The sequence below is a fragment of the Inquilinus sp. OTU3971 genome (assembly GCF_038440215.1).
Genome location: NZ_JASATH010000029.1, coordinates 1 through 56,061, shown reverse-complemented (window position 1 = coordinate 56,061; position 56,061 = coordinate 1). Strand labels below are relative to the sequence as shown.

Annotated in this window: 51 protein-coding genes, 1 pseudogene and 1 riboswitch; of the genes and pseudogenes, 23 read left to right on the top strand and 29 right to left on the bottom strand. The window is 69.2% G+C overall.

The window, feature by feature from the left end; translation table 11 throughout:
• Positions 1-156: 156 nt before the first annotated feature.
• A complete protein-coding gene (locus AAHM41_RS10230; protein WP_138892077.1) occupies positions 157-429 on the bottom strand; it encodes a helix-turn-helix domain-containing protein in 273 nt (90 codons plus the stop codon).
• Between the two features lie 396 nt (positions 430-825).
• On the opposite strand from AAHM41_RS10230, the gene AAHM41_RS10225 reads away from it, so the two are divergent.
• From AAHM41_RS10225 to AAHM41_RS10215, 3 genes are read left to right on the top strand one after another with little or no spacing between them, the layout of a single operon-like run.
• Entirely contained in the window at positions 826-1,542 is a 717-nt protein-coding gene (locus AAHM41_RS10225) for an amino acid ABC transporter permease (protein ID WP_342236430.1), read from the top strand.
• Positions 1,539-2,291, top strand: coding sequence for an amino acid ABC transporter ATP-binding protein (locus tag AAHM41_RS10220; protein ID WP_342236429.1), 753 nt, complete (start codon positions 1,539-1,541; stop codon positions 2,289-2,291). Before AAHM41_RS10225 ends, AAHM41_RS10220 begins: the two co-directional genes overlap by 4 nt.
• Positions 2,292-2,316: 25 nt before the next feature.
• Positions 2,317-3,102, top strand: coding sequence for a transporter substrate-binding domain-containing protein (locus tag AAHM41_RS10215; RefSeq protein ID WP_342236428.1), 786 nt, complete (start codon positions 2,317-2,319; stop codon positions 3,100-3,102).
• Positions 3,103-3,125: 23 nt separating this feature from the next.
• Here AAHM41_RS10215 and AAHM41_RS10210 read toward each other — a convergent pair whose 3' ends face one another.
• The 3 genes and pseudogenes from AAHM41_RS10210 to AAHM41_RS10200 all read right to left on the bottom strand — a co-directional run bounded on the left by AAHM41_RS10210 (position 3,126) and on the right by AAHM41_RS10200 (position 7,183).
• Entirely contained in the window at positions 3,126-4,076 is a 951-nt protein-coding gene (locus AAHM41_RS10210) for a DUF2950 domain-containing protein (RefSeq protein ID WP_342236427.1), read from the bottom strand.
• A 22-nt stretch (positions 4,077-4,098) separates the two neighbouring features.
• Positions 4,099-5,457, bottom strand: a pseudogene (locus tag AAHM41_RS10205) (DUF3300 domain-containing protein).
• 160 nt (positions 5,458-5,617) lie between these two features.
• Positions 5,618-7,183, bottom strand: a complete 1,566-nt coding sequence (locus AAHM41_RS10200) for an acid phosphatase (RefSeq protein ID WP_342236426.1) — start codon at positions 7,181-7,183, stop codon at positions 5,618-5,620.
• A 163-nt stretch (positions 7,184-7,346) separates the two neighbouring features.
• Here AAHM41_RS10200 and AAHM41_RS10195 point away from each other — a divergent pair, with 163 nt between their 5' ends.
• On the top strand, positions 7,347-8,594 hold the full coding sequence (locus tag AAHM41_RS10195; RefSeq protein ID WP_342236425.1) for a cytochrome-c peroxidase: 1,248 nt from the start codon (positions 7,347-7,349) through the stop codon (positions 8,592-8,594).
• A gap of 111 nt (positions 8,595-8,705) precedes the next feature.
• On the top strand, positions 8,706-9,425 hold the full coding sequence (locus tag AAHM41_RS10190) for a DUF2076 domain-containing protein (protein ID WP_342236424.1): 720 nt from the start codon (positions 8,706-8,708) through the stop codon (positions 9,423-9,425).
• An 82-nt stretch (positions 9,426-9,507) separates the two neighbouring features.
• Here the strand turns inward: AAHM41_RS10190 and AAHM41_RS10185 are convergent, their stop codons facing one another.
• The 9 genes from AAHM41_RS10185 to AAHM41_RS10145 form a co-directional block, all read right to left on the bottom strand.
• Positions 9,508-9,972, bottom strand: coding sequence for an NUDIX domain-containing protein (locus tag AAHM41_RS10185; protein WP_342236423.1), 465 nt, complete (start codon positions 9,970-9,972; stop codon positions 9,508-9,510).
• A 10-nt stretch (positions 9,973-9,982) separates the two neighbouring features.
• Complete coding sequence (locus AAHM41_RS10180) at positions 9,983-10,426, bottom strand: SRPBCC family protein (RefSeq protein ID WP_342236422.1); 444 nt, start codon at positions 10,424-10,426, stop codon at positions 9,983-9,985.
• Positions 10,336-10,755 (bottom strand): ArsR/SmtB family transcription factor, encoded by a 420-nt coding sequence (locus AAHM41_RS10175; protein ID WP_342236421.1) that lies wholly within the window; start codon positions 10,753-10,755, stop codon positions 10,336-10,338. Before AAHM41_RS10175 ends, AAHM41_RS10180 begins: the two co-directional genes overlap by 91 nt.
• 98 nt (positions 10,756-10,853) lie before the next feature.
• Positions 10,854-11,603 carry an ABC transporter permease gene (locus AAHM41_RS10170; protein WP_342236420.1) on the bottom strand — a complete coding sequence of 250 codons (750 nt, stop codon included), beginning with the start codon at positions 11,601-11,603 and terminating at the stop codon, positions 10,854-10,856.
• A gap of 181 nt (positions 11,604-11,784) precedes the next feature.
• Positions 11,785-12,606 carry an ABC transporter ATP-binding protein gene (locus AAHM41_RS10165; protein WP_342236419.1) on the bottom strand — a complete coding sequence of 274 codons (822 nt, stop codon included), beginning with the start codon at positions 12,604-12,606 and terminating at the stop codon, positions 11,785-11,787.
• Positions 12,603-13,616 (bottom strand): ABC transporter substrate-binding protein, encoded by a 1,014-nt coding sequence (locus tag AAHM41_RS10160; RefSeq protein WP_342236418.1) that lies wholly within the window; start codon positions 13,614-13,616, stop codon positions 12,603-12,605. Before AAHM41_RS10160 ends, AAHM41_RS10165 begins: the two co-directional genes overlap by 4 nt.
• Before the next feature lie 11 nt (positions 13,617-13,627).
• Positions 13,628-14,068 (bottom strand): VOC family protein, encoded by a 441-nt coding sequence (locus AAHM41_RS10155; RefSeq protein WP_342236417.1) that lies wholly within the window; start codon positions 14,066-14,068, stop codon positions 13,628-13,630.
• 88 nt (positions 14,069-14,156) lie between these two features.
• Complete coding sequence (locus AAHM41_RS10150) at positions 14,157-15,020, bottom strand: AraC family transcriptional regulator (protein WP_342236416.1); 864 nt, start codon at positions 15,018-15,020, stop codon at positions 14,157-14,159.
• A 221-nt stretch (positions 15,021-15,241) separates the two neighbouring features.
• Entirely contained in the window at positions 15,242-16,357 is a 1,116-nt protein-coding gene (locus AAHM41_RS10145) for a winged helix DNA-binding domain-containing protein (protein WP_342236415.1), read from the bottom strand.
• Between the two features lie 158 nt (positions 16,358-16,515).
• On the opposite strand from AAHM41_RS10145, the gene AAHM41_RS10140 reads away from it, so the two are divergent.
• The 3 genes from AAHM41_RS10140 to AAHM41_RS10130 all read left to right on the top strand — a co-directional run bounded on the left by AAHM41_RS10140 (position 16,516) and on the right by AAHM41_RS10130 (position 18,733).
• On the top strand, positions 16,516-17,496 hold the full coding sequence (locus tag AAHM41_RS10140; RefSeq protein ID WP_342236414.1) for a S1C family serine protease: 981 nt from the start codon (positions 16,516-16,518) through the stop codon (positions 17,494-17,496).
• An 8-nt stretch (positions 17,497-17,504) separates the two neighbouring features.
• Positions 17,505-18,305: a helix-turn-helix domain-containing protein gene (locus AAHM41_RS10135; RefSeq protein WP_342236413.1), complete on the top strand. Its 801-nt coding sequence runs from the start codon at positions 17,505-17,507 to the stop codon at positions 18,303-18,305.
• Positions 18,306-18,379: 74 nt separating this feature from the next.
• Complete coding sequence (locus tag AAHM41_RS10130; protein WP_342236412.1) at positions 18,380-18,733, top strand: VOC family protein; 354 nt, start codon at positions 18,380-18,382, stop codon at positions 18,731-18,733.
• 59 nt (positions 18,734-18,792) lie between these two features.
• On the opposite strand, the gene AAHM41_RS10125 is transcribed toward AAHM41_RS10130, so the two are convergent.
• The 3 genes from AAHM41_RS10125 to AAHM41_RS10115 all read right to left on the bottom strand — a co-directional run bounded on the left by AAHM41_RS10125 (position 18,793) and on the right by AAHM41_RS10115 (position 23,365).
• Positions 18,793-19,758 (bottom strand): OmpA family protein, encoded by a 966-nt coding sequence (locus AAHM41_RS10125; protein ID WP_342236411.1) that lies wholly within the window; start codon positions 19,756-19,758, stop codon positions 18,793-18,795.
• A gap of 337 nt (positions 19,759-20,095) precedes the next feature.
• A complete protein-coding gene (locus tag AAHM41_RS10120) occupies positions 20,096-22,099 on the bottom strand; it encodes a hypothetical protein (protein ID WP_342236410.1) in 2,004 nt (667 codons plus the stop codon).
• Positions 22,100-22,321: 222 nt separating this feature from the next.
• Positions 22,322-23,365, bottom strand: a complete 1,044-nt coding sequence (locus AAHM41_RS10115) for a LacI family DNA-binding transcriptional regulator (RefSeq protein WP_342236409.1) — start codon at positions 23,363-23,365, stop codon at positions 22,322-22,324.
• Positions 23,366-23,564: 199 nt separating this feature from the next.
• Here AAHM41_RS10115 and AAHM41_RS10110 point away from each other — a divergent pair, with 199 nt between their 5' ends.
• Both AAHM41_RS10110 and AAHM41_RS10105 read left to right on the top strand, forming a co-directional pair.
• Positions 23,565-24,842 carry an ABC transporter substrate-binding protein gene (locus AAHM41_RS10110; protein ID WP_342236408.1) on the top strand — a complete coding sequence of 426 codons (1,278 nt, stop codon included), beginning with the start codon at positions 23,565-23,567 and terminating at the stop codon, positions 24,840-24,842.
• 13 nt (positions 24,843-24,855) lie between these two features.
• Positions 24,856-26,526 (top strand): acyltransferase, encoded by a 1,671-nt coding sequence (locus tag AAHM41_RS10105; RefSeq protein WP_342236407.1) that lies wholly within the window; start codon positions 24,856-24,858, stop codon positions 26,524-26,526.
• A 12-nt stretch (positions 26,527-26,538) separates the two neighbouring features.
• On the opposite strand, the gene AAHM41_RS10100 is transcribed toward AAHM41_RS10105, so the two are convergent.
• A complete protein-coding gene (locus tag AAHM41_RS10100) occupies positions 26,539-27,450 on the bottom strand; it encodes a LysR substrate-binding domain-containing protein (RefSeq protein ID WP_342236406.1) in 912 nt (303 codons plus the stop codon).
• Between the two features lie 98 nt (positions 27,451-27,548).
• Between AAHM41_RS10100 and AAHM41_RS10095 the strand changes: the two genes are divergently transcribed.
• Positions 27,549-27,902 (top strand): ArsR/SmtB family transcription factor, encoded by a 354-nt coding sequence (locus AAHM41_RS10095; protein WP_342236405.1) that lies wholly within the window; start codon positions 27,549-27,551, stop codon positions 27,900-27,902.
• On the top strand, positions 27,899-28,399 hold the full coding sequence (locus AAHM41_RS10090) for an SRPBCC family protein (protein ID WP_342236404.1): 501 nt from the start codon (positions 27,899-27,901) through the stop codon (positions 28,397-28,399). Before AAHM41_RS10095 ends, AAHM41_RS10090 begins: the two co-directional genes overlap by 4 nt.
• Before the next feature lie 33 nt (positions 28,400-28,432).
• Here AAHM41_RS10090 and AAHM41_RS10085 read toward each other — a convergent pair whose 3' ends face one another.
• Positions 28,433-32,344 (bottom strand): hypothetical protein, encoded by a 3,912-nt coding sequence (locus AAHM41_RS10085; RefSeq protein ID WP_342236403.1) that lies wholly within the window; start codon positions 32,342-32,344, stop codon positions 28,433-28,435.
• A gap of 266 nt (positions 32,345-32,610) precedes the next feature.
• Between AAHM41_RS10085 and AAHM41_RS10080 the strand changes: the two genes are divergently transcribed.
• A complete protein-coding gene (locus AAHM41_RS10080) occupies positions 32,611-32,796 on the top strand; it encodes a hypothetical protein (RefSeq protein WP_342236402.1) in 186 nt (61 codons plus the stop codon).
• Here the strand turns inward: AAHM41_RS10080 and AAHM41_RS10075 are convergent.
• Complete coding sequence (locus AAHM41_RS10075) at positions 32,759-33,370, bottom strand: acetoacetate decarboxylase family protein (RefSeq protein WP_342236401.1); 612 nt, start codon at positions 33,368-33,370, stop codon at positions 32,759-32,761. The genes AAHM41_RS10080 and AAHM41_RS10075 overlap by 38 nt on opposite strands.
• Positions 33,371-33,476: 106 nt before the next feature.
• Positions 33,477-33,666, top strand: a riboswitch (cobalamin riboswitch).
• 111 nt (positions 33,667-33,777) lie between these two features.
• Here AAHM41_RS10075 and AAHM41_RS10070 point away from each other — a divergent pair.
• Positions 33,778-36,696 carry a ribonucleoside-diphosphate reductase subunit alpha gene (locus AAHM41_RS10070; RefSeq protein ID WP_342236400.1) on the top strand — a complete coding sequence of 973 codons (2,919 nt, stop codon included), beginning with the start codon at positions 33,778-33,780 and terminating at the stop codon, positions 36,694-36,696.
• A 24-nt stretch (positions 36,697-36,720) separates the two neighbouring features.
• Here AAHM41_RS10070 and AAHM41_RS10065 read toward each other — a convergent pair whose 3' ends face one another.
• Complete coding sequence (locus tag AAHM41_RS10065; RefSeq protein WP_342236399.1) at positions 36,721-38,331, bottom strand: GMC family oxidoreductase; 1,611 nt, start codon at positions 38,329-38,331, stop codon at positions 36,721-36,723.
• Positions 38,332-38,423: 92 nt separating this feature from the next.
• Here AAHM41_RS10065 and AAHM41_RS10060 point away from each other — a divergent pair, with 92 nt between their 5' ends.
• The gene (locus AAHM41_RS10060) at positions 38,424-39,323 is read left to right on the top strand and encodes a LysR family transcriptional regulator (RefSeq protein ID WP_342236398.1); all 900 of its coding nucleotides are present in this window, start codon (positions 38,424-38,426) and stop codon (positions 39,321-39,323) included.
• Positions 39,324-39,565: 242 nt separating this feature from the next.
• On the top strand, positions 39,566-40,618 hold the full coding sequence (locus tag AAHM41_RS10055; protein WP_342236397.1) for a fatty acid desaturase family protein: 1,053 nt from the start codon (positions 39,566-39,568) through the stop codon (positions 40,616-40,618).
• A gap of 38 nt (positions 40,619-40,656) precedes the next feature.
• On the opposite strand, the gene AAHM41_RS10050 is transcribed toward AAHM41_RS10055, so the two are convergent.
• Both AAHM41_RS10050 and AAHM41_RS10045 read right to left on the bottom strand, forming a co-directional pair.
• Positions 40,657-41,109 carry a hypothetical protein gene (locus tag AAHM41_RS10050; RefSeq protein ID WP_342236396.1) on the bottom strand — a complete coding sequence of 151 codons (453 nt, stop codon included), beginning with the start codon at positions 41,107-41,109 and terminating at the stop codon, positions 40,657-40,659.
• A gap of 119 nt (positions 41,110-41,228) precedes the next feature.
• Positions 41,229-41,675, bottom strand: coding sequence for a tetratricopeptide repeat protein (locus tag AAHM41_RS10045; protein ID WP_342236395.1), 447 nt, complete (start codon positions 41,673-41,675; stop codon positions 41,229-41,231).
• A 451-nt stretch (positions 41,676-42,126) separates the two neighbouring features.
• Between AAHM41_RS10045 and AAHM41_RS10040 the strand changes: the two genes are divergently transcribed.
• From AAHM41_RS10040 to AAHM41_RS10020, 5 genes are all read left to right on the top strand, one after another.
• The gene (locus tag AAHM41_RS10040; RefSeq protein ID WP_342236394.1) at positions 42,127-42,339 is read left to right on the top strand and encodes a cold-shock protein; all 213 of its coding nucleotides are present in this window, start codon (positions 42,127-42,129) and stop codon (positions 42,337-42,339) included.
• A gap of 74 nt (positions 42,340-42,413) precedes the next feature.
• Positions 42,414-42,560, top strand: a complete 147-nt coding sequence (locus tag AAHM41_RS10035) for a hypothetical protein (protein WP_342236393.1) — start codon at positions 42,414-42,416, stop codon at positions 42,558-42,560.
• 85 nt (positions 42,561-42,645) lie between these two features.
• Positions 42,646-44,928: a glycosyltransferase family 4 protein gene (locus AAHM41_RS10030; protein WP_342236392.1), complete on the top strand. Its 2,283-nt coding sequence runs from the start codon at positions 42,646-42,648 to the stop codon at positions 44,926-44,928.
• Between the two features lie 37 nt (positions 44,929-44,965).
• Entirely contained in the window at positions 44,966-46,264 is a 1,299-nt protein-coding gene (locus AAHM41_RS10025; RefSeq protein ID WP_342236391.1) for a glycoside hydrolase family 130 protein, read from the top strand.
• 50 nt (positions 46,265-46,314) lie between these two features.
• Positions 46,315-46,626, top strand: coding sequence for a hypothetical protein (locus tag AAHM41_RS10020; RefSeq protein ID WP_342236390.1), 312 nt, complete (start codon positions 46,315-46,317; stop codon positions 46,624-46,626).
• A gap of 46 nt (positions 46,627-46,672) precedes the next feature.
• Here the strand turns inward: AAHM41_RS10020 and AAHM41_RS10015 are convergent, their stop codons facing one another.
• A complete protein-coding gene (locus tag AAHM41_RS10015; protein WP_342236389.1) occupies positions 46,673-47,443 on the bottom strand; it encodes an SDR family oxidoreductase in 771 nt (256 codons plus the stop codon).
• Between the two features lie 75 nt (positions 47,444-47,518).
• Positions 47,519-48,157 (bottom strand): hypothetical protein, encoded by a 639-nt coding sequence (locus AAHM41_RS10010; protein ID WP_342236388.1) that lies wholly within the window; start codon positions 48,155-48,157, stop codon positions 47,519-47,521.
• Positions 48,158-48,189: 32 nt separating this feature from the next.
• Here AAHM41_RS10010 and AAHM41_RS10005 point away from each other — a divergent pair, with 32 nt between their 5' ends.
• Positions 48,190-48,666, top strand: a complete 477-nt coding sequence (locus AAHM41_RS10005; RefSeq protein ID WP_342236387.1) for a hypothetical protein — start codon at positions 48,190-48,192, stop codon at positions 48,664-48,666.
• Here the strand turns inward: AAHM41_RS10005 and AAHM41_RS10000 are convergent.
• The 5 genes from AAHM41_RS10000 to AAHM41_RS09980 form a co-directional block, all read right to left on the bottom strand.
• Positions 48,596-49,243 (bottom strand): RNA polymerase sigma factor, encoded by a 648-nt coding sequence (locus AAHM41_RS10000; RefSeq protein WP_342236386.1) that lies wholly within the window; start codon positions 49,241-49,243, stop codon positions 48,596-48,598. The genes AAHM41_RS10005 and AAHM41_RS10000 overlap by 71 nt on opposite strands.
• A gap of 284 nt (positions 49,244-49,527) precedes the next feature.
• The gene (locus AAHM41_RS09995) at positions 49,528-49,698 is read right to left on the bottom strand and encodes a DUF3309 family protein (RefSeq protein WP_342236385.1); all 171 of its coding nucleotides are present in this window, start codon (positions 49,696-49,698) and stop codon (positions 49,528-49,530) included.
• Between the two features lie 50 nt (positions 49,699-49,748).
• Positions 49,749-49,931, bottom strand: a complete 183-nt coding sequence (locus tag AAHM41_RS09990; RefSeq protein WP_342236384.1) for a CsbD family protein — start codon at positions 49,929-49,931, stop codon at positions 49,749-49,751.
• A gap of 115 nt (positions 49,932-50,046) precedes the next feature.
• The gene (locus AAHM41_RS09985) at positions 50,047-50,604 is read right to left on the bottom strand and encodes a DUF1003 domain-containing protein (RefSeq protein WP_342236383.1); all 558 of its coding nucleotides are present in this window, start codon (positions 50,602-50,604) and stop codon (positions 50,047-50,049) included.
• A 278-nt stretch (positions 50,605-50,882) separates the two neighbouring features.
• On the bottom strand, positions 50,883-55,277 hold the full coding sequence (locus tag AAHM41_RS09980; RefSeq protein ID WP_342236382.1) for a chemotaxis protein CheB: 4,395 nt from the start codon (positions 55,275-55,277) through the stop codon (positions 50,883-50,885).
• Positions 55,278-55,496: 219 nt separating this feature from the next.
• Here AAHM41_RS09980 and AAHM41_RS09975 point away from each other — a divergent pair, with 219 nt between their 5' ends.
• A complete protein-coding gene (locus AAHM41_RS09975) occupies positions 55,497-55,871 on the top strand; it encodes a response regulator (protein ID WP_342236381.1) in 375 nt (124 codons plus the stop codon).
• Positions 55,872-56,061: the final 190 nt, after the last annotated feature.

Genomic DNA, 56,061 nt, shown 5'->3' with positions numbered 1-56,061 from the left:
TGTCCCCTCGCAAGCGAATGGGCCGGTGTCGCCCCCCGACGCCGAAGGCGGCGGGAGGGTGAGGGGGAGCCGGCCGTGCCGTGATCACGATGGCGCCGCCTCGCCGCTTGCGGGCGGCCTCCAGCGCGTCGGCCGGCGGTCGCCGTCGCCGAACCGTCAGCCGGCTCGGCCCTCCGGCACCCGTGGGGTCTTGAACCGCACCCCGCGGCCGCCTTCGCGGCTCACCGCATGATCGCCGATCAGCTCGACACCGGCCCGGTCGAAGGCCTCGACCACCTTGGTCAGCGTGTCGACCACGCCGCGGACGTTGCCCTCGCTGGCCTCCATGCGCTGGATCGTCGGCAGCGACACCCCGGACAGCTCGGCGAGCTGCCGCTGGTCGATGCCGAGCAGGGCGCGGGCGGCGCGCATCTGGGCGGCAGTGATCATGCAGCTTCCTCTGGCATATTTAAGGTATAAGACAGCAGAAATGATGCCTAGTGCACCATTATGAATGTCTCATACCGGTATTCTGATGTCTGCATTGCATCGGGTCCTTCGGCTGCCGGCGGCGGGGCGCCATCCGATCATGCTTCCCCGGCCGAGGGAAGAGCCGGAGCGAGTGACACCGATAAACAGCATATTAGTTTGTGAAAATTATATATGCACGTTTCGCATTTGCGCATTCGGCGGCGGCTCGCCATCTCTCGCGCTCGCCGCGCCGATCCCACTCCGGGACCGGGCATTCGGCCCGAACAGCAGGTTGACGCTTCCCATGTACGCCACATCCTTCCTGGCCATCCGCCTCGCCGATGGAGCGTGCGGGAATTTCCGCGCGGGGGTCGCATGACCTCGATCTTCGACTTCGACTATTTCCTGTCGGCCTTCCCGCTGATCCTGCCCTACCTGCCGGTGACGCTGCTGATCGCCTTCAGCGCCATGGCCTTCGGCCTGGTGATCGGCACCGGCGCGGCGCTGATCCGGATCTACCGCATCCCGGTACTGCGACAGCTGGCAACGCTCTACATCTCTTTCATCCGCGGCACGCCGCTCCTGGTGCAGATCTACCTCGCCTATTACGGCATCCCGAAGCTGCTGCAGTACCTGAACGCCCAGATCGGCACCGATATCGACGCCAACCGGGTGCCGGCGCTGGTCTTCGTCATCTTCAGCTGCGCCGTCAATGTCGGCGCGTACCTGTCGGAGGCGATCCGCTCGGCCCTGCTGTCGATCGACCGCGGCCAGGCCGAAGCCGCCTATTCGATCGGCATGTCGCCGTTCCAGGCGATGCGCCGCATCATCCTGCCCCAGGCGCTGGCCGTGGCGCTGCCCAACCTGGGCAACAGCTTCATCAGCCTGATCAAGGACACCTCGCTGGCCTTCCTGATCGCGGTGGTCGACATCATGGCCGCGGCCAAGATCATCGGCGGTCGGTCGCTGCGCTTCTTCGAGCTCTATCTGGCGGTGGCGGTGATCTACTGGGTGATCTGCATCCTGGTCGAGGTGGCGATGCGGCGCTGGGAGGCATACCTGACGCGCGGCCGCCGGGATATCGCGACATGATCTCGATCCGCGACGTCCGCAAATCCTTCAAGGGCCAGATCGTGGTCGACGGCATCGGCCTCGATGTCGACCGCGGCGGCATCGTCTCGATCCTCGGCCCCTCCGGCTCGGGCAAGTCGACTTTCCTGCGCTGCCTGAACCGGCTGGAGACGCCGGATGACGGCACCATCGACATCGCCGGCGACCGCTACGACCTGCCGCGGCTGGACCGGCGCCGGCTGCAGTCGCTGCGCATGCGCATCGGCATGGTGTTCCAGACCTACAACCTGTTCCGCCACAAGACGGCGATCGAGAACATTCTCGAGGGCCTGCTGGTGGTGAAGCGCCTGAAGCGGCGCGAGGCGCGGGAGATCGCCGAGCATCACCTCGCTTTGATGGGGCTGGCCGACAAGGCGGATGCCTATCCGTCCTCGCTGTCCGGCGGCCAGCAGCAGCGCGTGGCGATCGCCCGCACCTTGGCGATGGCGCCGGAGCTGATCCTGTTCGACGAGCCGACCAGCGCGCTCGACCCCGAGCACACCGGCGAGGTGCTGGAGGCGATCCGCAAGGCGGCGGGGCAGGGCATCCCGATGATCATCGTCACCCACGAGATGGGCTTCGCCCGCGAGATCTCGAGCCAGGTGCTGTTCATCGACGGCGGCCGCGTGATCGAGCAGGGCGACCCGAAATCGCTGTTCGGCAACCCGCAGCAGCAGCGCACGCGGGACTTCCTCAAGAACTACCTGCGGTCCTTCAGCTTCGACATCTGAGGGGCGCCCAATCATGGAGAGAACGATGCGTCATAGTCTGGCCAAGGGCGCCGCGGCGGCCCTGGTTGCCCTGGCCCTGGCGGCGGCCCCGGCGGTCGCGCAGGAGACGGTGCGGGTGGGGACCGAGGGCACCTACGCGCCCTTCACCTACCAGGACGACAGCGGCAAGCTGACCGGTTACGACGTCGAGGTGCTGCGCCTGGTCGAGACCAAGGTGCCGGATCTCAAATTCGAGTTCGTGCCGCAGCCCTGGGACAGCATGTTCCTGGGCCTCGAGGCCGGCAAATACGACGTCGTCGCCAACGAGATCTCGAAGACGCCGGAGCGCGAGGCCAAGTTCCTGTTTTCCGACGTCGCCTACTTCCACAGCGGCTCGGCCATCATCGTCAAGAAGGGCGTCACCGGCATCCACAGCCTGGACGACCTGAAGGGCAAGGTGGTCGGCGCCGGCACGGGCAGCGAGCACACCAAGCTGGTCGAGGACTATCTGGCCGCCCATCCGGGCGCGTTCGAGATTCGCTACTACGACGGCAACGTCACGCCGGTGCTGCTGGACATCGCCGAGGGCCGGATCGACGCCCATGTCAACGACCCGATCGTGGCCAGGGACCACGCCGAGAAGCTGGGCCTGCCGGTCGAGGCCACCGGCGACCTCCTGACCAAGGTCCCGTCCTACTTCGTGTTCCGCAAGGACGCCAAGGGCGAGGCGCTGAAAGCCAAGGTCGACACCGCCCTGACCGCACTGAAGGCCGACGGCTCGCTGGCGAAGCTGTCGCAGCAATGGTTCGGCCAGGACTACACCCAGGACTGACCGGGGCGCTCCCCCTCGATCCTCTACGGCGAGTCCGGCGTCACCTCGTCCCAGCCCTCGTCGGCGGGGAAGGACTGGATCGCGGCGGCCAGCACCTCGGTCCGGTCGCCGAGATCCTTCTCCAGGATCGGCCCGTGATGGCTGACCACGAATGTCATGCGGCCCGTCTCGCCATACTCGGCCGGAACCGCGATCAGCGCGAAGCCGGCGATCATGTTGCCGTTGATGACATAGTCGTAGCGGCCACCGGGCACGCCAGCCTCCTGCCGGGTCAGGATGCGGAAATAATAACCGTGATAGGGATTGCCGGGCCGGCGGCTCTCGAAATAGCTCTGGTCCTCGGACACCAGCGGGCCGATCGGGCTTGGATCGGTCCCGGCCGAATCCGGCCAGTACAGGCCATCCTGCAGGCCGGGTGAACTGACCAGCCTTTGGGCGTATTCCAGCACAGCGTCGCCGTCGCGGTCCTTGGTCGCATAGGCCAGCTGTGCCGGCCCGTAGGCGCGCATCACCGTGATCGCAGACAGCTCGTTGCCGCCGATGCGCCGGGCCAGGATCTCATCGAGGCCGTCCTCGGTGTCGAAGCGCCACGCCCCCTCCGCCCGGGTGATCGGGATGGGGAAGATCCAGCCGGCCGACCCCATCACGATCGTCCGCTGGTCGCCGTCGCCCTCCAGCGTCACGCCCGCCTTGGCGGCCGCGACCACATCGTCCAGACCATCCTTGAAGTCAGCTTCGTCATCGGGGATCAGGTCGTCGCGGTAGCGCGTGCCCAGGATGTGCAGCAGGGCGTCGATATCCCTCGCCTCCAGGGCCTGGACCAACGCCTGACGCGCCGCCTCCGGCGTGTCGAAGAGCTGCGGTCCATCCGCCTCCTGGGCCGCGACAGGCCCCGCCGGCATCGGGAGCAGCACAGCGGCGAGGGCTGCGCAGCAGAGAAGCCCGCTCCAGGAATGCTTCGTCGGTCTCGGCATGGCTGTGCTCCGGGTTGCGGACTCATCGGCGGTGCGGGCGGCCTCCGCCGCGGCTGCGGTTGCCGCTGGACACGCCGCCGAACGGGCGCCCGCCGCCTCCCTGCCGGACGGCCGGGGCCTGGCGCGATCTCTGTGGCCCGATCTGGCTGCGGGCGGGACGGTCGCGCGTCACGGCCGGGCGCTGCCGATCCGGAACCGAGGCGGACCGGCGCGGCAGGTCGAGGCTCTCGCGGCCGCGGCTCGTGGCGCGGCCGGTCTCGCGCCGCGGCTGGACGCCGCCGAACGCGTTGCCGCGGCGGGGCTGGGCATCCCCGACCCGCTGGCGGCCCCCTTCGCGCTGGCGCAGCCCTTCCGCCGCGGCCTGCCGCGACGGGGCCAGGCCCTGGCCCGGCTGGCGGTTTCCGGCCTGCCGCAGCCCGCCGGCGGGGCGCTCCCGCGGCTGCCACTGGCGCTGCACCCCGTCTCCGAGCCGGCCGTGGACGGCCTGGAAGCTCTGCCGGTTGGTGTCGATCCGTGACTGCAGCGCGGTGCGGTCGGTGTTTTTGAGGATGCCGTTGTTGACGAAGTTGTTGAAGTTGACATCGCCGTCGACATTGATGTCCGGGCGCAGGCGGCCGACATCGTCCCAGTCGACACGGTCCCAGTCGATGTCGTCCCAGTCGACGTCATGGACGTCGATGTCGATGTCGTCGTCGTCCCAGTCCAGGCCGTAGCCGATCGCGGTGCCGAACAGCAGCCCCGAGAAGAAGGGCGCCGCGGGCGACTGGTAGCTGAGATAGGGGGTGGCATAGGCGAGCGGCGGGGCCGAGGCGTAGGCCTGGTTCACCACGGTCGTCGACTCATAGGCCGGGACATAGGCGATGTCCGGATCGGTGCTGCGGATGGCGACCGGCTGACCCGGCTCGCGGGTGACCGCGACCTTGTCGTTGGTGGCCAGGTAGCCCGCATCCGCCGCCTCGGAACGGATGGCCTGAATGGCGTCGAGCACGCCGTCCATGTCGTCGGTGACGGCCTGGCCGAGCTGGTTGGTCCAGTCGAGGTCCGAATCCATCAGCCGCAGCGCCTCCGGATAGTTGAGGAGGGCGAGAACCGAAGGATCCTAATCCGGGTCGGGGGTGAGGGACTGGTCCGTCTGGTGCTTGTCGAGATAGCGCGTTGCCTCCACCACATCGAGCGCGGCGGTCGAGGCCGGCAGCACCAGCGACAGCACGTCGTCGGGATAAAGCGCGATGCGGGCCACCAGCACGCGAAGATCCGGCGCCGCCTGGGCTGCGATCGGGGTGGGGGCCACCGTCTGCGCTTCGGCGGGGCGGGGAGCGAAGGACAGGCTCGCCAGAATGGCGAGGGCAGGGACAAGCGAAGGATGCAGCTCAAACCACATTTCGGACTCCTCGAAGGCAGTCCAAATAAAGCGTGTTTTTAGGCGGCCATGAGAGGCCGTGGGGCAAACTTATTCGCTATCGGGGTAATTTTACAGCGGGACGTGCGGGTCAGTCGGGGCCGCCACCCGCAGAGCGGAGAAGCGGCCCCGTGATCCGGCCTTACTGCGCCGCGGGCAGATCCAGCGCCGCGGTCAGGTCGCCCAGCGGCGGGTTGCCGTTTGCGGCGATCCCAGCATCCCGCGCGGCGATGCCCGGCAGTTCGGGCAGGGCAAAGCGGTGGGTGATGAAGCGCAGGATCGAGGTCGTGTCGTAGGGCGTGTGGTCGACGAAGCCCTTCTTCGCGAAGGGCGAGACGATGATCGCCGGGATCCGGTTGCCCGGCCCCCAGCGGTCGCCCTTCGGCGGCGCCACATGGTCCCAGAAGCCGCCATTCTCGTCATAGGTCACGACCACCAGCATGTGCGGCCATTGCGGGCTCTTCTGCAGATGGTCGATCAGCATGGCGAGATGCGCGTCGCCCGAGGCGATGTCGGCGTAGCCGGCATGCTCGTTCAGGTTGCCCTGCGGCTTGTAGAAGGTGACCTGCGGCAGCGTGCCGGAATCGATCGCCTTGACCAGCTCGGCCCCGTCCAGCCCGCCGTCGCGCAAATGCTCCTGCCGGGCCGCGGTGCCGGGCGCGAAATTGGCGAAGTAGTTGAACGGCTGGTGGTGATACTGGAAGGCCGGGACCGGAGTCTGGTTACCGTGGTCCAGCACAGACTGCCAGGCGCCGGAATACCAAGCCCAGCTGATCCGCTTGGCGCTCAAGAGGTCGCCGATGGTGATCTCGGTCTGCGGCGGCAGCGTGGTCGGCGCCATCGGGTCGGCCAGGGCCGGGTCGCCGCCTTCGGCCGGCTGGTTGGCGCTCGGCTGGTAGGGCGGCTGCATCGTGTTCACGGCGAAGAAGTCAGGCGTCAGGTTGCCGTCGGCCACGAATTTCGGGATGCCGTCCATCGCCGATTTCGGCGAGTTCGACGCCAGGGTCAGGCTGACGCCGTCCGGATCGACCACCGCGATCGAGGGCTTGGCCGCGGCTGTGTCGGCGTCCGGGTAGCGGGCGACGCAGGCACAGGCCAGCCAGATGTGGTTCATGAACGAGCCGCCGAAGGCGCCCATGAAGAAGTGGTCGGCCAGCGTGTACTGCTGGGCGATCGTCCACATCGCCATCTTCGAGCCGTCGAGATGGCCCATCACCTCGGCCCCGGCATCGGCCCAGGCGACGAACTTGTCGTTCCTGCCACCATCGATCTGCATCTGGTTCTGATAGAAGCGGTGCCACAGATCGTGGGTGATGGTGCCGAGCGAGACATTGAGGCCCTGCGGGTCGTCCATGGCGAAGGGGGCGTTGGGCAGATGCTCGGTCTGGGCCTGGGTCACCGGCGGGGTCACGCCCTTGGCGGTCAGACCGCCCCAGACCGGCGGCAGCTCCTTCAAGGGCGTGCCGTCGCGGTCGAGCTGGGTCTTCGCGGTGTCCGAGGCGTTCGCCAGCCCGTCGGCGCCCGGGAAGGCGCCGTACAGGTTGTCGAAGCTGCGGTTCTCGGCATAGATCACGACGACCGTGTCGATGGCGCGCAGCGCCTTGGTCCGGGCGGTGTCGGCGCTGCCCGGCGCATCCGCGGCCAGCAATGGCGGCGCGATCAGCCCGGCGGCGCCGGCCGCGAGGGCGGTGGCGATCAGTTTGTGCATGCGGCTTCTCTCTGGCTCCCGGTGCAATGCCCGGTGGCTTGTTCCCCTTCCGCGCGCCAGCACTCGCGCGAAGCGGGCTGTCGCTCAAGTGAAATTTTTTCGGCATAGAGAGGGGCTGCGGGCCGGGTCCGGCGTCGCGTCACGCAGATCACGGGTGGCCGGAATGGCGTTGCGAACGGGTCGCTGGTGGGCGATGGGGGGCGGTCTGGCCGCGATGGTTCTGACCGTCTCCGCCGCCACCGCCGGCTCTCACCCGGAGGGCGGCCTACCGCGGGCCGAGGTGCGCCGCCAGGCGGAGGCGCTGACCGCGCTGGGCCGCGCCATGTTCGTCGACCCGTCGCTCTCGGCCTCGGGCAAGCTCTCCTGCAGTTCCTGCCACGACCCGCGGCAGGGCTTCGGCCCGCCGAACGCACTGTCGGTGCAGATGGGCGGGGCCGACATGGGCAAGCCCGGAGTCCGGGCGGTGCCGTCGCTGACCTATCTCCAGGCCGTGCCGCCCTTCACCGAGCATTTCTTCGACTCGGAGGATGATTCGGACGAGAGCGTCGACAACGGCCCGACCGGCGGCCTCACCTGGGACGGGCGGGTCGACCGCGGCGCCGACCAGGCGGCGATCCCGCTGCTCTCCGATTTCGAGATGGGCAGTGCCGGCCCCGACGAGGTCGTCACCAAGGCGCTCGCCGCCGGCTATGGCGGCGCGCTGCGCCGGATCTACGGCGACGACGTGCTGCAGGACCGCAAGGCGGTGTATGCCGGCATCCTCAAGGCCTTCGAGGTCTATGAGCAGGACGCCGCCAGCTTCTACCCCTACACCAGCAAATACGACGCTTGGCTGGCCGGGCAGGCGACGCTGACGCCGCAGGAGGCACGCGGCCTCGACCTGTTCAACGACCCGGCCAAGGGCAACTGCGCCGAATGCCATATCAGCCAGCGCGGCAATGACGGCACCCCGCCGCAGTTCAGCGACTACGGCCAGATCGCCATCGCCTTGCCCCGGAACATGCAGATCCCGGCCAATGCCGACCCGGCCTATGTCGATCTCGGCGTCTGCGGGCCGCAGCGCACCGACCTGAAGGATCATCCGGAATATTGCGGCCTGTTCCGCACCCCCAGCCTGCGCAACGTGGCGCTGCGCCAGACCTTCTTCCACAACGGCGTGTTCCACAGCCTGCGCGACGCCGTGGCGTTCTATGTGACCCGGGAGACCGATCCCGGCCGCTGGTATCCGCGCAACCCGGACGGCAGCGTGCGGCTTTACGACGACCTGCCGCCGCAGTATTGGGCGAACATCAACCGCGACCCGCCCTTCGACCGGCATCTCGGCGACGCGCCGGCCCTGACCGATGCCGAGATCGACGACGTTGTCGCCTTCCTGAAGACCCTGACCGACGGCTATCAGCCGCATTCCTGAGCGGAGAGCGCGACACTCCGCCGCGCGGTCGATTGCTTCGCTTCGGACTGCGCCCATATCAGCGGCGGAAGGGGGGATGCCCGCGGCAGCGGGCCCGACCGGAGAGTTGCGATGACACCCCAGGAACGCGAGCTGCTGACCAACCTGGTCGCCCGGCTCAAGCAGGCCCCGCCGGCCGAAAAGGACGAGGAGGCCGTGGCGATGATCCGGGACCTGGTCCGCGACCTGCCCGACGCGCCCTATCTGCTGGCCCAGACGGTGCTGATCCAGGACTACGCCCTGCACCAGGCCCAGTCCCGGATCGCCGAGCTGGAGCGCCAGGCCCAGCCGCAGCGCAGCGCCGGCGGCGGCAGCTTCCTCGGCGCCATCTTCGGCAGCGCCGCGCCCTCGCGCCCGCAGCCGGCGCCGCAGCCGCAGCCGCAAGCCTATACCCAGGCACCGCCGAACTATGCCCAGGCTCAGCCTGGCCCCTGGGGCGGCGGCGGGCCCTTTGCCCAGTCCTCCGGCCCGTCCTTCCTGCGCAGCGCCGCTGCCACCGCGGCTGGTGTCGCCGGCGGCGCGCTGCTGTTCCAGGGCATCGAATCCCTGTTCGGGATGGGCCATGGCGGGCTCGGCGGCTTCGGCGGCGCGGCCCCCGGCCTGACCGAGACGGTGGTCAACAACTACTACGGTGACGCCGCCCCCGGCGCCGACAACCCCGACCTGCGCGACGCCGACGCCGTGCCTGCGGACGACCAGGGTGTCCAGGACGCCGACTATCAGGACGACGGCAGCCAGGATTTCGGCGGCGACGATTTCGGCGGTGGCGGCGACGACACGGTGGGCGTCTGAGCGCAGCGTAGATTGGGTTCGCGAAAGCGAACCCAACAGTGAGATGCCGGATGGATGTTGGGTTCGCCAGGGCGAACCCAACCTACGCCTCGGCCAGGATCTCCTCAAGCCGATCCAGCAGGGGGCGCTGGCCTTCCAGGATCTTGTGGCGGGCGGTCGGCAGGTCGAACCATTCGGCCCGGTCGACCTCCGGGAAGGACTGGATCCGGCCGCTCTTCGGCGGCCATTCCAGCTGGAACTCGCTGCTGCGGATCCCGCTGACGTCGAGGTCGCCGGTGACGGCGAAGGCGGTGACCGCCTTGCCGCCGCGCTGGCGGATCCGGCCGAGCGGCAGCAGCGGCCCCTCGGGCGCCGTGCCCAGTTCCTCGGCGAATTCGCGCCTTGCCGTGGCCTCGAAGTCCTCGCCGGGCTCCGGCTCGCCCTTCGGGATCGACCAGGCGCCCAGGTCCTTGCCGCGCCAGAACGGCCCGCCCGGATGCACCAGCAGGACGAACCTCTGTCCGTCCACGCGCTTGTACATCAGGATTCCGACACTCTCGGCGGGCATGGCACCTCTCTCAGGCGACGGCTTCCTCGAGAAGATAGCGCTCCAGCCGGTCGAGGCAGCCGCTCCAGCCCTCATGGTGGCGGTCGCGGGCCGGCTCGTCGAAGAACTGCTCATGGGTCAGGATCAGCACGGTGCCGTCCCCGTCCGGCCGGAAGGTCAGCGTCACCTGCGACTCCCGCTCCGGCATGGTCCGCCAGGCCCAGCTGAACACCAGCTTCTCGTTCGGCATCACCTCCTTGTACACGCCGGCGACGTCATGGCGCTCGCCGTCCGGGGTGGAGAAGGCGACGTGATAGCGGCCGCCGGTGCGCGGGTCGGCCTCGGCGCTGATGGTCTCGGCGCCCGCCGGCCCGAACCAGCGCATCATTTTTTCCGGCTCGATCCAGGCCCCGTAGACCTTGGCGGGAGGGGCGGCGAGGCGGCGCCGGATGCTGAGGCTGGGCTTGGTGAGCACGAGTCCTCCTCGACGAAGGCGGCCAGGCGGTCGAGCTGTTCGGACCAGAAGCGCTGGTAGCGGGCCAGCCAGTCCATCGCCTGCTCCATCGGTGCCGCGGACAGGCGGCAGGTCACGGTGCGCCCGGTCTTGGTCCGCGTGATCAGCCCGGCGTCGGACAGCACGTCGAGATGCTTCATCACCGCCGGCAGCGACATGGTGAAGGGCCGGGCCAGCTCGCTGACCGAGACATCGTGCTCCTCGCCCAGCCGGGCGATCAGCGCCCGGCGGGTCGGGTCGGCCAGGGCGGCGAAGGTGCGGTCGAGAGCGGGCTCTTGATAGTTAACCATCAAGTGAACTTTGCGTTTGCGGGAGCAGGCTGTCAAGCCATATGCGACGACATGGGGGGTGGGGTCCAGAATGCCAGACGTTTAGGGATCGGGCGGCCCTACCGCACCCAGCGCCGGAAGCCCAGCCGCTCGACCAGCACCACCGCGCCGAAGGCGACCAACCCCATCGCCGCGGCGACGAAGACGGCGGCGAACAGGCGGTCGGCCTGGTAGTTGAAAGTGGCCTGGATGATCAGCGCGCCCAGGCCGGCATTCGACCCGATCCATTCGCCGACGATGGCGCCGATGACGCTGCCGGTGGCGGCGATGCGCAGCGTCGTGAACAGCATCGGCAGCGACCGCGGCGCGCGCAGCCGCCAGAAGGTCTCCCAGCCGCTGGCCGACAGCACCCGCATCAGCTCGTGCTCATTCGGGGTCGCCAGGGTCAGGCCGCGCACCATGGCGATCAGGGTCGGGAAGAAGCAGATCACCGCCGCGATCACGATCTTCGGCAGCAGGCCCAGCCCGAACATCAGGATGAAGATCGGCGCCAGGGCCAGCACCGGGATGGTGTTGAGGAACAGCACGATCGGGAAATAGGCGGCGCGGACCGGCCGGCTGTAGGTGAACAGGATCGCCAGCAGGACCGCGACGGCATTGCCCAGCAGGAAGCCCAGCACCGCCTCCAGCGCCGTCGGCCAGGCATTGGCCAGCAGCAGCGCCCGGTCGGTCCAGAGCTTGCCGAACACCGCGGCCGGGGTCGGCACGATGTAGGCCGGCACGCCCAGCGCCGGCACCACGAACTGCCAGACCAGCAGGATCGACAGCACTCCCAGCGCCGGCCACAGGATGTCGGAGGGGCGGGTCATGTCCGGGGTTCCGGCTCTTGCTGAGCAAGCCCCCTCCCCCTAGCCCCCTCCCGCGAGGGGAGGGGGGACAAAAATGGGGTGCTGCTGAGAGCTGCTTGAGACGAGAAAAAGCAAGTCCCCCCTCCCCCTGCGGGAGGGGGGCAGGGGGAGGGGGTTCCCGAAGCCAGAGCCGGTTCCACCATCATGCCGCGCCTCCAGATCCCGCCGCCAGCAGCCGGCGCAGATGGGAGGCGACGGTTGTGACCTCCGGCGCGTCGCGGTCGCAGCGGCCCTCGGCATCCTTCAGCGGCCGCAGGTCGACGATCTCCAGCACCCGGCCGGGATGGGCGGCCAGCACCAGCACCTGCTGGCCCAGATACACCGCCTCGGCGATGCTGTGTGTGACGAAGACCACGGTGGTGCCGGTGCGCCGCCACAGCGCCAGCAGCTCGTCGTTCAGCCGGTCGCGGGTGATCTCGTCGAGCGCGCCGAAGGGCTCGTCCATCAAGAGGATGCGCGGCCGGGACAGCAGGGCGCGGGCGATCGCCACGCGCTGGCGCTGGCCGCCCGACAGCTGGTCCGGCATCCGTTCCGCCAGCCCGCCGAGGCCGAGCAGGGCCAGCAGGTCGTCGGTCGCCAGCCCGTCGGGGCGGGCGGCCCGGCCGCGGCCGACCTGCAGCGGCAGCTCGATATTGGCGCGCACGCTGCGCCAGGGCAGCAGGGTCGGGTCCTGGAACACGAAGCCGATGTCGCGGCGCGCCCGGGCCGCGTGCGGCGGGCCGCCCAGCACCGCGATCTCACCGTCCAGCGGCGCCAGCAGGTCGGCCACCACCCGCAGCAGGGTCGACTTGCCGCAGCCCGACGGGCCGAGGATGGTCAGGAAGCCGCCCTGCGGCACGTCGAGGTCGACACCGTCCAGCACCGGCACCGGCACCGGCACCGCGCCGGCGCCGGGCCCGGTCGCCGGATAGCCGATGGCGAGGCCCCGGCAGCGGATCGCGGTGCTCTCCACCCGTCCGGTCACCCCAGCTTCGGCCGGTCGGCTTCGGTCATCTCCAGGATCGCGCTCGACCAGCACTCCTCCGGCTTCGGCGCGCTGCCCTGGAACTGGCCGATCGAGTCATAGATCCGCACCTGCTCGGCGATCGCCGCCGGGTCGAACCAGCCCCAGCCCTTCGCCTTGGTATTGGCGTCGAAGCTCAGCTTAAGCACCAGCCCGACGGTCGCCTGCTCGGTCTCGCGGTCCAGCTGCGGATAGGCGTCGACGGTCAGGTCCACCGCATCCTTCGGATGCGCATGGGTCCAGGCCCAGCCCCTGGCCACGGCGCGCAGGAACTTGGCCAGCACCTTGGCATTCTCCGCCAGCGCCTGGTCGGTGGCGAAATAGACATTGGAGTAGGAGGGCAGGCCGGTGTCCTTCATCATCAGGTCGATCCGGTCCGGCCCGATCACCGACAGCGCCTTGGTGTTGGTGATCCAGCCGGTGACGGCGTCGACCTGGCCGGCCATCAGCGGCGTCATGTCGAAGCCGATATTGGTGATGTCCATCTCCGACGGGTCGATCTTGTTCTGCGCCAGGATCGCGTCCAGCACGAAGCGGGCGGTCGGCTGGATGCCGATGCGCTTGCCGATCATGTCCTTGACGCTGCGGATCGGCGCTTTGGGCAGGGAGTAGAAGGCGAAGGGGCCGGAGCGGTAGCCGCAGGCGATGATCTTCACCGGCACGCCGGACCCGCGGGCCAGCAGCAGCTGCGCGGAATCGGAGAACTGGCCCAGCGCCGCCTGGCCGGTGACGACCGGCGGCACGGTGGCGGAGTTCGGGCCGCCGGGCGAGAACTCGACCTCCAGCCCCTCGGCCTGGAACAGGCCCTGCTTCAGCGCCACCACGTCGCCGAACTGGCCGTTGCTGATCAGCCAGTCGTATTTGATCACGACCTTGGCGGCCTCGGCCCGGCCCTCCGGGATCTTGAGCGCGATGCCGGCGCCGAAGGCGGCGATGCCGGCCAGGACGGTGCGGCGGTCGAAGGCGGTCATGCTGTCCTCCGTCAAGCGGCCGGGCCTTCGACGTCGCCCACCGGGCCGCCGTCGAGCCAGGCATAGATCTCCCACAGATTGTCGTCCGGGTCGGTGAAATAGGCGCAGCGCGCATTCCACGCATAGTCGGCGGGCGGGCGGGTGAACGGCACGCCGAGCGTGCTGAGCTCGAGATAGACCGCATCCACCGCCGCCGGCGAGGGCAGCTCGGCCGCGGCGCAGGCCTTGTGTACCTGCGGCGGCGCGCGCCGGCCGGACACGCCGGTATGCTCGGCGATGTGGCCGATCTCCCACAGCGCCAGGGTCAGCCCGGCGCCCTTGAAATCGGCGAAGCCCGGCGCGCGGCGGCGCAGCTTGAAGCCCAGCTTGTCGATGTAGAAGGCGGCCGCCCGCTCGACATCCTCGACCAGGAAGCAGATGTCGGTGATCGGATGGGCCTGGGCGAAGGGCATGGCGGTCTCCGGACGGTCTCGCCCCGATCATGGCGCCGCCGGCCGCCGCCCTTCTTTCGCAATCCTGCGCTTTCGTTGCCGGAACTTGCTACCCCTCCGCCCGGTAGCGCGCCGGGGTGGTGCCAGTGGCGCGGCGGAAGGCGGTGGAGAAATGCGCCTGGCTGGCGAAGCCGGCGCGGTAGGCGATCTCGGCCAGCGCGAGGTCGGACCGCGCCAGCAGCGCCTTGGCCCGCTCGACCCGCCGCGCCAGCACGAACTGATGCGGCGCCCGGCCGGTCGCGGCCTTGAAGGCGCGGCTGAAATGGAACGGGCTGAGCCGGGCGATGGCGGCCAGCTCGGCCAGGCTCAGATCGCCATCCTCCAGCGCGTCCTCGACATGCTCCAGCACCCGGCGCAGCCGGTCCGGCGACAGCGCGTCGGGCCGCTCCGGCCGCAGCGCCGGGCGGTGCGACAGCAGGCGCAGGGTGCAAGCGGCGAAGGACAGGCCCAGCTGCTCCGCCAGCAGCGGGTCGGCCGCCTCCGGCCGCCGCGCCAGCTCGGCCAGCGCGAGGGCGACATGGATGGTGACCGGGTCGGCGGCGACCAGCATCTCGCCATCCTCGAACTCGGCCGGGCCGATCTCGCGGCCGATCCGGCGATAGGCCGCAGGCGGCTGGAAGATCGAGATGTAGTCCGCGCCGTCGCCGTCGACGAACAGCGGCAGCCCAGCCGGCTGCACCCCCAGCGTCCAGGGCGGCCGCGCCACCCGCCGCGTCGGGCCGTCGCCGATCCGGAAGGCATAGCGCCCATGGCCTGTGCGGTTCAGCGACAGGCGATGCAGCGCGCCGCGCGACTCCATCCGCCCGGCGTCGCTGCGGTAGCATTCGACCATGATGTCCGGCCGCGCCGCCGCCGCGTAGTCGTGCAGCGCCGGCCGGCTGATGGCGAAGACCGAAGGGTCGAGACCGTCCATCCCATGCTCTCCCTGCCTGTCCGGTCCGCAGCTCTCGCGGCCAATGTCCCGATGCCGTTCCTGCTCCGAAACGACGCAAGCAGCATGCCAGACGGGGCGGGCAGGGCCATCGGCTCGCCCGCTGCCGGCTCAGCCGGATTTCGCCGCAAGCTGCCGGCGGTATTCGGCACCGGCAGGCCGCCGACGCCTGGGCATTCCGGCGTTGGGTGCAAAGCCCGACCCTACGCCACCGCCTCGATCCGCACCTCGCGGCTCTTGGCGCCCTCGGCGACGAGTTCCAGCAGCCGCGCGCCCTCCTCGGTCACCGCCGCGGCCTCCCGCTTCGACAGCGGCTCGAAGGCTTCGATCCGCAGCACCGCGGCGCCGCGCGCCTGGGTCGCCTTCCAGCGGCCTTGGACACGGCCGTCCACCAGCAGCACCGGCGGCATGAAGTTGCCATAGACCAGCGGGCGATATCTCTCGGCAATGACATGCTCGCGCTCGGCGTGGGACAGCAGCAGGTTGTCGTATTCCGGCAGGAAGCGCGGCGGCGCCGGCACGTCCGGGCCGGGGCGCGCCGCGTCGGGCAGGTCGAACAGCTCGCGGCCGTTCTCGTCGCTGAAAGTCACCAGCTTCGGCCGCAGCGCGTCGACCGCGCTTTGCAGCCGGGTCAGCCCCGACCAGGTCTGCATGTCCTGCACGCTGGCCGGGCCGAAGGCGGCCAGGTAGCGCAGCAGCATCGGCTCCGGCGCCGTGTCGGTGCCCAGCGGCTGCCGCAGCCAGGCCTCGGCCGTGGTGCACAGCGGCAGCCCGCCGATGCCCCAAAGCCCGCGCGGTGGCACCTGCACCAGGGGCGCCAGGTTGCGCATGGCGTAGGACAGGGACTTGGCGTCCCGGTCCGGCCACTGCTTCTGCAGCAGCCGGCCCATCTCCTCGACCGTGCGCGGCTGGTCGACCAGCAGGCGGCGTCCGGCCGCCACCACCGCCTCCAGATCCAGCCCGGCGAGCTGCTTGCCGTAGGGCGTGCCGGTCATCAGCAGCCGTTCCTGCAGCGCCTGCAGCACCGGGCGCAGCGCCCGGCAGTCGCGGGCGGTGACGAGGTGGATGGTCGACCGCATCAGGGCGATGCGCACCGCCTTGCGGTCGCGGATCAGCCCGGCCAAGTCCTCCAGCCCGAAGCGCTCGACCCGGCTCCACAGCCCGACATAAGGGGCGGTGGGGGATTGCGACTGCATCCCGACCAGCCGCTCGATCGCCTCGGCCGCGGTCACCTTCCAGCGCTGCAGCAACCCCTGCCGGGCCAGCAGCGCCCGGTTGCGGCCGCGCCGGTCCAGCACCGCCGCATCCCCCTTCGCCATGCATCCCCCGATCCCACGAATTCGGGGGCCAGCCTGTCCCGGATCGGCGGCAGGACACAAGCGCGGCGTCCGGCCCGATCCGTCTCGGGGCTTGCATCCGGCCCCGCATGGCGTCGACAATTGGGGGACTATCCCGCCCGATACCCATGGAGGCCGCGATGGCCCTCGGACCGGACGACTGGGAAGTGCCCGTCCGGGCGCAGCCCGACCCCGACGACTATGCCTTCGACCTCGACCGGGCGCTCGACGCCGTGGTCGGCCTGACCGCGCGCGTCCCGCCCGACGCCTTCACCGCCGGCACGCTGGGCACCGAGCGGTCCGGCAACGGCGTGGTGATCCGCGACGACGGCATCGTGCTGACCATCGGCTACCTGATCACCGAGGCCGAGGAGGTCTGGCTCACCACCAACAACGGCCGGGTCGTGCCCGGCCATGTGCTGGGCTACGACCAGGCGACCGGCTTTGGCCTGGTCCAGGCGCTGGGGCCGCTCGGCGTGCGCGCGCTCAGGCCCGGCTACGCCCGCGACGCCGAGCCCGGCACCGAGGTGGTGATCGCCGGCGCCGGCGGCCGCCGCCGGTCGCTGGCCGGGCGGATCGTCGCCCGCCAGGAGTTCGCGGGATATTGGGAATACGTGCTGGACGACGCCATCTTCACCGCGCCGGCCCATCCGCATTGGGGCGGCACCGCGGTGATCGGCCCGGCCGGCGACCTGCTCGGCATCGGCTCGCTGCAGATCCAGCACCAGGCGGAGGGTGGCCGGATGCTGCCGCTGAACATGGTGGTGCCGATCGACATCTTGCAGCCGATCTTCGACGACCTGGCCACGCTCGGCCGCGCCGACCAGCCGCCGCGCCCCTGGCTCGGCCTGTTCGCGACCGAGGATGAGGGCCGGGTGGTGGTGGTAGGCTTCGCCGGCAACGGCCCGGCCAAGCGGGCGGAGCTGCGCGAGGGCGATGCCGTGCTGGCGGTGGACGGCGAGGCGGTCACCGACCTGGCCGGCTTCTTCCGCGCCGTCTGGGCGCTGGGCGAGGCCGGGGTCGAGGTGCCGCTGACGCTCGACCGCGAGGGCGACGTGTTCGACGTCAGCATCCGCTCGGCCGACCGCGCCCGCGTGCTCAAATCGGCGAAGCTGCATTAGGGACGGGGATGCGGCCCGGCGACCCGGTCCTGGCCAAGCGTGCCGGCCTCTATCGCGAGGCCCGGCCGGCGCCGGAGCTGGCGCCGCATCTGCTGTGCCGCTGGGTTCATGTGATCCCGCAGGGGCCGGCCCTGCCGGTTGCGGTGGTGCCGGATGGCTGCGTCGATCTGCTCTGGGTGGGCGACCGGCTGATGGTGGCCGGGCCGGACCTGACCGCGGCGCATCCCGTGCTGCCGCCCGGCGATCCGGTGGTCGCCGTCCGCTTCCGGCCCGGCGCCGCGCTGCGCTGGCTCGGCCTGCCGATGTCGGAGATCACCGGCCGGCAGTTGGACCTGCAGGAGTTCGGCCGGCCCTGGGCGCGCGGCCTCGACGACCGCATCGGCGAGGCGCGGACGATGGCGGAGCGGATGGCGCGGCTCGAGGCCGGGCTGGCCCGTGTGGCGCCGGAGATCGGCCCGCCGGCGCCGGAGATGACGCTGGCCTTCCGCTGGCTCGGACGCGGCGCGGAGGCGGCCGGGCTGGCGGCGCTGCGCGACCGGCTCGGCATCAGCGAGCGCAGCCTCCGGCGGCGCTGCCACGAGGCCTTCGGCTACGGCCCCAAGACGCTCGACCGGATCCTGCGCTTCCAGCGTTTCCTGCGGCTGGCGGCGGACGGGGAGGAGCCGGGACTGTCGGCCCTGGCGGCCGCAGCCGGCTACGCCGACCAGGCGCATCTGACGCGTGAGGCGCGACGCCTGTCCGGCCTGACCCCGGCCGCCATCCTCGGCCAGCTCACCGTCGGCGCAGAAGACGAACGCGCGGCCGCCTGACTGGCCGTTCCGTTCAAGACGGCCCGCGCCGGCCATGCCACGCTCGCGACCGAACCAAAGAGAGGAGGAGGCCCATGGCCAGCCCCGGCAACGATCGCCGCATCGACTACATCGAGTTCGCCGTCGCCGACATTCCGCGGTCGCGCGACTTCTACGGCCGCGCTTTCGGCTGGAGCTTCACCGATTATGGCCCGAGCTATTGCGAGTTCGACGACGGCCGGCTGAAGGGCGGCTTCGCCCAGGGCAGTCCGGCCAAGGGCGGCGGCCCGCTGGTGATCCTCTATGCCGAGGACCTCGCCGCCGTGCAGGAGCGGCTGGAGCAGGCGGGCGGCCGCGTCGTCAAGCCGATCTACAGCTTCCCCGGCGGCCGGCGCTTCCATTTCCAGGATCCGGACGGCTACGAGCTCGCCGTCTGGTCCGACCGGTAGCACGAAAAGAGGGAAGGGGGCCGAGGCCCCCTCCCGGTCGTCCTTGGTTCACAACGATCTTAGTTGACGACGATCTCGACCCGCCGGTTCTGCGGCTCGCGCACGCCGTCGGCGGTCGGCACCAGCGGATCGGCCTCGCCGACGCCGCGGGTCACGATCTCGCTGTCGGCGACGCCGTCGGAGACCAGCTCGCGGCGGACCGCCTCGGCGCGGCGCACCGACAAGGCCTGGTTGTACTTGTCCGAGCCCGAGCGGTCGGTGTGGCCGGTGACGTCGATCCGCGTGCTCTTGCCCTGCAGCGCATCGCTGGCGGCCGAGCCCACGATCTGCTTGGCCTCAGGCGTCAGCTTCGAGCTGTCGAAGTCGAAGAACACCAGGTAGCTGCGGGCCTGGGTGACCTGCTGGACCTGCTCCACAGGCGGCGGCGCTTCCTCGGCGCCGAAGGTGTAGCGCAGGCCGAGCAGGACGGTGTGGTTGTTGTCGTCGTCCGACTTGATCCGGACGCCGTTGTCCTTGAACACCGGCCCGGTGTTGCCGAGGTAGCGGTATTCGACGGTCGCGGCCATGTTCGGCGCGAAGTTGTAGGCCACGCCGGCGATGCCCTGATAGGCGAACTGCGCCTTGGTCGAGCTGAAGTAGTTGCCCGGGCCGCTCGGGTTGAAATCGGCATTGACCAGCGCCAGGCCGACGCCGGCGCCGATATAGGGCACGAACGGCGACCCGAAATCGAAGTCGTAATAGCCGTTCGCCATCAGGCCGTAGGTGGTCTGGTGGTTGTTGCCGTCGTGGCTGTTCTCCCGGATGCTGGCCTCCAGGTCGGTGCGGAAGCCGTTGCCGAAGCCGTAGCCGACATAGAGGTTGCCGGCCGGCCCGACATCATAGTCGTCCTTGTTCAGGCCGTTGCCCTGGAGGAAGTTGGCGCCCGCTCCGGCACCGACATAAAGGCCGCTCACCTGCTGCGCCATGGCCGGCGTCGCGGCCAGCAGCGCCGCTGCCCCCGCGGCGAAGACGATGCGTCTGGTCATTCCTGACTCCACGAATTTCGCTAAGATTTCAGTCTCGAATCTCGTCCCAGGATCGGACGATACAGAGGCATACGTTCTTGAATGTATGCCAAAATGGCGCGCAGCGGCATTGTCGCACCTTGAACCGTCATCGATCCATCACACCCGGCGGCAGGAAAAGCAGCGAAAGCCAAGTGGAGGGCCGACTTCGCGGCTCCGCGAAGGGCCGTGGCAATCGTGCAACGCCGGTTCCGGATCGCTCGCCGGCGCCTCGCCGCGCCGCAGGGACGCCGTGCGGCGGGACGATGAGGCGGATCGACTCCGCCTCAGGCCGGCCGCCGCCGTCAGCGTTGGCGTGTCATTTGGCCTGGCTCCGAAGCTCCGTCAGCGAATGGAAGCGGCCGGCGAAGCCGAGTACGGCTTCCCCTCGATGCATCACCATGACGGCTCGACCGCGGCCGGCCGTGCGCAGGGACGCGTCGTCGTCGGGCTCATCGTTCGGACAGGTGCGACTGGCGACGGCCACGTCCGTGGCCTCCGTCAGCTCGACCCCGCCCCGGCCGATGGCCGCCGACCTCCAGGGCACGATCCAGCGCTGGAACACATCGGGGGGAGCGGAGGTGGTCCGGCCCCCGCTGCGCAGCTGCAGCACTTCGTCGGCGTCGGTCACCACCTGGGCGAAGATCTCGCCGCGCCTGACCTGCGGGTTGGCCAGCGGCCGCTCCCCGGCGGGGCCGCGCGCGACCAACTGCACGCGGTCGATGCCGGCCAGGGCTGCGGCCGTGATCGTCCATTCGCGCAAGGGTGGCCTGCCCAGCAGGATATCCGGCGGATCGACCAGCCAGTCCAGATTGAGGATGCCCATGCCCCAGGGATCGCTGATCGCCATACAGGTGCTGATGATCTCGGCCTGGACGGCGATCGGATCTGCCGGAGCCGCGGGCCGGACGGGCACGACGCCGAGGTCGACCCAGCGCACGCCCATATTCGTGACGATGAAGCCGGAGGCCCAGGTGCCCGGCGGCCGCAGCCCTCCATCCCCCGGCAGCGGAACGTCGAAGACGACATGAGCGATCTGGTTGCCCGCCCCGAAGCCCGACCAGCTGACGCGCGGCACCCAGATCTTGTCCGGATCGGCCGTGGGGTTGGCGCGAAACGCCAGGCTGTAGAACCGGTCGGCGCAGAAGATGTGCACGGTCGGGGGCGTGAAATTCGTCTCCAGCCGGCGCGTGTTGCAATTGACCTCGCTGGTCCAGTGCGCCTCCTCCAGCGTGAAATGGGCGACCGGCGGCGGATAGACGGTGACGGCGCCGGTCGCCTCCACCCCGGCGCCGGTCAAGGCGTAGTGATCGAGCGTTGCCCGGAAGAGGTTGGTCACCGGCTCCGGCATCGGACGGTTCTGGCGCAGCACGATATGGCGCTCGCCGCGCTCGACCTCCTCCTGGCCGGCCGGCGGCTTCAGCTTCTCCAGGATGGCTGCGGAGACCTCGTCCTCGACGACTTCGATCGCTCCCCCCGACACCGTGGTGATCACGTCGTGGGCCGCCCAGCTGATCGTGGTGAGAACCTCGATCCGATCCAGGACGGCGTTCAGATTGAGGCGCGTTGCGGCATAGACCGTGAACGGCACGTCGATGTCGGCCGGCAACCTGTCCACCGCCACCAGATCGACCGAGGCGTAGGCCGTGGTCGAGGCGGCATCCCAGTGCCCGACGGCGCGCGAGCTGATCTCGATCGGATCGCTCGATCCCTGCACCACGCCGTCGGCGGCATGATTCATCTCCTCCGCCAGCTGGTCCGCGAACACCTGGCCTTCGAGGAACAATCCCCAGTCTGCCCCGCCCAGCCGGTTCACCGCGGGTGCGACCAGCCACCCGCCGGTCGGGGTGAAGAGCCTGACCGCGACGACGCCGTCGCCGGCAGCCAGCGTGATCGTCTCGATCGGCATGCCGAGGCCGGCGAGCGATATCGTCTGCGGCGGCGTGATGACGGGGATGAACTCGCCATTGATCTCGAGCCGGGCGATCGAGCATCTCAGCCCGGCCGGTGGAGCGCCGCCGATGCGCAGCCAGACGGCACAGGGAATCGGGAAGGTCTGTGGCACCTGCAGAGAGCCAGCTGTCTTGGCCGCCTCATAGCTGGTCAGGTGAACCGAGAAGGGGACCTGCACGGCGACTTCGCCCTCGGAGAACAGGACCTCGTCGTCGCGGGCCCATCTGACCGCTCCGGTCTCGATGCGATCGATGAAGGAGCCTGCCGGCGCACGCGAGAACAGGGCGGCGGGGGGATCGGTGCGCAGAACCTGCGCCGCGATGATGTCGAAGAACACCTTCTCGCGAAACTGGATCTCGATGACCGCCATCTGAATATCCTTTCGCAATGTGGCCGTGTCGGCGCCGTTCGGACTCCGGTGCGGCTCGTCATGGCCGCCGCGCCGGCCGGATGAGGTCCGCAGGCGCCGGTGTCGCCGGTGGCAGGGAGCGCGGCCCCGGCATGAGTTCGGACCATGATCCGCCTCCTGGCCCGGGCCTGTCGTCATATGAACGGATGAGGTCGGCCCGATGCCGGTGCCGTGGTCCCGTGTTCAGCGCCGCGGCGGCGGGGCGGTGCTGGCGCGGACGATCAGGCGGTAGGGCACCTCGACGCCGCGCTTCGGCCCGGCGACTCCCTCCAGCCTTTCGGCCAGCAGGCGCATCGCCTCGAAGCCCAGCCGCCGGCTCGGCTGGTCGATGGTGGTCAGCGGCGGGTCGGTGACGGCGGCGAAATAGATGTTGTCGAAGCCGACGATCGAGATGTCCTCGGGCACCCGCAGCCGCGCCTGCTTGATGGTGCGGATCGCGCCCATGGCGATCTCGTCGCTGCCGCAGAACACGGCGGTCGGCGGTTCGGACAGCGCCAGCAGCTCCGCCATCTCCTCCGCCCCGGTGGCGATCGAGAAGGTGCCGTAGCGCACCAGCTCGGGCCGCAGCTCGAGGCCGGCCTCGGCCAGCGCGTCGGCATAGCCGTTGAAGCGCTTCGGCGTCGCCGTGGTCGCGGCGGTGCCGCCGATATGGCCGATGCGGCGGTGACCCAGCCCGATCAGGTGGCGCGTCGCCTCCCGCCCGCCGGCCCGGTTGTCGATCTCGACCACCGGCACGCCCGGGGCGGCGACCGGCTCGATCACCGCCACCAGGCGCTGCTGCAGCGCCGGGGCCTTCAGCGGCTCCGGCATCCGGCCGCCCAGCAGCAGCATGCCGTCGACCGCGCCGGTCAGCAGCTGGCGGGCATGCTCCTCCGCCCGCGCCGGGTCGCCGGCGGTGTTGCCGATCAGCACGTGGAACCCGGCCGCCACCGCCGCCTCCTCGGCCCCCAGCAGCACCGAGGCGTGGAACGGGTTGGCGATGTTCGGCACCATCACGAACACCTGCCGCGCCTGCTGCAGGCGCAGGCTGCGGGCCATGCGGTTGACGACATAGCCGGTGTCGCGCACCGCCGCCTCGATCCGCTCCCGCGTCTCGCCGGTCACCCGCGGCGACCCGGCCAGGGCCCGGCTGACCGTCGCCACCGACACGCCGGCGATGCGGGCGATGTCGGCCATGCGCGGCCGCCCGTCCTCGGGCGCCGGCGGCAGGCTGCGGCTGCGGCTCACCGCGCGGTCTCGGAATCCTGGATCATGCCACGACGATGCCCCGGAATCGCGGTGCGGGCCAAGGGGTGCGATCGGCCGGTCCGGGTGCATTGCGAATTGACAGCGGGCGCATTCCCCGGTTCACTTGTAACCAATTGGTTACTTCTCGGGCGGGGACCAACCCGTCCGGATCATCGGCAACCAGGCAGGGGAGGGTGCGATGTCGGCTGCGATCGGGCGCAGATCCGTATTGGCCGGGGCGTTGGGCGTGGCGGGGGCGGCGGCGCTGCCGGCCGCCCTGCGGGCCGACTCGGCGCGGCTGCGCGTCGTCTGGTGGGGCAATGACGACCGCACCCGCCGCACGCTCGAGGTGCTGAAGCTGTACCAGGCCAAGGCGCAGGGCGCCGAGCTGGTGGGCGAGGTCAGCAATGCCGAATACTTCCCCAAGCTCGCCACCCAGCTGGTCGGGCGCAGCGCCCCGGACATCTTCCAGCTCGAGCCCGGCAGCTTCGCCGATTTCGTCCAGCGCGGCGCCACGCTGCCGCTCGACGATTTCATGCCGCAGCCGATCGACACCGCCGGAATCGGCCGCGACCTGCTCGATCTCTGCGCCCTCGACGGCAAGGTCTGGGCTATCCCGCACGGCCTGAACTCCTTCGCCCTGATGTACGACACCGCCGTGTTCAAGGCGGCCGGCATCGCCCCGCCCGACGACAAGACCAGCTGGGACGACTATGCCGACCGGATGGCCGAGCTGACCAAGGCGGCGGGCCGCGACCAGTACTGGGGCTCCTGCGACGCCAGCGGCTACGGCTTCGCCTTCCAGGTCTGGCTGCGGCAGCGTGGCGCCGACCTGTTCACCGCCGACCGGGCGCTCGGCTTCAACCAGGACCACGCCGCCGAGTGGTTCAGCTACTGGGACAAGATGCGCACGCGCGGCAGCTGCGTGCCGGCCGACATCGCGGCGCTCAGCCCGGATTCGACCATCACCCAGATGCCGCTGATCCAGGGCAGGGCGGCGACCAGCCTCGCCTTCTCCAACCAGATCGTCGGCATGCAGTCCGCCACCACCGCGCCGCTGGCCCTGACCATGTATCCGAACGGCGGCCCCGGGGCGAAGCCGGGGCAGTTCTACCGGCCGGCCTCGTGCTGGTCGATCTATGCCCGGTGCAAGGCGCCGGAGGCGGCGGCCGGCTTCATCGCCTTCTTCCTCAGCGACCCCGAGGCCGCCAAGGTGCTGGGGGTGGAGCGCGGCGTGCCGATGGCCCCGGCGACGCGCGAGCTGATCCTGCCGACGCTCAAGCCGGTGGAGCGTGCCACGGTCGACTACGTCAACTTCATCGCCGACAAGGTCGGCCCCTATCCGCCGCCGCCGCCCAAGGGGTCGCAGCAGTTCGGCCGGGTGCTGAAGCGGGTGGCGGACACGGTCGCCTTCGGCACCGCCTCGATCACCGACGGCGCCGCACAGCTGATCGCCGACGCCCGCGCCATGCTCTGAGAGGCTCGATCCGATGTCGGTCCCAGATGCCCGCCCGGTGGAGGAGTTCGACTCCCATCCCTGGCGTTTCGAGAGCCAGGCCACGGAGGAGCAGCGCCGGGCCCAGGCGGCCTTCGTCGCCGAGCTGGCGCGGCGCCTGCCGCTCCGGCTCGGCGAGGCCTGCTACCTGTCGCCCCAGGCCTATATCTTCCCCGACAGCCTGACGCTGGGCGACGGCTGTGTCGTCGCCGCCGGGGTGCGCCTGCACGGCCAGTTGACCGCCGGCGACCATTGCTCGGTCAACCTGCACGCCTCGGTGATCGGCCAGGTCCGCATGGGCTCCTGGGTGCGGATTGCCGCCGGCGCCATGATCGCTGGCTTCGACCATGTCTCGGACGACCCGGAAACGCCGATCGCGCAGCAGGGCGTGTCGACCAAGGGTATCGAGATCGGCGACGACGTCTGGATCGGCGCCAATGCCGTGGTCACCGACGGGGTGCGGATCGGCAGCCATTGCATCGTCGCCGCCGGCGCGGTGGTCACCCGCGACGTGCCGGATTACGCGCTGGTCGGCGGCAACCCCGCACGGGTGATCCGCGACCGGCGCCGGCCGCGCGGCGCGCCTCCGGCCGATGCGCTGCTGGCCGAGGTCAAGGCGTTCGACGCGCGGATCGCGGAGGAGTGGCCGGCGATCCTCGCCGCGCATGTGGCGCCGCCCGGCCAGGCCTGCTGGTACCAGGATCCGCGCAACGCCGGGCGGGCACCGTTCCGTGCCGATTGCGACGCGATCCAGATTGCGGCGATGTTCGGTGCCGTGCCGCCGCCCTTCGGCCGCGAGGACTGGATCGCCCGCCTGCAGGCGCTGCAGGATCCGGACACCGGGCTGTGCTTCAACCCGGACACGCCGGATGCGGTGCGCCGCGACCCGCCGGCCGATCCCGGCGGCGACAACCTCTACAACATCCTCTGCGTCGGCTATGCGCTGGAATGCCTCGGCGCCGCCTTCCGCCACCCGGTCGCCTGGGCCTCGCGGCTCGACCCCGCGGCGCTGCAGCGGGCGCTCGACGGCCTGCCCTGGGCCGAGCGCGGCTGGTCCTCCGGCGCCTGGGTCGATGCGCTGGGCACGGCGTACTATCTCAACGCCCGCGACTTCGGCGATCCGGGTCAGCTCACCACGCTGATCGGCTGGCTGACCACGCGGGCCAGCGCCACCACCGGCCTGTGGAGCGGCCCGGTCGGCGACGACTGGCTGCAGCCGGTGAACGGCTTCTACCGGCTGACGCGCGGCACCTACGCCCAGTTCGGCCTGCCGCTGCCCTGGCCGGAGCGTGCGATCGATTCCGTCCTGGCCCATCTGCGCCGCCATGGCGGGTTCGAGCCCACCGGCTTCAACGCCTGCAACGTGCTCGACGTGGTGCATCCGCTGATGCTCTGCGCCCGCCAGACCAACTATCGCGCGGCGGAGATCACGGAAGCGCTGCGCCAGCTCCTCGCCGCCGCGCTCCGGCACTACCAGCCGGGCCGCGGCTTCGCCTTCAGCCGCGGGGAAGAGCCTGGGCTGCAGGGCACGGAGATGTGGCTGTCGATCGTCGCCCTGATCCTGACCCATCTCGGCTTGGCCGATGCGGTGCGCTTCCGGCTGGTCGGCGTCCATCGCTGGGGCCCGGCCCTGCCGGCCGACCGGATCCGCTGGCCGGCACGCTGAGGCGGACGGGTTTCAGCTCCACACCCCCGACACCGGGCGCGCCCGCTTGGAGGTCAGCTCGGCGTCCAGCCAGGCGCGGAACAGCCGCACCTTGCGCTGCCGCGACCGGGATTCGGTGGTGACGAACCAATAGGCGATCTCGGTCGGCGCCGCGATCGGGAAGGGGCGGACCAGCCGGCCATCGGCCAGCGCGTCGGCGGCGATCAACTGCCAGGCCATGAACACGCCCTGGCCGGCCACCGCCGCCTCGATCGCCGGGATCGGGTCGGTGTAGGACGGGCCCGACAGGCGCGGCGGCGACGCCACCCCGGCGGCGGCGAACCATTCGGCCCAGGAGATCAGCGAGCCCTCGTCGCGGATCACCGGCACCGTCGCCAGGTCGGCCGGGCGCTTCAGCCGTGACGCCAGCGCCGGGGCGCAGACCGGGAACACGGTCTGCGGGATCAGCTTCTCGGCCAGCGCCCCGGTCCAGCCGCCGCGGCCCATGCGGATGGCGCAGTCGATGTCGCCGAGCGCCAGGTCCAGCACGTCGGCGGTGGCGACGAAGCGCAGCTCGATCTCCGGATGGGCGCCGGTGAAGCGCGACAGCCGCGGCACCAGCCAGCGCGCGGCGAAGGCGCTGCCGGTGGTGACCGTCAGGATGCCGGCGCGCTCGACCGCCAGCGCGGCCATCGCGTCGGCCAGCATACGGAAGCCGGCGTCCAGCATCGGCCGGATCCGCCACAGCTCCGCGGTCGGCACCAGCCCGGTCGGGGTGCGCTCGAACAGCATCACGCCCAGCCGCGCCTCGGCCCGGCGGATGTGCTGGCTGACCGCGCCCGGCGTCACCCCCAGCTCCTTCGCCGCGGTCGACAGCGAGCCGCCGCGCGCCACCACCGCGATGGCACGGAGCGCGTTCAGCGGAATCGGGAAGGGCGAGGCCATGCCTCTTCTTGATCGGACCGGGGCGGGCTGTCCAGCGCCCCGCGGCCGGGCGAGAGCAGGGTGTTGACTCTTAGATATCTTGTTGGTTATATAACTATATGGTTTTGGAAGACTCGCTCACCCTCAAATTCGCCGCGCTCGCCGATCCCACAAGGCGCGCGATCCTGCTCCGCCTGTCCCGGGGCGAGGCCACGGTGTCGGAGCTGCAGGCCCCGTTCCGGATCAGCCAGCCCGCCATCTCCAAGCATCTAAAGGTGCTGGAGGGGGCGGGGCTGATCGAGCGCGGCCAGGCCGCCCAGTCGCGGCCGCGACGCCTCAACCACCAGGCGCTGAAAGAGACGGTCGAGTGGTTCGATCACTTCCGGACCCTCTGGAACGACAGCTTCGACCGTCTCGAGGAGTTGCTCGAAGCCGACCCCAAGCCCGAACCGCAGAAGGACGATCGATCATGAGAACCGCCACCGCCGACACCGAATTCGTCATCACCCGCCTGTTCAAGGCGCCGCTCAACCGGGTCTGGCAGCACTGGACGAGCGCCGAGCGGATGTCGCAATGGTTCGGCCCGAAGGGCGTCACCACCACCGTCAAGATCCTCGATCTGCGGCCGGGCGGGATCATGCACGCCCGCATGGACCAGCCCGGCGGCGGCCGGATGTGGGCGAAGTTCGTCTATCGCGAGGTGGTCGAGCCGTCGCGCCTAGTCTGGGTGCATTCCTTCGCCGACGAGCAGGCCAACACCGTGACCTGGCCCTTCGAAGGGCCCTGGCCGTTGGAGATCCTGTCGACCGCGACCTTCGCGGAGGAAGGATCGGGCACCCGGCTGCGCCTGGTCTGGACGCCGCTCGACGCGAGCGAAGAGGAGCGGCAGGCCTTCGCCGGCATGATCGACTCGATGACCGAGGGCTGGACCGGCACCTTCGACAAGCTGGACGAGGCACTGGCGGGGTAGACGCCGAAGGGCAGAGGCCGGCGCCGCCGGCCCCTATTTCGGATGCATCGGCACCCCGCTATGCTCCTCCAGGTCGAGCAGTTGTTGCCTCGGGATGTCCTGCTCCGGCGCGTTGATCGAGGTCTGGTCGAGCAGGGTGGCGACCCGGTTCGCCTGGGCCGGGGTCCAGCCATTCATCACCGCGATCGCCTGTTCCCGGCTGTTGCCGAGGGACTGCAGCGCCTTGAGGATCGCCGGCTCCGACCCCGCCGGCTGCTTCGGCGTGTTGGCCGGGTCTCGGGCCACCAGCAGCGCCACCTCCCGCTTCACCCCGGCGCCGGTGAGATATTTCACATTGGCCTCGTCATAGGGCCGCAGGGTGACGCTGCGCGACTGCAGCCACTTCACCAGCTCGCCCGGGATGTCCTTCGGCATCTGGCCGGCTTTGGCCTCGCCGGCGATCTCCAGCAGGCTGTCGGCGACCGCCCCGGCCTGCTCCGGCGACCAGGAGTTGATCACTGAGACCATGTCCTGCTGCGAATAGCCCAGCTTGGCGAAGGTCGCGGTCAGCGCCGTCACCGGGTTGGCGTCGCCGTTCTCCACCGGGTTGGTGACGCTGGTGGCGATCAGCCCGGCGAGGTCCGGGCGCACCCCGAAATCGGTCAGGCGCCTGGCGTCCGGGCTGTTGTACTGCGGCAGTGGCAGCCCGTGGCTCTTGGCGAAGTCGAGGAACAGCGCGTCGGGCTTGGTCGCGGCATCGGTGCGGTAGGACTTGGCCAGGTCGGCGACCTGCCGCGCCTCCTCCCCCGACCAGGAGTTCATCACCTGCACCCGCTGCTCCTGGGTGTAGCCGAGATAGGTGAAGGCCTGGTCCAGCATCTGCCCGGCGGTGATGCGCTTGGGGTCGGGCGTCGCCCAGCTGGTGGCGCCGAGCTGGTTCGCCACCTCCTCCTTGACCCCCAGGCTGCTCAACCGGCCGACATCCTCGGTGCGGTAGCGCGGCAGCGGGATGCCGTTCTTCGGCATCCAGTCCAGCACCGCCGAGGTCACGTCCTCGGCCGGGTGGCGGTCGTAATACTTGATGTAGGTGGCGACCTTGTCCGCCTGCTCCGGCGTCCAGGAGTTCATCACCTCGACCATGTCCTTTGACGTGTAGCCGAGGTTCCAGAAGGCGGCCATCAGGGTCGGGCCGGCGCTGCCCTGGTCCGCGCTCTGGGCCAGGGTGTGCAGGCCCAGCTTGTCGGCGACCGGGCCGTTGACGCCCATCGCCTTCAGGAAATCCGCATCGGCATCGTCGAACTCATGCGCCTTGTCGGCCATGCTGGCGAAGTAGTTGATGCCGGAGGCGATCACCATCAGCGCCGCGCCCACGCCGGTCCAGAAGGCGACGCCGCGGCTGGCCAGGAAGCCGAGCAGCCCGCCGGACCCGGCGCCGCCGGCAGCCGCGGCAGTCTCCGCGCCGATGATCTGGAAGCCCGGCGCCGACAGGAAGGCGAGGTCGCCGGCGACGCTGAAGGCATAGCCGACGCTGTGCACCCAGCCGGTATTCGGCTTGCCCATATAGCCGAACACGTTGACCGTGTCGGCGAACACGTAATAGGCGTCGCCGAGATCGCGCAGCACGGCGCCGGCGATGCCCTTCAGCACGCTCTTGGTGGTGGCGCTCGCCGCCATATTGTCGATCCGCCCGACCGCGTTGTTGTACGCCTTGTTGAACGGCGTGTTCGGCCGGCCGCTGGCCGGGTCGGTGCCGAAGATCTTCTCCCGCATGCTTGGAGAGATCGTCGCCGTGGCCGCCGCCGACATCGCCATGGCGCCATGCACCGGGACGTAGACGGCATCGACCAGCTTGTCGACGAAGGCGGTGCTGCCGAGGGCGCCGGACAGGCATTCCGCCGCGTTCCGGGCGAACAGGTACGAGCTGAGGCCGGCCGAGGTCCGGCCGATGGCGTTCGAGGCCTTGAGCAGGCGCTGACCCGACGGCGACAGCTGGTCGGCCTGGCCGGCCATCAGCTTCCTGTAGTCGTCCGGGCTCATCGACCGCTTGACCTGCTCCTGCAGGCCGAAGGTCAGCAGCAGCCGGTTCGAGCGCTCGAACCAGGTGGCGTTGGTGTGCTTGGGCTCGCGCGGCGCCGCGGCCAGCAGCGTCTTGGCGTCGGTCGGCGGCAGCATCGGCCCGGGCACGGTGTAGTTCTTGACCTTGCCGCTCTCGTAGCCGTCGATGCCCTTCAGCTCCCCGCCATACAGGCCGAGCGCGCGGGTGATGCTGTCCGAACGCTCGTTCAGCCAATTGGTGCGCTGCCCGTCCTGCTCCAGCGTCTTCGCCAGGTCGGGGTTGTCCTTCAGCAGCTTCTGGATCGTCGCCGCCTGCTCCTCGGGCGACAGGGTGGCGCCCCAGGTCTGCAGCGGCACGCCGATGGACTCGCCGTCCTTCAGCGTCTTGTCCTGATGCGCCTTGACGGTGCCCTGGAAGTTCTCCAGCCCCTTGGTCGCGGCCCACAGCAGGGCGTCGCGCATCGGCCCGGGGTCGGTGCCGTCGAGCTTCGGCTCCTTCTGCTGGCCGGCCAGCTCGTCCAGCCGCACGGTCATCGCCAGGGTCAGGGTGACGTTGCCCTCCGCCCCGGCATCGGCCAGCAGCTCCGGCAGGTTCATCATGTGCAGCGGGCTGAGATGCTTGGCCGCGAGGTCGCCGCGCATCTTCTCGACCATGTACTCGCCCAGGGCGTCGACCGCCTGCTTGCCCTGGCCGGGCGTGTCGCCGTCGGCATAGACCGCGTTCTGGCTGGCCTGAGCCAGGTCGGTCACCACCTTCCGTGCATCTGTGATGCTCGGCCCGGTGCCCCATTGCGCGACCTGGTCGACGCAGCCGCGCAGGATGGCGGCGACGCGCGGGTCGTTCATCACCTGGCCGCCCAGGATCGGCATGGTCCGGGTCGGGTCGGTCAGCTCGGCGATCTTCGCCGCCGCGGCCTTGGCGCCGTCCTGGCCGCCCTTGCCCCAGGCCGCCTCGATCTCACGGACCGGCCGGTCGAGGAACACCTCCTTGTGCGCCTCGCTGAAGCCGCGCTGCACCGCCGCCAGATACTGCTTCGTGTCGCCGCCGCCATAGGTCTTGTAGACGCCGGCGAGATGGGTCATCGACGCGACCAGGGCCTGCGGCGTCGGGTTGTCCTTGCCGGTCGCGTCGGCCTGGGCGATCAGCCGCTGCTTCACCAGGGCGGTGACGTCGTCGTATTTGCCGTCGGCGCCCAGCTGCTGCACCGCGGCAGCGCCCTCGGTGGTGCGGTCGTCGACGGTCCACTCGTTCTGCTTCTGCGTCTTGGCGGCCTGGATCGCCTCGCGGAACACCGGGTCGTCGGGCGCCCGGATCGCGATCGGCTTCACCAGCGCGTCGAAATCCGGCGCGCTCTGCTCGGTCGCGGCGTAGTCGATCTCCTGGCCGATCACCGCCGCCAGGTCGTCCTTGGCCTGCTGCCGCTCATAGGGCGACAGCTTGGCGTCCGACGCCTTGGCCAGCAGCTGCCGCTGCTGGCTCAGATAGTCGAGACGGGTCTCGTCGAGCACGGTGACAATGTCGTCCGCCTGCAGCGTGCGGTCGGCGTCGGGCGCCGCGGCCGGGCGGTTGCCGAAGGGCAGGGGGTCGAGCTTCGGCGTCGCCGGCAGCTGGGCGTGCAGCGCGTCGTTGTCGCAGGGCGGAAGGCCCGCCTTCTGGATGTAGATGCGGAACGGCCAGCCCTGCTCGACCGGGAACTCGGCGACGCCGAGCGGCTTGGCGCCGGGCTGGAACGGGGCGGGCAGCGCACCGGCGGCAGGATCGGCCTGGGCCGGGTCAGCCTGCGTCGGCGCCCTGACCGGCTGCACCGGCGGCTGCTGCCGGGCGCGATCGACCGAGAGGCCGAAGTTGAGACCGTTCGGGTGGTTCGTCCGCCACTGCGTGGACGGCGTGCGCGTCACCGGACCGAGCATCGCATTCCCCCTGTGCAAAATGCGGCCTGGATATGACTGTACTTCTTGCGTGCCCGGATCTCGCCTCCGGGATGACAATCCTGTGACAACCCCTGCCACGCCGAAAGGTTTCCAGTCCTCTCTGATTCCGCCCGGGCGGAGCATGGTGGCCGGAGGATGCGACCGCCGGCCTATGGAGATTTTCTCCTTCCTTGGAGAGACACTGTCCATCCCGACCGCCGGCCGGCGGGCCTATCTGTTGGAGAAGATCTGCCGAGGAGGCTGCGATGATGCTCTTCTCCCGGCGCCGGGACCGCCGGCGCCAGCCCGACGGCGCCGAGGCGCTGCTGGCCATGACCCCGCGCGAGCTGGCCGACCTGCCCTTCTGGGTCGAGCCGCCACAGCCGGATTGCGCCGACGGCGCGGGCCGGCCGGTCACAGCCCGAACCGTGCCTCGGCGTCTGCCAGCGTGAGGGTGAGGAGCGGCCGCTTGCCGGCCAGCAGGGCCAGTGGCCCGTCCGGCGGAAACTCCCAGCCAAGGCCGCCGAGGCGCGGCCGGCCGGTTGCGGCGGCGCGCGTGGTCCGGACACCGGTCCCATCCGGCTGCAGCATCCGGAGCGGGACCGGCAGCCGCAGGGGCAGGGCGCGTCCCGGCCGGTCGGTGAAGCCGGCGACCGGTCCCTGCGCGTCGGTCAGTTCTGTCCGCCCCGCCGCCATCTCGAACCGGCCCAGCCGCTTCGGGATCGCCCACAGCGCCCGGCCGCCGGCCAGCGACGCCGCGCTGTCGACCCAGGCGGCGGTGATCGCGAGCCCGATCCGCTGGCCCAGCCGCACCGGCACCGCCACCACCAGCTCGGCATAGGCCAGGTCGCCGCCCGGCTCCCATGTCGCCTGCACCGTCGCCAGCAGCGCACTCCGGCCCCAGCCCAGCGGCCGTGCCCCGTCCGGCAGCGGCCCCGGCAGGTCCGTCCGGGGCACCCGCCACAGCGCCGCCCGCACCGTGCCGCGCAACCGCCAGGGCGGGGAGGGGTAGAGGGCTTCGATCATGCTGGGGCAGAGTCCGAGATTTCAGGCGGCGAGTCCAAAACGCACTTGGATTGCGAAGTTTGCGGCGACCCCAACTAGGTATTGACGGAAACCAGCGGAAGGACGTCTATATCTAGACATCACGGGCAACCAAGGGAATCCGGTGCGCCGCTCGTCGGCAAGGCCGGAGCTGCCCCCGCAACTGTAAGCGGCGAGTCGGTTCGTCGTTCGGGCCACTGGCGGGCAACCGCTGGGAAGGTCGGACGATCCGATGGCGACCCGCGAGCCAGGAGACCGGTCCGTGATCGCGTAGTGCGTCCTCGGGCGGGGTGTCCCGACGGTGCGATGAGCGAAATGCGCCGGCCTGCCGGCGCGTCGTCGACTCCGCATCTTCGGCCCAAGCCCCAATACGATCATGGGGTTTGCCGATGTCAGCCATCCAGGAATCCGACCGCGTCCTCGCCGGCGCACCCGCCATCCCGGCCGCGCCGCGCGCATCGGCCGAGCCGGCCTATCAGGTGATCCGCCGCAACGGCGCCGTCACCGCCTTCGACGAATCCAAGATCTCGGTGGCGCTGACCAAGGCCTTCCTGGCGGTCGAGGGCGCCGGCGCCGCCGCTTCGCGCCGGGTGCACGACATCGTCGAGGGGCTGACCGTCCAGATCGTCGGCGCCCTGACCCGCCGGGCCGATCACGGCCGCACCTTCCACATCGAGGAGGTGCAGGACCAGGTCGAGCTGGCCCTGATGCGCGGCGAGCACCACAAGGTCGCCCGCGCCTATGTGCTGTATCGCGACGAGCGGTCGCGCGAGCGCGCCGCCGCCGCGGCCAAGGTCGAGGCGTCCCCGGTGGCGCCGGCGCTGCATGTCACCGCGGCCGACGGCAGCCGCGCGCCGCTCGACCAGGCGCGGCTGGTCCGGCTGGTCGAGGAGGCCTGCGCCGGCCTGGACGATGTCGCCGCCGGGCCTGTGCTGGCCGAGACCCGGCGCAACCTCTATGACGGCATCAGCGAGGCCGAACTGGCCCTGGCGCCGATCATGGCCGCCCGCACGCTGATCGAGACCGAGCCGAACTACAGCCAGGTCAGCGCCCGTCTGCTGCTCGACCTGCTGCGGCACGAGGCGCTGTCCTTCGTTTACGGCCGGCCGACCCGCGCCACCCATGCCGAGATGGCGCAGGGCTATGCCGAGTACTTCCCAGCCTATGTGAAGAAGGGCATCGCGGTCGACCTGCTGGACCCGGAGCTGGCGCGCTACGACCTGGCGAAGCTGTCCGCCGCGCTGAAGCCGGAGCGCGACCTGCAGTTCCAGTTCCTCGGGCTGCAGACGCTGTACGACCGCTATTTCCTGCAGACCGGGGGCATCCGCTTCGAGCTGCCGCAGGCCTTCTTCATGCGCGTCGCCATGGGGCTCGCCGCGCGCGAGATCGACCGCGAGGCGCGGGCGATCGAGTTCTACGACCTGATCTCCTCCTTCGACTTCATGTGCTCGACGCCGACGCTGTTCAACGCCGGCACGCCGCGGCCGCAGCTGTCCTCCTGCTTCCTGACCTCGGTGGCAGACGACCTGGACGGCATCTTCAAGGCGGTGAAGGACAACGCCCTGCTGTCGAAATACGCCGGCGGCCTGGGCAATTCCTGGACCCGGGTGCGCGGCCTGGGCGCCCATATCCGCGGCACCAACGGCCAGTCGCAGGGCGTCGTGCCGTTCCTGAAGGTCGCCAACGACACCGCCATCGCGGTGAACCAGGGCGGCAAGCGCAAGGGCGCGGTCTGCGCCTATCTCGAGACCTGGCACGTCGACATCGAGGAATTCCTCGACCTGCGCAAGAACACCGGCGACGACCGCCGCCGCACCCACGACATGAACACCGCCAACTGGGTGCCGGACCTGTTCCTGCAGCGGGTCGAGGCCGACGGCCCCTGGACCCTGTTCTCGCCGGACGAGGTGCCCGACCTGCACGATTTGTATGGCCCGGCCTTCAAGACCGCCTACGAGGCCTATGAGGCCAAGGCCGCGCGCGGCGAGATCCGCGTGCACAAGCAGGTCCGCGCGCTCGACCTGTGGCGCCGCATGCTGACCATGCTGTTCGAGACCGGCCACCCCTGGGTGACCTTCAAGGACCCCTGCAACATCCGCTCGCCGCAGGGCCATGTCGGCGTCGTGCACTCCTCGAATCTGTGCACCGAGATCACGCTGAACACCTCGGATGACGAGGTCGCGGTCTGCAACCTCGGCTCGGTCAACCTCGCCAACCACATCGGCGCCAATTCTAACGGAAGCCCTGGCCTGGACCGGGCACGGCTGGAGCGCACCATCCGCACGGCGATGCGGATGCTCGACAACGTCATCGACATCAACTTCTACACCATCCCCGAGGCGCGCCGCTCCAACCTGCGGCACCGCCCGGTCGGGCTCGGCATCATGGGCTTCCAGGACGCGCTGCAGGCGCTGCGCCTGCCGGTCGCGTCCGACGCCGCGGTGCGCTTCGCCGATGAGAGCATGGAGATCATCAGCTTCCACGCCATCTCCGCTTCGGTCGACCTGGCGGCCGAGCGCGGGCGCTACCCATCCTTCGACGGCTCGCTGTGGAGCCGCGGCATCCTGCCGATCGACTCCGTCGAGCTGCTGGCCGAGGCGCGCGACGGCGTGCTCGACCTCGACCGCTCCACGACGCTGGACTGGAGCGGCCTGCGCGAGCGGGTGCGCACGGTGGGCATGCGCAACTCCAACACCATGGCGATCGCGCCGACCGCGACCATCTCCAACATCTGCGGCGTCGCCCAGTCGATCGAGCCGGCGTTCCGCAACCTCTACGTCAAGGCCAACATGTCGGGCGATTTCACGGTGGTGAATCCCGGACTGGTCCGCGACCTCAAGGCGCTCGGCCTGTGGGACGAGGTGATGATCTCCGACCTGAAGTATTTCGACGGCAGCCTCGGCGCCATCGACCGGGTGCCGGACGACCTCAAGGCGCTGTACGCCACCGCCTTCGAGATCGACGCCTCCTGGCTGGTCGAGGCGGCGGCGCGGCGTCAGAAGTGGATCGACCAGGCCCAGTCGCTGAACCTTTACATCGCCAACCCGAACGGCCGGAAGCTGGACACGCTCTACCGCCTGGCCTGGAAGCGCGGCCTGAAGACCACCTACTACCTGCGGGCGATGAGCGCGACCCATGTCGAGAAGTCGACGCTGAAGGGCACCGACGGCAAGCTGAACGCCGTCTCCGCCCCGGCTCCGGTCGTCGCCGCCCCCGCGCCGGCCCCGGCAACCGACGAGCTGACGCTGACCGACGGGGCGCCGATGGTGTGCCCGATCGACGACCCGACCTGCGAAGCCTGCCAGTAGCGGTTCCGGTAGATCCTCGGCGGGTCAGCGCGCCGCGTCGAGGATCATGGCCGCGCCCTTCTCCGCGATCATGATGGTGGGGGAGTTGGTGTTGCCCGAGGTGATCGTCGGCATGACCGACGCATCGACCACCCGCAGACCGGCGACGCCCCGGACCCGGAGGGAGCCGTCGACAACGGCCATCGGATCGTTGTCGACGCCCATCCTGGCGGTCCCGACCGGGTGGAAGATGGTGGTCCCGACATCCCCCGCCGCCGCGATCAGCTGCGCGTCGGACTGCAGCTCCGGGCCGGGCCGGAGCTCCTCCGGCGCATAGCGGGTCATAGCCGGCTGCCGCATGATCCGCCGCACGATCCGGATCGAATCGGCCGCGACCTGGCGGTCCTCCGCCGTCGCCAGATAGTTGGGCGCGATCACCGGCGGGGCCGCGGGATCGCTCGACCGCGCATGGATCGAACCGCGGCTGCTGGGGCGGAGATTGCACACGCTGGTCGTGATCGCCGGGAACGGATGCATGCTGTCACCGAACTTGTCGAGCGACAGCGGCTGGATGTGCATCTGCAGGTTGGGCGTCTCGTACTGCGCCGCCGAGCGGGTGAAGGCGCCCAGCTGCGACGGCGCCATGGTCATCGCCCCGCGCCGCAGCAGGGCGTATTCGGCCCCCATCAGGCCGCGGCGCAGCAGGGACCGGTACTGCATGTTCAGCGTCGGCACGTTGGTGACCTTGAAGATCGGCCGCAGCTGCAGGTGATCCTGCAGGTTCTCGCCGACGCCAGGCAGGTGGCGCGCGACCTCGATCCCGAGCTGCCGCAGCCGCTCTCCGTCGCCGATGCCCGACCGCTCCAGCAGGGCAGGGGTCGCCACCGCGCCGGTCGAGACGATGACCTCCGCCCGCGCCCGCAGCAGGTGCTCCTGTTCGTCCCGGCGCAGGACGACGCCGGTCGCCCGCCCGTCCTCGACGATGATCCGCTCGGCCAGCGCCTGGGTGAAGACTGTAAGGTTCGGCCTCTTCAATGCCGGTCGCAGGAATCCCCGCGCGGCACTCCAGCGCCGGCCCCGCCTCTGGTTGACGTCGAAATAGCCGCAGCCTTCGTTGCTGCCGGTGTTGAAATCGGCCGACCGCGGGATCCCGGCCTGCTCCGCCGCGCTGATGAACGAGTCCAGGACCTGCCAGCGCAGCCGAGGCCGGTCCACCCGCCACTCTCCGCCGGCGCCATGCAGGGCATCGGCACCGCGCCAATGGTCCTCATGCCGCTTGAAGACGGGCAGCACGTCGTCCCAGCCCCAGCCGACCAGGCCGCGCTGGCGCCAGCCGTCGTAATCCGCGGCCTGGCCGCGCATGTAGATCATGGCGTTGATCGCGGAGCAGCCGCCGAGCACCTTGCCGCGGGGATAGGCCAGGTTGCGGCCGTTGAGGCCGGGGACGGGCTCCGTCCGGAACAGCCAGTCCGACCGCGGATTGCCGATGGCGAAGAGATAGCCGACGGGGATGTGGAACCAGATCCAGTCGTCGCGTCCGCCGCCCTCGACCAGCGCCACCCGATACCGCCCGCTCGCGGACAGGCGGTTGGCCAGCACGCAGCCGGCCGAACCTCCGCCCACGACGACGAAATCGAACTCCTGATCGCCGGCCATCGCCATCCTCCCGCTGCTGCGGTTGCATTACTGGGAGAATTTGATCAGCAATACGGGAATGTTCCCCAAGGCCCTGTGCGATTATGAACAGAATGCGTCGCTACGACTGGAATGACCTCAGATTCTTCGTCGAGGTGGCGCGGCATGGCACGCTGAGCGGCGCCGCCCGCGCCATCGGCAGCGACCATGCCACGGTGAGCCGGCGCGTCGCTGCGCTCGAGCATGCCCTGGGATCGGCGCTGTTCCACCGGAGCCCGGTCGGCTACATGCTGACCCCGGCCGGCGCCGAGCTGCTGCCGCATGCCGAACGGGTCGAGACCGCGGCGCGGGAGGCGACGGAGGCGCTGGGACGGCCGCAGGCGGGGCTGGTCGGCAAGATCCGCCTGGCCACGCCCGACGGATTCGGCAACCACTTCCTGGCGAAGCATCTGGGCGAGTTCGCCTCGGCCTATCCGCAGCTGACGATCGAGCTGGTCACCGTCTCGCAGATCCTGTCGCTGTCGCAGCGCGAGGGCGACCTGTCGGTGACGCTGGCGCCGCCGGCCCGGGGCCGGTTCCAGACCGAGCGGCTGACCGAGTACGACCTCGGGATCTATGGCGAGGCCGGCTATCTCGCCAAGGCCCCGCCGGTCCGGACCCGGCAGGATCTGCGCGGGCACCGCTTCATCGGCTATGTCGACGACCTGATCTTCACGCGCGAGCTGGACTATCTCGGCGAGGTCCTGCCGGGCCTGGCCGTGCCGCTGCAGGCAACCTGCCTGCTGGGGCAGCTCAATGCCGTCCTGCGGGGCGACGGGCTGTGCGTCCTGCCCCGGTTCATCGCGCAGCACCACGCCACCCTGGCCGCGGTCCTGCCCGGCGAGGTCAGGCTGCGCCGGAGCTACTGGATCAGCGCGCATGAGGAGCACATGGACCTGCCGCGGATCCGGGTCCTGCGGGACTTCATCCGCCGCTGCGTCGAGCGGCACGGCGATTTCCTGATGGATCGCTGAGGCCGCAGGATCCCGCTTCCTGCCTTGGCTTACAATCACCGGTCGCCGATCCCATATCTATTGGGTCGACCGAGATTTGTCCGGCCAGCGCTCAATGCTCGTGATCGAGCGCGGAGCCCAGCTTTCCGCACCTTTCGAAGTTGCACTGCTTGCTGTTGTGGAGCGCTGTTGTCGTCTGCTTTGCCCTCGAGAATTCTCAAGAATGGTAGCGCCCGGCTCCGCTGGGCAGTTCAGGGACAAACATGCAAAGCACTCCGAACCCCGTGACGGCACAGCCGCGCTTGCTGGTCGATGCCGATGCGGCGCTGCGGGCCGAGGTGGCCCGTTTCCGGACGCCGAGCCTGCCGCGGGCGGTCTGGCAGCTGGCCTCGACACTGGCCAGCTTTATCGCGGTCTGCGCGACGATGTATGCCAGCTTCGGGGTGTCGTACTGGCTGACGCTCGGGCTGGCGGTGATCGCGGCCGGCCTGACCGTGCGCCTCTTCATCATCCAGCATGATTGCGGGCACTCGTCTTTCTTCGAGTCCCGCCGCGCCAACATCGCGCTCGGCCGCCTGTGCGGCCTGATCACCTTCACACCCTTCGCGAACTGGCGCCGCCAGCATGCCGGGCATCACGCCGTCTGGAACAATCTCGACCGGCGCGACAGCGGGGCCGACATCTACTCGACCTGCCTGACCGTCTCGGAATACCAGGCCCTTTCTCCGCGCCGCCGCTTCCTGTATCGGCTGAGCCGCCATCCGGTGATCACCGGGCTGCTGCTGCCGCCGCTGGTCTTCCTGCTGCTCTACCGGATTCCTTTCGACACGCCGAAGGACTGGCGCCGGGAGCGGCTGTCGGTCCATGCCACCAACGCCGGCATCGTCATTCTCTTCGTCGGGCTCGGGCTTGCCCTGGGCTTCGAGCGCGTGCTGCTGGTCCAGCTGCCGATCATGGTGATCGCCTCGATCATCGGCGTCTGGCTGTTCGCGGTTCAGCATCGCTTCGAAGAGACGCTGTGGCAGCGGGACGCGGAATGGCGGTTCGGCACGGCCTCGCTGCAGGGCTCATCCTACCTGAAGCTGCCGCGGATCCTGCAATGGTTCACCGGCAACATCGGATTCCACCACATCCACCACCTCAATCCGCGCATCCCGAACTACCGCCTGCCGGCCTGCCACGCCGCGATCCAGCAGCTGCATGCCGTGCCGAGCCTGACCCTGTGGGACGCCCTGCGCGCCCCGTTCTTCGCGCTGTGGGACGAGCAGCGGCAGCAGATGGTCGGTTTCTCGGCCGCTTCCATCGCCCGAAGCTGAACACGTCTGACGGCGGCGCGCCTGCCGCGTCAGCCCGGTCACCAGGCGACGATGAGAGTGGCGAACAGGACGCCGGCGACGATCGCGACGATCCAGGGCTTGGTCGCTGCCCAGTACCGCCAGCCGTCCAGCAGCCGGTCGAACGGACGCGGCGCGGGCTGCCCCGGCGGTTCTTGCGGTCGGGCCGCGGCATGTGCGTCCTCCGCAGGATCGGCTTTCGCGGGTGAGGCCGGCGGCACGCCATCCCGCAGCAAAGCCGCGGCAAGCTCCTCCGGATCCACGGTGACGACCTGGACCAGCTCGCCGCTGCCGGGCCGGCCGGGCAGGCGGATCATCGTCGCGACCCGCCGGTAGACCGGGGGCGACGAACCGTCGATCGGCTCCTCGTCGGTCTCCACCGTGTAGGTTCCAGGCGGCTGCGGCCCGTCGATGCCGCTCAGGGTGAACGGCCGGGCGAAGGTCACGGTCCTGCTGCTGGTCCGCATGGTCATTCGCGGCTCCTTCATCCTCGCCCGGGCCTGCGGCTAGGCGAAGGCCCGGACTGTGGCGTAGACGACGATCAGCACCACGAGGCCGATCGGGATCACGATGGGTGGGACGAACCAGGCCTTCATTGCGGCGCCGTGGCGAGGAGGTTCGGCACCTCTGGTTTGATCTGCTCCGCCTCGATCTTCGGCTTCCAGCGCGATGCCCGGCGATGCGCCTGTGCGACCTGCGTGGCGGTCAGATGCGCGGCGGCCCGCTTGTAGCCCGATCGGGCGTCCTGGCCCCGGGCGCCGGGCTGCCCCGCCGCCAGGAGAAACCAGGCGCAAGCCTTGACCGCGTCTTTCGGCGCGTCCGGGCCTTCGACGTAGATTTCGGCCAGCCGGTTCTGCGCTCGCGGCAGGCCCTGGTTCGCCGAGCGCTCCAGCCACCGGATGGCATCGATCCGCCGGTCCTCGGCGGTATAGCCGGGTTCACCGTTGCGATTGCCGTAGACGATACCGAGATTGAACTGCGCCACGGCATCGCCGAGCTCGGCGTCCCGCTGCAGCCGCCTGATGCTGTCGATCTTCACTGGTGCTCTCCTTGTTCCGGCGGCCCGGCGACCGGAACGCCGGAAGGGCTCAGCGGAGCGGACGACCGATATCCCGGTCGCGCCGCATTCCGGACGCGATTCTCTGCCTTATGGCTATCGATATGGTGTCGGCCAATAGTTATTGCGACCAAAAACATCGCAATCCGGTGAAGAGTTATATTTCTGAATCTCACTCGCATCCGTATGTGGTTGAAATATATCACGTATTCAGCAGTGATTTTGCCGCTTTATTTTTTGCGGATTGATCGTCGTATTTTCTAGGGATCTCAACGACTCTGGTCCATGATTACTGGATCAATTCTGGATATAGAGCTTCGGCTTTTGCCCATTGGGCGCGGCGGAAATCCGGATTCTCTCATCGGAATGCGAAATCGGACGCCCCGTGAATGTCACGGGCCGGCCGGGCCGATGCTTGCGAAAAGAGGAATTCATGGCAACGGGAACCGTCAAATGGTTCGACGCCCAGAGGGGCTTCGGCTTCATCACCCAGGATGACGGGGGCAAGGACGCCTTCGTCCACATCACCGCCGTCGAGCGCGCCGGCCTCGGCCAGCTGACCCAGGGCCAGAAGCTGGGCTTCGATCTGGTCACCGATCAGAGGAGCGGGAAGCCGTCCGCGGACAATCTCAAAGCCGTGGACTGACCGCGCCGGCGCGGTTGCCGCTGCCTTCCTTCATCACTGACTAGACGCCGCCGCATCGGCGCACAGGAGATTTCATGGCCAAAGGGCAGAAACGCAAAAACCGGGAGATCCGGAAGCCGAAGCAGGCGGGGAAGCCGGTGGTTCACGGTGCGACCATGAGCCTGCTGGGCCGGGTGGCGGCCGCGGGCGCGGGCGCCGGCGACGGCAAGAAGAAGAGTTGAGGCCCGGCGCATCGATCATCCTTTTCCGGACCGTCTTCCCGTCGCCGTGCGGCGGGCGGACGGCCGTTCCGATGGAGGCACCGCCGTGACCCAGCCGATCCGTGTGGCCTTCATCGGCAATTCGCTTCCGCGCCGTTGCGGGATCGCGACCTTCACGACCGATCTGCAGCAGGCGGTCGCGGCGTCGGACGCGGTGGCCGACACCTGCATCGCGGCGATGACCGACCCCGGCCGCGCCTATGACTACCCGGCTGCGGTCCGCATCGAGATCGCCGACGACCGGATCGAAGACTATGCCCGGGCGGCCGATGCCCTCAATGCCGGCCAGTTCGACATCGTCTCGCTCCAGCATGAATTCGGCATCTTCGGCGGCGAGGCCGGCGGTCATGTCATGGCGCTGCTGTCGCGCCTGGCCATGCCGGTCGTCACCACGCTCCACACGGTCCTGGCCGAGCCGACGGCGGCGCAGCGGGACGTGCTGAGCCGGATCATCGGCGCATCGGCGCGGGTCGTTGTCATGGCCAGGAAGGGCCGCGACCTGCTGCAGACGGTCTATGGCGTGCCGGCGGACAAGATCGATGTCATCCTGCACGGTATTCCCGACGGGGCTTTCGCCGAGCCCACCGCGGCCAAGGCCAAGCTGGGCTTCGCCGGACGGCCGGTGATCCTGACCTTCGGCCTCCTGTCCCCCAACAAGGGCATCGAGGTCATGATCGATGCCATGCCGGAAATCCTGCGGAGCCGGCCCGACACGATGTATGTCGTGCTCGGCGCGACGCACCCCAACCTGATCCGCGACCAGGGCGAGGTCTACCGCGAAAGCCTGGTGGCCCGGGCGCGGGATCGCGGGGTCGAGGATCATGTCGTGCTGCTCGACCAGTTCGTCGATCTGGCCACGCTGCTCGAGTTCATCTCGATGTGCGACGTCTATGTCACGCCCTATCTCGACGAGGCGCAGATGACGTCGGGGACCCTGGCCTACAGCTTCGGCCTCGGCAAGGCGGTGGTCTCCACGCCCTATTGGCATGCCCGGGAACTGCTGGCCGGCGGCCGCGGCATCCTGGTGCCATTCGGCGACGCCGCGGCCACCGGGACGGCGGTCGCGGGGCTGCTGACCGACGACATCCGGCGCGAGGCGATGCGCCGGCGCGCCTATGCGAGCAGCCGGTCGATGACCTGGGCGCGCACGGCGGAGCAATACCGGGAGGTCTTCGAACGGGCGCGGCGCGGGAATCGGTTCCGGGTGGTCGAGCGGCCCGACCCGCGCGAGCCGATGAGTCTCGGCTTCACGCCACCGGCGACACAGCTCGGCCATTTCCTGTCGATGTGCGACGACACCGGGCTGTTCCAGCATGCGGTGTATTCGGTGCCCGACCGGTCCCACGGCTACTGCGTCGACGACAACGCCCGCGCGCTGCTGGTGGCCTGCGCCCTCAACCATCCTCGCGAGGCGCGTCTGCCTGAGGTTCTGACGGCCCGGCTTGCGGCCTTCGTCCAGCATGCCTGGAATCCCGGCACGCAGCGGTTCCGCAACTTCATGGGTTTCGACCGGCGCTGGCTCGAGGAGAGCGGTTCCGAGGACAGCCACGGCCGGACGCTCTGGGCCCTGGGCGAATGCGCCCGCAACGACGCCAGCGCGTCGCGCCGGCGCTGGGCCGCCGCGCTGTTCGCCGAAGCGCTGCCGGCGGCCGAGGCCTTCGCCTCGCCCCGCGCTTGGGCCTTCACCTTGCTCGGGCTCGAAGCCTATTGCGACGTCGTCGTCGAGGACACCCTCGCCGAACGCGTCCGGTACCACCTGGCCGCAAGGCTGATGTCGATGCTGGCCGCTGTCGAGACCCGGGACTGGACCTGGTTCGAGGACGGCTTGGCCTACGACAATGCAAGGCTGCCGCAGGCCCTGATCGTCACCGGGATGGCCATCCGGTCGGCGGAGTTCGTCGATGCGGGCCTGCGGACCCTGCAGTGGCTGATGTCACTGCAGACGACGCCGGCGGGCGTGTTCCGGCCGGTCGGGTCGAGCAGCTTCGGCGACAGGCGGATGGCGCCGCAGCCCTTCGATCAGCAGCCCCTGGAGGCCACGGCGACGGTCTCCGCCTGCCTGGCGGCGTGGCGCGTGGAGGGTGACCCGGAATGGCGGGCCGATGCGACGCGCGCCTTCGCCTGGTTCTTCGGCGACAACGACCTGTCGCTGCCCCTGGTCGACCCCGAGACCGGCGGCTGCTGCGACGGCTTGCATCCCGACCGGGTGAACGAGAACCAGGGCGGCGAATCGGTCGTCTCCTATCTGCTCAGCCAACTGGAGATGCGCCGCATCGCGCATGTCATGGACGGCCGGGCGAAGTTCGTGCCGCGACTGGCCGAGACATGAGCGCACGTGACCTTCCCTTGGCCTGCCCGAGGACGCCTTGTCGCAAATCACCTTCCTGAACCGGCAGGCTCTCCACCTGCGCCCGGATCCCGCCCGGGTGGTGGTGCGCCCGTTCAAGCCGGCGACCGAGCCACGGAACCTGAATCCCACCGACAAGACCCGTGCGAACCACATCGTCGACCGGGTGCTGGCGCTGGAGCCCGAGGCGGCCGCCGGCCAGCTGGCCGAAGTGCTCGCGAATTTCGAGGGCCGCCACCGCCGCCTGCTGGAGCGGTTCGAGGCCCGGGCGGACGACATGGAGTACGCCTTCGCGGCCCATGCCATGTTCACCAGGACGCAGCGCCAGCTGGTCGGTGCCTATTTCCTGCTCGAATATGCCTTCGAAGCGGCGGCGCTGTTCAACCCCAGCATCGTGCCGCACCCCGACCAGTCCGGTGCGCCGGAGGGCGGGCGCCGTTTCATCCTCAGCCTTCGCGCCGTTGGCGAAGGGCATATCTCGTCGCTGACGTTCCGGTCGGGCTCGATCACGGCCGACGGCAGCCTGACCGTCGATCCGTCCGCCCGGCTCGCCTCCATCCCCGGTGAGGAGCGGCGGACGCCCGGCCCACACGGCGACGAGGTCGAACTGGTCTTTGCGCCGGACGAGGACATCAGCGAGCGGGTGATCTTTCCCGTCACCGTCTCCCAGGCGCACGGCATCGAGGATGCCCGCTTCGTCGAATTCGACGAGGGCGGCCCGAAGATCTTCCGCGCCACCTACACCGCCTACAGCGGCCAGGCGATCCGGTCCGAGATGCTCGAAACCTCCGACTTCGTCTCCTTCCGGATGTTCCCGCTGCGCGGGGACGCCGCCGGCAACAAGGGCATGGCACTGTTTCCCCGCAAGCTCGACGGCTGCTACGCCATGATCGGCAGGCAGGACAACGAGAGCCTCTACCTGATCCATTCGGACGACCTGCGCGTCTGGGACGGCGGCCAGCCGATCCTGAAGCCCCGGTTCCCGTGGGAGTTCGTGCAGATCGGCAATTGCGGATCGCCGATCGAGCTCGACCAGGGCTGGCTGCTGCTGACGCATGGCGTAGGCCCGGTCCGGAGATATTCGATCGGGGCGGTCCTCCTCGACAAGGATGATCCTTCCAAGGTCCTCGCCCGGTCGCGCGAGCCGCTGGTCCGGCCCGAGCCGTCGGAACGCGAAGGCTATGTGCCCAACGTCGTCTACACCTGCGGGGCGATGCGGCATGGCGGCCAGATCATCCTGCCTTATGCGGTCTCCGACACCTTCTCCACACTCGCGACGATCGAGATCGCGGCGCTGCTGCGGGCGATGGAGGGCTGACGGCCGCTCCAACCGCCACCGGCCGCGCATGACAGACATGGAGGCGCAAGATGCAGATGGAGATCAGGCCGACGATATCGGTATGGGACGGGGATCGATGGCTCCGCATCGACACCGGCGCCAAGCTGCTCGACCTGCTGCGGGGCCTGGCCGGCGAGTTGCCGGAGCCCGGTTTCGTCATGCCGCATGACGGCGCAGGACTCGACCCTTCGACGATCGCGCATCGCCGGTTTCAGGAGCTGGTGCGGCTGGTCGAGCGGGAGGGCGAAGCCGGGGCGGAACAGCTCAGCCGGGCCGCAGCGACCTCCGCCGGGGACCTGATCGGCGCCTACCGCCGGGTGTTCATCGGCATCCTGCCCTGATGCCGCTCTCGCCGAGTTGACGGATTGCCCCGGACGGAGATCGCGCTCAGCTTCGATTGATCGACACGCCACCGTCGGCGAGCAAGGCGCTGCCGGTCGTGAAGCTCGATGCGTCCGAAGCGAGGTAGAGCGCCGACTTTGCGATCTCCTCGGGCCGTGCGATGCGCCTCAGCGCGTGGAGCCGTTCGATGAAGGCCAACACCTCGGGACCTGCGCCCGGCGCGTTGGTGACGCTTGCCGGCGTGTCGGTGCCGCCCGGCAGCAATGCGTTGACGCGAACCCCCATCGGCCCGTATTCGGCGGCGAGAACCTGCGCCAATCCGATCAGCCCCGCCTTGCTTGCAGCGTAGGCGGTCATGCCCGGCATGCCCACCGTGTAGCCGACGAATGAGGAGGTCAGAATCAGAGAGCCGCCGCCGCGTTCGATCATCGCGGGCACCTGATATTTGGCACCCAGGAAGGCGCTCGTCAGATTGGTGTCGAGCGTCTCGCGCCAACCCTTGAGTGTCAGGTTGGCAATGGGGCCCATCTCGCCGATGATGCCGGCGTTGTTGAAGGCGATGTCGAGCCCTCCGAATTCGCTTGCCGCCAATTCGACCAAGGATTTCGCATAGGCCTCGTCCTTGACGTCACCGGCAAGGGCTACCGCTTGGCCGTCAGCCTCCCGGATCTCCGCGACGAGCGCGTCGAGTTCGGCTTGGCGCCGCGCCGCGACGACGACCCTGGCGCCTTCGCGCGCGAACAGCAGCGCGGTCGCCCGGCCAATTCCGGAACTGGCCCCGGTCACGATGGCGACTTTTCGAATGAGGGTGGTCATCTCGAAGTCCTTTTTCTTGTTTTGATGCAGAAAAAGTAGAAGGAACTTCTGCCGATCGCACCCCGGATCTTGCTTTCAGTTGATCTTCCGTGGCGAAAACCAAGATTGTTCTTCCGAAGCCGCCTGTGTCGGCGGCGCACTGATCGGGTGCAGGAAATACTCATCCCCACCCAGCGTCATCAGGAGCGTGTGCGCCTGTTCGAGATGACGGCCCGCGATCCGGCGTTCGAAGGGGCCGGGCTCCGCCTCGAATCGGCTGACAAGCTCGGAAGTTGGGGCGTCCGCGTCGGGGTGACGGTAGATCTCGATGGTCGCGGCGCAGGGCGACAGGACCGTGGCCTGCACGAGAAGGTCCAAGCCGTCCTCCGTCACCCGGAAGTTCATCGCGTGCCGCGGCAGCCGTGGATCGTGATCGAGCGCCGAGAGGATCTGCCGGACCGCCGCCGGGGCGACGGCGGCGATCCATCGGATATCGCGATTCTGCAGGGTAAAGTCACGCGTCAGCCGCTCGCTCAACGGCCCGACGATGCCGCGCCCGAAGACGATCAGGTCGAAATCGGCGGCGTCGAACTGTCGGGCGGCTCCCTCAGGATCGGTCGACCCTTGAGCTGGGATGCCGAACGCGAGAAGCGGCCCCACCACGCTCTGGTTGACCGCCGGCGATCGACCGAGAACCAGGACGCGCTGCGAGGGCCGAGGGGAAAGGTACATCATCTCATCCGTCCCTTCATGAACCGGAAGCCTGCATGGCCGAACCGAACGCTCATGGAGCTCTGCATCCCGAACGAATTCTTCCGAAAATCATGGATCTGTCAGTCGGATCATCACACTCGCGCGATCCGAAAAATAAAAAATGGCCCCAGGGCACAAATTTGGAACAGGGTTTTGTTTTGCTCCGTTATCCATCAATCATGAGACATTCCCCGATGCCCAAAAACAGACTGCTCGGCGATCGAGAGCAGTTCGAATGCGCCGCCCATATGACTCGGACGATGCTCGATCAGGTCCTCGCCGAGAGAATGTCGCCAGTGGAGCTGGCGACGTGGCTGCGGCAGCTGATGATGCATTCGGAGGTCCCGATGTCCGACAACGAGAAGAGCGCGATCGTCTGCACGCTGGCCGTTGCTCTGCACGACGATGGCGGCCCCGAATTCAACCCGTCCCGATTGATGGATCTGGTGGACGCCTCGGTCCAGGCGATCGCAATTGGACGTCTGGTCTGAAGGCCGCGCGGCGCGGCGCCCCCGTGTCGTGCCGCAGGCGGGTACGGGCCCGGGCCAACCGGGACCGTATCGTCCCCATCGGGATGCGAAGCTGCTCCGCAGCTTCCTCGTAGGAGGCACCCCAGACCGCCACCATGTCGAGAATCTCTCGATGGTCCTTCGAGAGATTCTGCCAGCGCGCCGCAACCTCCATCACTTCGAGCGTCTGCATTTGCGTCGCCGGCGTGCTGGCGTCCCAGTCGTCGATCGGAATCGTCTTGGCCCGGTTGTGCCTGCTGTCTATGAAATGCGAGAGGTAGAGTCGGCGCATCATCACGACGAGCCAGGCCATCATGTTGGTGCCCGGCTGCCATAGGTGGAGCTTGCGGACCGCGCGGAACAGCGTGTCCTGAACGAGATCGTCCGCATCGGCGGAGTTTCGTGTCAGGAAGATCGCGAGGCGGCGAAGATCCCGGATGCAGGGGACCACGGTCGCGAGAAATTGCCGCTCTGTCGCGGCAGTGATGGTCGACATTGAGAAGCATCCTTCAGTCGTGGCCGCCACCAGGATGATCGGCACGACGGTGCCGGGGCTCATGGCATGACCTATCGAGGAGGGCAGCGCGAGCCGCCTGGCTCGGCCGCCCTTGTCCCGGATTCATGTCGCCGACGTTGATCGGCATGCTGTCGGTGATGTCCGGTTTGCGCCCGCATCGCATCGGCATCCGGCACACTTGACCGAGGGGCCGGGTGCCGATGGTCCAGAGATTTCGAACAACCAAGCGCAGCGTAATCGGCAGCGAAACGGTGGCGCCAGACTCGGAAACTACTCAGACCCGCCCGAGAGGCATCGGAGTCTTGCCTCAGATCAGTGACGGTCGACTACATCCTGCCCATGCCGCCCAGGCCGCCGAGGAGCCAAAGCACGACGAGAACGAGAACAACCAACCCGAGGACGCCGCCGAGTCCTGCGCCACCATAGCGACCGTGGGCGTAGTAGCCGCCGCCGCCGAACAGCAGGATTAGGAGGATGACGATCAGAATTGTGCCCATTGCCATTGCTCCATCAGACGATGATCGCCGTGCGAGAGCCGGGAGCGCCGCTAGATCCTCAGCGCATTCCTGATCGCGTCCTTGACGCGGCCGACGGCGTTCTGGATCTTGCCCTCAGCCTTGTCCGCCCTGCCGCCGGCCCGCAGCTTGGCGTCGCCTGTCACCTCGCCAATGATTTCCTTGACCGAGCCCTTGATCTCCTTCGCCGATCCGGCGATCCGATCCTTGTCCATGACAGCGTTCTCCAAGCAGGGCTGTAGCCACCCGTCGCAAGGCTTCGAAACTCCATGCCTTCGACATTTCCGAGCGTAGCGGGAAGGCGGCGGCGGCGGCAGGCTCGGAATGTACTCAGACCGCGCCGCCTGCGTCGGCCAGGCGCGTCAGCAGCCTAAGCTGCTCTTGCTGGGCGCGCAGCAGCTCCTCGAGATGCTGCGAGCGGATCCGATCCAGCTTCTCGTGAAGCTCCATGATTTCGACCTCGGCTTTCAGGTTGATCTCATAATCGAGACCCGCGGCGACGCGGTCGCGCGCCGCCTGGCGGTTTTGCGACATCATGATGATCGGCGCCTGCAGCGCGGCCAGCATCGAGAGCAGGAGGTTGAGGAAGATGTAGGGGTAGGGATCGAACGCCTCGATAAACCCGGCCAGGATCGCACTGTTGAACAACGCCCAGGCGGCCAGCGTTGCGAGAAACAGCGTGATGAACACCCATGAGCCGCCGAAGGTCGCAACGCGATCGGCGAGCCGGTCGCCGAAGGTCCGCTCCTCCTCGAAGGCGTGATTGACGTTCCGGCTGACCTGGGTGCGCTGGGCGACGCCGGCGATCACCCGGCACTCCCGCTCCGAGAGTCTATCGAAACCGGTGGCGAGAAGCTGTTCGGCCAGCTGGCGCACTTGCGGGTTCATGCCACCCGCCTGAGCGAGCGGCCCGTCCGACGGAGAGGATGGTTTCATGCGCTTGCCGGAGTTCGACGTTGCACCCGAGCTGGCCGGATGACCTGAGCCCCCGCCGGCACTGGATTGGCCCGGCGGTAGGATTCAGGTGGGGACGACACAAGTCGACTTGCAAGCAATTGCGGGCGACTGAGTATTTTCCGAGGATCTGTCGGCTGTTCGTCGGTCGCCCTGCGAATGCAACAAACCCTGCTGACTTGTCGCCGCGCGGCCGAGGCTGGAAATCCAGGTCAGGCGAGCGGTTCGTCGACACCGGTCCAGGCAGCGGCCAGCGCCAGCCGGGCCAGCGCCGGAAGGGACCTCGACCCTGTCTTCTTCATGATCGCGGCGCGATGGTTCTCGACCGTCCGCTGGCTGATGCCGAGGTCCGCGGCGATGTTCTTGCTGGGCTGGCCGGCGAGGACCAGGTCCATGATCTGGCGCTGGCGCGCACTCAGCCCCGCGACGTGGTTGGCCGCGGCCTCCCGCCAGGCGACCAGCTTGTTCGCATCGCGCGATTGTTCGACGGCACGCTCGACGCCGGCGATCAGCTCGCCGGGGCCGACCGGCTTCTCGATGAAGTCCGACGCACCGGCCTTCATGGCCTGGACCGCCATGTGCACGTCGCTGTTGCCGGTGATCATGATGGCCGGCAGCCGATGGCCGGCATCCCTCAGCCGCTGCAGCAGTTCGAGCCCGTTCATCCCGGGCAGGTAGGCGTCGACCAGAAGGCAGGCTGCACGGCCCGGGTGATAGGCCTCAAGGAAGGCCTCGCAAGACGCGTAGTCCTCGACGATCCGGCCGTCCTCCTCGAGCACGCTGCGGATTCCGTCCCGCACATGGCTGTCGTCATCGACGATGAAGATGACGGGTTTGCCCGGGTCGCCGGCCCCTTCGGCAGGGCTTGCGGCATGGGGATGCGCCGAGGATGGCGCCGTCTCCAGCATGCGCTGGATCGCTTGCGCCAACTCCCTCGGCTTCACCGGCTTGTTGAGCTGCACGCAGTCCTGGCGGGCGATGTCGCGCAAGGTGGCGGTCGAGATGTCGCCGGTCAGGATGATGACCGGAAGCCGGCGGCGGAGCCTGTCCCGCAGCTTCGCGGCGACCCGGAGCCCATCCATGCCGCCCGGCAGGTTGTAGTCCGCGAGGATGAGGTCGGGCCGGATCGTCCCCCGCGCCACCAGCTCCAGCGCCGCGGAGCCGTCTGGTGCCGCCGCGGCGCGGTGGCCCTCGTCCCTCAGGAGAAGCTCAAGGAGCTCACGCACCTCGGGATCGTCCTCGACCACCAGGATCGCGCCGGTGCGGGGGACGTTTTCCGCGATCCGGTCATCGCTGCCGTGCCGCTGCGGCTCGGGCGACGGTTCCGTCTCGCTTTGCGGCAGCATGATTTCGACGGCGAAGACCGACCCCTTGCCCGGCTGCGAGCGGACGCGCACCCGATGACCCAGCAGATTCCCCAGGCGCTGCACGATGGAAAGTCCGAGGCCGAGGCCGCGGCTTCGTTCGCGCGCGGCATTGTCGAGCTGATGGTACTCCTCGAAGATCGCCTGCAGTTCCCCGGCCGGAATCCCGACCCCGGTGTCCCAGATCTCGATGCTCAACATCCCCTCGCGCCGACGGCAGCCGAGCAGTACCTTGCCCTGTTTGGTGTATTTCAGCGCATTCGACAGCAGGTTGCGGATCATCTGTTCCAGCAGCCGCGGATCGCTGTGGATCGAAAGGCCGCACGGGACCACGCGCAAGGCGAGCCTCTGCGCCTGCGCGTGGTAGGTGAACTCGTCCTTCAGCCGATCCAGCAGATCGCTGACCGGGAAACGGACCTTCTCCGCACGGACGGTCCCGGCCTCGATCTGGTTGATATCGAGCAGCGCATTCAGCATGCCGGTCATGGCGCCCAGCGTCTCGTCGAGCCGCGCGACCAGCTTCTGCCCCCTCTCACCGTCGACGCTCTTTGCCAGCAGCCCCTGCAGCAGGGCCAGCGTCTGCAGGGGCTGGCGGAGGTCGTGGCTGGCGGCGGCGAGAAAGCGCGACTTCGCCGCGGTCGCCAGCTCCGCCTGCCGCCTGGCCGCCTCCAGCGCGTCCGACGTGTGCCGGCGCTCGGTGATGTCGGCGAAGGTGATGACGACGCCCTCGACCCCGTTGTCCTGGGTGCGATAGGGCAGGATGCGGCGGACATACCAGGCGCCGCTCTGCGCTTCGATCTCCCGTTCGATCGGCGCGAGGGTCTGCAGCACCGCCCTGGCGTCGGTCAGAAGGGCGCCGTCGGCGGCCAGCGAGTGGAGGTCCGCGAGCGGTCGGCCGACATCGCCGGGGATGACGTTGAACAGCGATCTGGTGGCGGGCGTGAAGAAGCGGATGTTGAGGCTGGTGTCGAGGAAGAGCGTCGCGACATCGGTGCTGTACAGCACGTTCTGCAAGTCGTTGGACGTGGTGCGCTGCCGTTCCAGCGTTTCCTGGAGCTGGCTGTTCAGGGCGGTCAGCTCCTCGTTCAGCGACTGCAGCTCCTCCTTCGAGGTGATCAGCTCCTCGTTCGTCGACTGGTACTCCTCGTTGACGGACAGGGCTTCCTCGTTGATCGCCTTCTGCTCCTCGGTCGAGATCTCGAGGTTGCGGATGGTGCCCTGCAGCTCCGCCCTCGTGGCCTCGAGCTCCTGCTCGAGTTCGGCGACCCGCGGACCGCGTCCTGGGGAGGTCGGGCGACCTGCTCCGCGCTCCGGCTTCGGCTCGTCGATGAAGCAGATCAGCAGCAGCTCCTCGCCCTCGCTCTGGACCGGCTGCACGGCGATGCTGAACGAAGTCGGATGGCCATCATGATGGGTCCGGCCGCCGCCGACGACGATGCGCGCATTCTCGTGGCCGGCCCGTTGGATCGCCGCGCGGAGCTTGGTTCGCATGCCCTCCCGCGCCATCGCCAGCAGGTCGTGCGTCGGGTGGCCCGGCGCCATGCGCAGATAGCGGTCCGTCGGCCCCAGGGAGTACAGGCACTCATGCTTGCGGTTGATCAGGACCGCCGCCGGCGCATACGCCTCCATCACCAGCCGCCGGCACAGCTCGGCCAGAACGGCCTGGCGTGAGGGCGCCGGGCCTTGTCCCGGGCGCGCCGGGACCCGGACGCCGTCGCCGGCACCCGCCGAAAATCCGAGATCGCCCGGCCGGCTGCGGCCGATGTGCCGATACAGCCGCTCCGGCTTGGAGATCACGTCGAAGCGGCCGTCGGGATTTCCGATCGTCTCCGAACTGCCGAGCAGCAGGATGCCGCCCTCGCGCAGCGCGAAATGGAACAGCGAGATCACCTTCTCCTGGGCCTCGGGGCGCAGATAGATCAGCAGGTTCCGGCAGGACACCAGGTCGATGCGCGAGAAGGGCGGATCGGCCAGCACATCCTGGACCGTGAAGACCACCGACGCGCGCAGCTCGGGCGACACCCGGTAACCGTAGTCCTCCTTCGAGAAGAAGCGAGCGAGACGGGCCGGCGACACCTCCGACGCGATCGTCTCGGGGTACAACCCCTCGCGAGCCCTGGCGACGGCATCCGGGTCGACATCGGAGGCGAAGACTTGCAGCTTGAGGTCGGGCCTCCTCGCCGAGATCTCTTCGCGGAACAGCATGGCGAGGGAATAGGTCTCCTCGCCGGTGCTGCACCCGGCGATCCAGATGCGCAGCGGGTGGTCGGGTGAGTGTTTGCGGACCAGGTCGGGAACGATCTCCTTCGCGAGACGATCGAACACCTGTTGGTCCCGGAAGAAGCTGGTGACGTTGATCAGCAGGTCCCTGGCCAGCAGGTCGAGCTCGCGGGGATCGCTTTGTAGGATCACGAGATATCGGTCCATGTCGGCGGTTCCGATCGACGCCATCGCCATGCGCCGTTCGATCCGGCGCTGCAACGTCCCCGGCTTGTACAGCGTGAAATCGTGGGCGGTCCTGGTCCGCAGAAGTTCGATGATTTGGGGCAGCCGGATCTGCGCAGCGTCCTGCGGAGCCGAACCGTCAGGCGCACGAATGCCCCCCATCCTTCGGTCGTGGGTCGCGAGCGCATCGGGGATCTTGGCCAAGGGAAGCACAAGATCGACCGCCCCCGTCGTGATCGCGCTCCGCGGCATGCCGTCGTAGCCGGCCTCGTCGGGGTCCTGTGCGATGACGAGTCCGGACGCCTCCTTCACCGACTTCAGCCCGAGGCTGCCGTCGGCCCCGGTTCCTGAAAGGATCACGCAGATGGCGCGCGGACCGTAGGCCTCCGCCATCGAGTGCAGCAGGAAGTCGAACGGCAGCCGCGCGCCGTGACGCGCCTGGGGTTGCGAGAGGTGGAGGGCGCCGTTGCCCACCGACAGATAGGTCCCGGGGGGGATGAGATAGAGGTGCTCGCGCTCGATCGGCATCCCGTCCGCGGCCTGCCGCACGGTCATCGCCGTGTGGCCGGCCAGCAGTTCCACCATCATGCTTTCGTGGGTGGGATCGAGATGCTGGACCAGGATGAAGGCCATGCCGGTCTTGGCGGGCAGGCCGTCCAGCAGCTTCCTGCAGGCATCGAGGCCACCCGCCGAGGCGCCGATCCCGACGACCGGGAAATCCCCGGATGGCGCCGGCGAGGCACGCCGGCTCGATCGCGGCCGGGCCGCTCCGGCCCGCTGCGGACGGCTTCCCGGCATGGTGCGTGGATCTCAAGGGGTTGCCTCCCAATAGGAGGAACATCCCGATACTACCACAGCCGCATCGTGGGGGCGACCTGCAGGCGCCGGGAATGGCGGCCCATACGCCAAGGGCGCGGCAACGGGAGTGGGTCTGCGTAGTTTCCGAGCCTGCCCTCGGCGATCTCGCGCCGGCTATGGTTATAAGTCTGGACGAACCGAGACAGTGCCGGAGGCGACATGAACCAAATGGCAGCGCTCCGCGTCCTGCTCGTGGAAGACGAAGCCGTCATCGCCATGCTGCTGGCCGAAGTGCTCGGCGGGATGGGCTATGAGGTCTGCGCGATCGAGGCCACCGAGGCGGATGCGGTGGCCGCCGCCATGCGGTGCAGGCCGGACCTGATGATCGTCGATGCGCGATTGGGCGCCGGCAGCGGTGTCTCGGCTGTCGAGACGATACTTCGGGCCAGGCCCGTTCCGCACGTGTTCGTCAGCGGCGACCCGTCAAGTGTCCAAGCGCTCAGGCCGGACGCGGTGGTGATGCAGAAGCCTTTTCGGGAAGCCGACCTTGCCCGCGCCATTCAACGCGCGCTCGGTGCCGCACCTGTCCCTTGAAGGACCAGCCGCGCGCGACCGTCACGGAACATGGGGTGGGTTGCCGGCCGTCCGAGCTTTATCATGCCGCATGACGGGGCCGGGATCGAACCCGGCGACGATCGCGCATCGCCGGTTTCAGGAGCTGGTGGACGCCGCTGCGATACCGTCGCGGGGGGGCCGCGCGGCCGCCCGGGCCCGGCCGGCGGGG

Bases quoted from the DNA above. Each gene is read 5' to 3' on its own strand.
- AAHM41_RS10230 (WP_138892077.1), bottom strand. From the start codon at position 429: ATGATCACTGCCGCCCAGATGCGCGCCGCCCGCGCCCTGCTCGGCATC.
- AAHM41_RS10225 (WP_342236430.1), top strand. From the start codon at position 826: ATGACCTCGATCTTCGACTTCGACTATTTCCTGTCGGCCTTCCCGCTG.
- AAHM41_RS10220 (WP_342236429.1), top strand. From the start codon at position 1,539: ATGATCTCGATCCGCGACGTCCGCAAATCCTTCAAGGGCCAGATCGTG.
- AAHM41_RS10215 (WP_342236428.1), top strand. From the start codon at position 2,317: ATGCGTCATAGTCTGGCCAAGGGCGCCGCGGCGGCCCTGGTTGCCCTG.
- AAHM41_RS10210 (WP_342236427.1), bottom strand. From the start codon at position 4,076: ATGCCGAGACCGACGAAGCATTCCTGGAGCGGGCTTCTCTGCTGCGCA.
- AAHM41_RS10200 (WP_342236426.1), bottom strand. From the start codon at position 7,183: ATGCACAAACTGATCGCCACCGCCCTCGCGGCCGGCGCCGCCGGGCTG.
- AAHM41_RS10195 (WP_342236425.1), top strand. From the start codon at position 7,347: ATGGCGTTGCGAACGGGTCGCTGGTGGGCGATGGGGGGCGGTCTGGCC.
- AAHM41_RS10190 (WP_342236424.1), top strand. From the start codon at position 8,706: ATGACACCCCAGGAACGCGAGCTGCTGACCAACCTGGTCGCCCGGCTC.
- AAHM41_RS10185 (WP_342236423.1), bottom strand. From the start codon at position 9,972: ATGCCCGCCGAGAGTGTCGGAATCCTGATGTACAAGCGCGTGGACGGA.
- AAHM41_RS10175 (WP_342236421.1), bottom strand. From the start codon at position 10,755: ATGGTTAACTATCAAGAGCCCGCTCTCGACCGCACCTTCGCCGCCCTG.
- AAHM41_RS10170 (WP_342236420.1), bottom strand. From the start codon at position 11,603: ATGACCCGCCCCTCCGACATCCTGTGGCCGGCGCTGGGAGTGCTGTCG.
- AAHM41_RS10160 (WP_342236418.1), bottom strand. From the start codon at position 13,616: ATGACCGCCTTCGACCGCCGCACCGTCCTGGCCGGCATCGCCGCCTTC.
- AAHM41_RS10155 (WP_342236417.1), bottom strand. From the start codon at position 14,068: ATGCCCTTCGCCCAGGCCCATCCGATCACCGACATCTGCTTCCTGGTC.
- AAHM41_RS10150 (WP_342236416.1), bottom strand. From the start codon at position 15,020: ATGGACGGTCTCGACCCTTCGGTCTTCGCCATCAGCCGGCCGGCGCTG.
- AAHM41_RS10145 (WP_342236415.1), bottom strand. From the start codon at position 16,357: ATGGCGAAGGGGGATGCGGCGGTGCTGGACCGGCGCGGCCGCAACCGG.
- AAHM41_RS10140 (WP_342236414.1), top strand. From the start codon at position 16,516: ATGGCCCTCGGACCGGACGACTGGGAAGTGCCCGTCCGGGCGCAGCCC.
- AAHM41_RS10135 (WP_342236413.1), top strand. From the start codon at position 17,505: ATGCGGCCCGGCGACCCGGTCCTGGCCAAGCGTGCCGGCCTCTATCGC.
- AAHM41_RS10130 (WP_342236412.1), top strand. From the start codon at position 18,380: ATGGCCAGCCCCGGCAACGATCGCCGCATCGACTACATCGAGTTCGCC.
- AAHM41_RS10125 (WP_342236411.1), bottom strand. From the start codon at position 19,758: ATGACCAGACGCATCGTCTTCGCCGCGGGGGCAGCGGCGCTGCTGGCC.
- AAHM41_RS10120 (WP_342236410.1), bottom strand. From the start codon at position 22,099: ATGGCGGTCATCGAGATCCAGTTTCGCGAGAAGGTGTTCTTCGACATC.
- AAHM41_RS10110 (WP_342236408.1), top strand. From the start codon at position 23,565: ATGTCGGCTGCGATCGGGCGCAGATCCGTATTGGCCGGGGCGTTGGGC.
- AAHM41_RS10105 (WP_342236407.1), top strand. From the start codon at position 24,856: ATGTCGGTCCCAGATGCCCGCCCGGTGGAGGAGTTCGACTCCCATCCC.
- AAHM41_RS10100 (WP_342236406.1), bottom strand. From the start codon at position 27,450: ATGGCCTCGCCCTTCCCGATTCCGCTGAACGCGCTCCGTGCCATCGCG.
- AAHM41_RS10095 (WP_342236405.1), top strand. From the start codon at position 27,549: ATGGTTTTGGAAGACTCGCTCACCCTCAAATTCGCCGCGCTCGCCGAT.
- AAHM41_RS10090 (WP_342236404.1), top strand. From the start codon at position 27,899: ATGAGAACCGCCACCGCCGACACCGAATTCGTCATCACCCGCCTGTTC.
- AAHM41_RS10085 (WP_342236403.1), bottom strand. From the start codon at position 32,344: ATGCTCGGTCCGGTGACGCGCACGCCGTCCACGCAGTGGCGGACGAAC.
- AAHM41_RS10080 (WP_342236402.1), top strand. From the start codon at position 32,611: ATGATGCTCTTCTCCCGGCGCCGGGACCGCCGGCGCCAGCCCGACGGC.
- AAHM41_RS10075 (WP_342236401.1), bottom strand. From the start codon at position 33,370: ATGATCGAAGCCCTCTACCCCTCCCCGCCCTGGCGGTTGCGCGGCACG.
- AAHM41_RS10070 (WP_342236400.1), top strand. From the start codon at position 33,778: ATGTCAGCCATCCAGGAATCCGACCGCGTCCTCGCCGGCGCACCCGCC.
- AAHM41_RS10065 (WP_342236399.1), bottom strand. From the start codon at position 38,331: ATGGCCGGCGATCAGGAGTTCGATTTCGTCGTCGTGGGCGGAGGTTCG.
- AAHM41_RS10060 (WP_342236398.1), top strand. From the start codon at position 38,424: ATGCGTCGCTACGACTGGAATGACCTCAGATTCTTCGTCGAGGTGGCG.
- AAHM41_RS10055 (WP_342236397.1), top strand. From the start codon at position 39,566: ATGCAAAGCACTCCGAACCCCGTGACGGCACAGCCGCGCTTGCTGGTC.
- AAHM41_RS10050 (WP_342236396.1), bottom strand. From the start codon at position 41,109: ATGACCATGCGGACCAGCAGCAGGACCGTGACCTTCGCCCGGCCGTTC.
- AAHM41_RS10040 (WP_342236394.1), top strand. From the start codon at position 42,127: ATGGCAACGGGAACCGTCAAATGGTTCGACGCCCAGAGGGGCTTCGGC.
- AAHM41_RS10035 (WP_342236393.1), top strand. From the start codon at position 42,414: ATGGCCAAAGGGCAGAAACGCAAAAACCGGGAGATCCGGAAGCCGAAG.
- AAHM41_RS10020 (WP_342236390.1), top strand. From the start codon at position 46,315: ATGCAGATGGAGATCAGGCCGACGATATCGGTATGGGACGGGGATCGA.
- AAHM41_RS10015 (WP_342236389.1), bottom strand. From the start codon at position 47,443: ATGACCACCCTCATTCGAAAAGTCGCCATCGTGACCGGGGCCAGTTCC.
- AAHM41_RS10010 (WP_342236388.1), bottom strand. From the start codon at position 48,157: ATGATGTACCTTTCCCCTCGGCCCTCGCAGCGCGTCCTGGTTCTCGGT.
- AAHM41_RS10005 (WP_342236387.1), top strand. From the start codon at position 48,190: ATGGCCGAACCGAACGCTCATGGAGCTCTGCATCCCGAACGAATTCTT.
- AAHM41_RS10000 (WP_342236386.1), bottom strand. From the start codon at position 49,243: ATGAGCCCCGGCACCGTCGTGCCGATCATCCTGGTGGCGGCCACGACT.
- AAHM41_RS09995 (WP_342236385.1), bottom strand. From the start codon at position 49,698: ATGGGCACAATTCTGATCGTCATCCTCCTAATCCTGCTGTTCGGCGGC.
- AAHM41_RS09990 (WP_342236384.1), bottom strand. From the start codon at position 49,931: ATGGACAAGGATCGGATCGCCGGATCGGCGAAGGAGATCAAGGGCTCG.
- AAHM41_RS09985 (WP_342236383.1), bottom strand. From the start codon at position 50,604: ATGAACCCGCAAGTGCGCCAGCTGGCCGAACAGCTTCTCGCCACCGGT.
- AAHM41_RS09980 (WP_342236382.1), bottom strand. From the start codon at position 55,277: ATGCCGGGAAGCCGTCCGCAGCGGGCCGGAGCGGCCCGGCCGCGATCG.
- AAHM41_RS09975 (WP_342236381.1), top strand. From the start codon at position 55,497: ATGAACCAAATGGCAGCGCTCCGCGTCCTGCTCGTGGAAGACGAAGCC.